We start from the raw sequence: 44,984 nt of genomic DNA on the forward strand, positions 1-44,984 counted from the left end.
CAACTCGACCTGATCGGCACTAAAAAGGGCTGCGATCACGGCCAGTGCGGCGCCTGTACGGTGTTGCTCAACGGTAAGCGGGTGAATGCCTGCCTGACCCTGGCGGTAATGTGCGACGGCGCCGAATTGACCACCATCGAAGGCCTCGCCAGCGGCGACGCACTGCACCCGATGCAGCAAGCCTTTATCAAGCACGATGCCTTTCAATGTGGCTATTGTACGCCGGGGCAGATTTGCTCGGCGGTGGGGCTGGTCAATGAAGGTCGAGCGCAAACCACTGCACAAATCCAGGAACTGATGAGCGGCAACCTCTGCCGCTGCGGTGCCTACAGCAACATCCGCGACGCCATCGAAGAAGCCTTGCCCCTCTGTCAGCAAGGAGGTGGCCAATGAATCCTTTCCACTACAGCAAGCCGGATTCGGTGCAGGACGCCGTGCATCTCGCCGGCCCGGCATCGCGTTTCATCGCGGGCGGTACGAATCTTCTGGATTTGATGAAGGAAAACCTGACCCGTCCCGAACATCTGATCGACATCACCGGTTTGCCATTGCGCGAGGTCAGTGAAACGGCCAAGGGCGGGCTGATGATCGGTGCGTTGGTCAGCAATGCCGACCTGGCCTGGCACCCGCTGATCGAGCAGCGTTATCCGCTGTTGTCCCAAGCCATTCTGGCGGGCGCCTCGCCGCAATTGCGCAACATGGCCAGCACCGGCGGCAATCTGCTGCAACGCACCCGCTGCTATTACTTCTACGACGCCAATGTGCCGTGCAACAAGCGTGAACCCGGCAGCGGTTGCCCGGCGCGGGACGGACTCAACCGGATTCACGCGATCCTCGGTGCCAGTGCGCAATGTGTCGCGACGCATCCGTCGGATATGTGCGTGGCACTGGCGGCGCTGGAAGCGGTGGTCCATGTGCAAGGTCGCCATGGCGCCAGAACCATCGAGTTCGCCGACTTTCACCGCCTGCCGGGCGACAACCCCGAGCGCGACAACCAGTTGGCTGACGATGAGCTGATCACCGCCATCGAACTGCCCGCCGCCGGATTTGCCGAGCACAGCCATTACCTGAAGATCCGCGACCGGGCGTCCTATGCCTTTGCGCTGGTTTCGGTGGCCGCCGCGCTGGATTTCACCGGGCCGGTGATTCGCCAGGCACGTCTCGCCCTCGGCGGCGTGGCGCACAAACCGTGGCGCGACGAAGCTGTTGAAAGTTGGTTGGTGGGCAAAGCGGCCAACGTCGAAACCTTCACCGCTGCCGCCGACGCCTTGCTGCAAAACGCCCAGCCTCTCGAACACAACGCGTTCAAAGTCCAGCTGGCCCGCCGGGCGATTGTTCGCGCCTTGAGCGATGCTGCGCAGGGAGGGCAAGTCTGATGACGACGTTCACCAAACCGATGGGGCAACCCCTGGACCGTGTCGACGGTCACCTTAAAGTCACTGGCCAGGCGCGCTATGCCGGGGAGTTTCCCGAGGACGGCCTGTTGCATGGCAGTGTTGTCTCCAGTCGAATCGCCTGCGGTCGTGTGCTCAACATTGACGCAAGCAAAGCCCTCGCGCTGCCGGGGGTTGTCGCGGTGATCGATCACACCAACCGTCCGAAGATCGCCAGTTATGACAAGGACTATGAAGACGCCGACTCGGCTGACGGCTCGCCGTTTCGCCCGTTGTATAACGATCGTGTCCTCTATAGCGGCCAGCCACTGGCACTGGTGGTGGCGGATAATCTGGAGCTGGCGCGCTATGCCGGCTCATTGATCGAGATTGAGTACGAAGCCGAGGACCATCAGACCGATCTGTTGAGCCTGCAAGGCGAAGCCCATCCCGCACCCGCCGAACTGCCCAAACCCCGTGGGAATTTTCAGGCCGAGTTCGCCGGCGCTGCCATAAGCCTGGATTTGAACTACAGCACACCGATCGAACACCATAACCCGATGGAACCTCACGCCAGCACGGTGCTGTATCAGACCGATGGCAGCCTGCACATCCACGACAAGACCCAAGGCCCGCAGAACTGTCAGTCCTACGTGCAAAAGGTCTTCGGCCTGGAGAAAGCGCAAGTCAGAATTTTCGCTGCTTATGTCGGCGGGGCATTCGGTTCCGGGCTGCGCCCGCAATATCAGCTGCCGCTAGCCGTGATGGCGGCGCTGCACCTCAAGCGCTCGGTGCGCGTGACGCTGACGCGCCAGCAAATGTTCACCTTCGGCTATCGGCCCCGCACCTTGCAGCGCCTGCAGTTGGGTGCGGCAGCCAACGGGCGCTTGCTCGCGGTGGCGCACACCGCCATCGGCCAGACCTCGCGTTTCGAAGACTTTACCGAGCATGTGGTGGAGTGGAGCGGCATGCTTTACCACTGCGACAACGTGCAACTGACCTACAAATTGCTGCCCCTGGACGTGTTCACGCCGCTGGATATGCGGGCGCCGGGCGCAGCGCTGGGCTTGATTGGCCTGGAGTGCGCGATGGATGAGCTGGCCTGCGCCTTGGCCATCGATCCGGTGCAACTGCGCCTGATCAACTATTCCGAGCGCAACCAGAACGAAGGCAAACCCTATTCCAGCAAAGAACTGCGCGAGTGTTATGCCCAGGGCGCCAAACGGTTTGGCTGGGAACAGCGCGATCCTGAGCCGCGCAGCATGCGCCAGGGCCGGCAGTTGGTCGGTTGGGGCATGGCCGGTGGCGTGTGGGAGGCGATGCAAATGAAGGCCAGCGCCAAGGCTTCGCTCGATCATCACGGCAAACTCACCGTCAGCAGCGCCACCACGGATATCGGTACTGGGACCTACACGGTGATGACGCAAATCGCCGCGCAAGCGTCAGGCGTTTCGCTGAGGGATGTCACTTTTGTCCTCGGCGACTCTTCATTGCCCACAGCGCCGTTGCAGGGCGGATCGTTCACGGTGTCGTCAGTCGGTACGGCGGTGCAGCAGGCCTGCGAAGCGTTGAAGGAAAAACTGCTCGCCGTGGCCCGGCAAACAACGCCGGCCTTCAGTGGCGTTACCTCGGAGCAGGCGGTTTTCGAAGACGGGGAGCTGTCATTCGGTGACGCGCGCATCAGCTTGGCGGATCTGGCCCGGGACAGCGGCGAGGATACGATTGAGGTTCAAGTCGACGCCGAGCCGGATAAAAAACGCGAAGCCTACGCCACGGCGACCCACTCGGCGGTGTTCGTCGAAGCGTTGGTGGATGAGGATTTAGGCACGGTGAAAGTCAATCGGGTGGTCAGCGCGATTGCTGCCGGGCGAGTGGTCAATCCGAAAATGGCCCGCAGCCAGATTCTCGGCGGCGTGGTGTGGGGCATCGGCATGGCGCTGCACGAGGAGACGCAAACCGACCACACGCTGGGCCGACATATGAACCACAGCCTCGCCGAGTATCACATCCCGGTAAACGCCGATATCGGAGACATTGACGTGCTGTTTGTCGAAGAACACGACGAGATCGTCAACGCCCTCGGTTCCAAGGGCGTCGGCGAGATCGGCATCGTCGGGGTCGCGGCGGCGGTGGCGAATGCGATCTATCACGCCACCGGCAAACGGGTGCGGGACTTTCCCGTCACCCTGGACAAGCTGCTCTAGACCTTGGCTTCTTCGACCGCGACGTGCATGCGGTCGCGGTTGGCCAGGGTCGGGAACAGTTTGATCCAGGTCCCGGTGACCACCAGCGTGCCGATGCCGCCCATGACCACCGCCGGCACGGTGCCGAACCAATGGGCGGTGAGGCCGGATTCGAATTCGCCCAACTGGTTCGAGGCGCCGATGAACAGTCCGTTCACGGCGCTGACCCGGCCACGCATTTCATCCGGGGTTTCCAGTTGCACGAAGGAGGCGCGGATCACCATGCTGATCATGTCCGCCGCGCCCAGCACCACCAGCACCGCCAAGGAGAACCAGAACGAGGTGGACAGGCCGAAGGCGATAGTCGCCACGCCGAAGATGCCCACGGCGGTGAACATCACCCGTCCAACCTTGCGTTCCACGGCAAATCGCGCCAGGAACAACGACATCAACAATGCACCCACCGCCGGCGCCGAACGCAACAGGCCCAGGCCCCAGGGTCCGGTCAGCAGAATGTCCTTGGCGAACACCGGCAACAGCGCCGTCGCGCCGCCCAGCAAAACCGCGAACAGGTCCAGGGAAATCGCCCCGAGGATGTCCGGGCGGCTGCGAATGAAACGGATACCGGCCAGCAGCGAATCCATGGTCGCCTTGCCCTTGTTCAACGGCGTCTGCCGCGCGGGCAGGTTGAGCATCAAGCAGCAAGCGATGATGTACAGCACCACCGTCGGGCCATACACCCAGACGCTGCCGAAGGCGTAGAGCAAACCGCCGAGCGCAGGCGCCACGATGGTCGCTGATTGCTGCGCCGATTGCGCGGCGGCGACGGCCCGGGGGAACAGCGCACTCGGCACGATGCTTGGCAGCAGGGCCTGAGTGGTCGGCATCTCGAAGGAGCGCGCGGCACCGAGCAGGAACGCGAGGATGAAGATCATCTCCCGAGTGACGTGATCGGTGGCGCTGCCGATGGCCAGGGACAGGGCGATCAGCGCTTGCAGCGACTGACAGATCGCCGCGACCTTGCGCCGGTCATAACGGTCCGCGACATGCCCGGTATGCAGCATGAACAGTACGCGCGGGGCGAACTCGACCAAACCCACCAGGCCCAGGTCCAGCACGTTGCCGGTCAGTTGGTACAGGTTCCAGCCAATGGCCACGGTGAGCATCTGGAAACCGCTGGCGGTAAACACCCGGGCCAGCCAGAACGCAATGAAAGGACGGTGGTGACGTAACAGCAGGGGCGCTTGGCTGGGCATCTGAAGGCAGGTCTTGAGCGAGGGGAGGGTTGAGACTATCACCAAGCTGTAACAAGAAGTTGCGCTGACAAAAATTTTAGGTAGCTAGACATCGATCTCCGAAACACCGGAATCCCCCTGTGGGAGCGGGCTTGCTCGCGAAAGCGGTGGGTCAGGCAAATTGATTTCGACTGAGACACCGCTTTCGCGAGCAAGCCCGCTCCCACAGGGAATGTGTTGCAGCCCGTGACCAAACCAATGAGGCAACCTGTCACGCGTCAAAAGACCACACCGTCCATCGTCAAAAATGGGACTACTCTTTCAACGTTGCTTGATCCAGATCAATACCCCACAAGGAATTGATCCGGCGGCCAGACGGCCAGACTCCCTACGTTGTGATGTTTGTAAAAAAAGAACGAATTCGAATTCGCCACACTCCATATCCGTGGGGGCAGAGTGGGTGCAGGGTCATAAGCCCTTCAGCCGGTATTACCTGACAGAGGAAGACTTATGTTCGGTTTGGAGGCACTTGATCTCGCCCGGATGCAGTTCGCGTTCACCATCTCGTTCCACATCCTGTTCCCGGCCATCACCATTGGCCTGGCGAGTTACCTGGCGGTACTCGAAGGCCTGTGGCTCAAAACCCACAACGACACTTACCGCGATCTGTACCACTTCTGGTCGAAGATCTTTGCCGTGAACTTCGGCATGGGCGTGGTCTCCGGCCTCGTCATGGCCTATCAATTCGGTACCAACTGGAGCCGCTTCTCGGACTTCGCCGGTTCCGTCACCGGGCCGCTGCTGACCTATGAAGTGCTCACCGCGTTCTTCCTCGAAGCCGGTTTCCTCGGCGTCATGCTGTTCGGCTGGAACAAGGTCGGACGCAAGTTGCACTTTTTTGCCACGGTCATGGTGGCCATCGGCACGCTGATCTCGACCTTCTGGATTCTCGCCTCCAACAGCTGGATGCAAACCCCCCAGGGCTTCGAAATCGTCAATGGCCAGGTCATTCCGACGGACTGGCTGGCGGTGATCTTCAACCCGTCATTCCCGTACCGCTTGATGCACATGGCGACGGCGGCGTTCGTGGCGACCGCTTTCTTCGTCGGTTCCTCGGCGGCCTGGCACTTGCTGCGCGGCAAAGACAACCCGGCGATCCGCACCATGCTTTCAATGGCGATGTGGATGGCGTTGATCGTCGCGCCGATTCAGGCAGTCATTGGCGACTTCCACGGCCTCAATACCCTTGAGCACCAGCCGGCGAAAATCGCCGCCATCGAAGGTCACTGGGAAAACGTCGGGGATGAACCGACCCCGCTGATCCTGTTTGGCTGGCCGGACATGAAAGCCGAGAAGACCAAATTTGCGGTGGAAATTCCCTACCTGGGCAGCCTGATCCTCACGCATTCGCTGGACAAACAGGTGCCGGCGCTCAAGGAATTTCCGCCTGAAGACCGGCCGAATTCGACCATCGTGTTCTGGTCGTTCCGGATCATGGTCGGCCTGGGCTTCCTGATGATTTTCACCGGTTTGTGGAGCCTGTGGCTGCGCAAAAGCGACAAGTTGTACACCTCGCGGCCGTTCCTCTACTTGGCTTTGTGGATGGGGCCGTCGGGTCTGATCGCGATCCTCGCGGGCTGGTTCACCACTGAAATCGGCCGTCAGCCTTGGGTGGTGTATGGCTTGATGCGCACGGCCGATGCGTCCTCCAATCACAGCTTCATGCAGATGAGCATCACGTTGATCATGTTCGTCGTGGTCTATTTCGCGCTGTTCGGTGCCGGCCTGGGCTACATGATGAGGCTGGTGCGTAAAGGTCCGAAGATCGACGAAGGCAAGGAAACCAACGACGGTGGTCCTGGCCAGAAACGCACGCCGGCCCGTCCGCTGTCCGCGGCAGACGATGATGACACCGACGGTGACCACCGCCACAGCCTGACCAAGGAGATTTGAGTCATGGGTATTGATCTTCCGCTGATCTGGGCCGTGATCATCATCTTCGGCATCATGATGTACGTGGTCATGGACGGCTTCGACCTGGGCATCGGGATTCTCTTCCCGTTCATCCCGGGCAAGACCGACCGTGACGTCATGATGAACACCGTCGCACCGGTGTGGGACGGCAACGAAACCTGGCTGGTTCTGGGCGGCGCGGCTTTGTTTGGCGCGTTCCCGCTGGCCTATTCGGTGGTGCTGTCGGCGTTGTACCTGCCGCTGATTTTCATGCTGATCGGGCTGATCTTCCGTGGCGTGGCGTTCGAGTTCCGCTTCAAGGCCAAGGACGACAAGCGCCATCTGTGGGACAAGGCGTTCATCGGTGGCTCGGTGGCCGCGACCTTCTTCCAGGGCGTAGCGCTGGGGGCGTTTATCGATGGGTTGCCGGTGGTCAACCGACAATTTGCCGGTGGCTCACTGGACTGGCTGACGCCGTTCACGCTGTTCTGCGGCGTGGCGCTGGTGGTGGCTTACGCACTGCTCGGTTGCACCTGGCTCATCATGAAGACCGAAGGCAAGTTGCAGGAGCAAATGCACGACCTGGCGCGGCCCTTGGCGTTCGTGGTGTTGGCAGTGATTGGTATCGTCAGCATCTGGACCCCGCTGGCCCATGCCGAGATCGCGGCGCGCTGGTTTACCTTGCCTAATCTGTTCTGGTTCCTGCCAGTGCCGATCCTGGTGCTGGTGACCATGTACGGTCTGATCCGCGCCGTGGCCCGCAACGCAAACTACACGCCGTTCCTGCTGACCCTGGTGCTGATCTTCCTCGGCTACAGCGGTTTGGGTATCAGCCTGTGGCCGAACATCGTGCCGCCGTCGATCTCGATCTGGGACGCCGCCGCACCGCCGCAAAGCCAGGGCTTCATGCTGGTGGGCACGCTGTTCATCATCCCGTTCATCCTGGGCTACACCTTCTGGAGCTACTACGTGTTCCGCGGCAAGGTCACCCATGAAGACGGTTACCACTAGTAGGAGCGAAGCTTGCTCGCGAAGGCGTCATCACAGACGCCATCACCTTCAAGAGAGGATTGAGAACATGTCCACCAAACCCTCCCTGCACGACATCGAACAGGCCGAAAAAAAGCCGCTGTGGCAGCGGCTCGGATGGCTGGTGATGATTTGGACCGGCAGCGTCGTAGCCCTGTTTATCGTGGCGAGCCTGATGCGCATGTTCATGAACGCCGCAGGCCTGACCACCCACTGAAACACTGAGATTCCCATCCCGATGCCTTGTGGCACGGCCTCAAACCCTCCTTACGGAGGGTTTTTTTTGTCCGGGTTATTTGCGCGCCTTGAGAATCACGAACTTCGGCGTGGACGCCACTTGCTCGACGCCGCGGAACAACCGCGCCAACTTGCTGTGATAACCCAGATGACGGTTGCCGACGATGTACAACGCACCGCCGACCACCAGTGCCTCGCGAGCCTGCTGGAACATGCGCCAGGCGAGAAAGTCACCGACCACTTGCTGCTGGTGAAACGGCGGGTTGCACAGAACCACGTCCAGAGATTGCGGTTCCTGACCGGCCAGGCCATCACCGGCGCGTACGATCACGTCCCGTTCACCCAGCGCTGCGCGCCAGTTTTCGCGGGCCGATTGCACCGCCATGAAGGACTCGTCCACCAGCGTGTAATTCGCTTCAGGGTTTTGCAGGGCGCTGGCGATGGCCAGTACGCCGTTGCCGCAACCGAGGTCGGCCACCCGCGCCGCGCCAAGGTTTTTCGGCAGATGCGGCAGGAACGCCCGGGTGCCGATATCCAGCCCTTCGCGGCAGAACACGTTGGCGTGGTTGAGCAGTTCGATGGCGGGTTCGTCGAGCAGATAGCGGGACGGGTAGGGCGAGGCGGCCGGCGCTTTCGTTTCAGGGGTGGCGATCAGCAACCGCGCCTTCTTCACCGCCAACGAGGCTTGCACCGGGCCGATGTAGCGTTCCAGCAGATCCCCGGCGGCGCGGGGCAAGTGCTTGACCATCGCCGCCGCAATCACCTGGGCACCCGGCGCCAGTTGGCCTTGCAGGCGAATCAATTGTTCTTCGAGCAAGGCGAGGGTCTTCGGCACCCGGATCAACACCCGGTCGAACGGCCCGGTGAACATTTCACTGGCCGGCACGCTCGGCACTGCGTCGAACGCCAGGCCATTGCGGATCAGATTCTTTTCCAGCCCTTGAAAGGCCAGGAACGAGTCGCCACTGCTGGTGACCCGGACCTTGCCCGCCAGGCTCGCGGCCAATGCGCCAAAACTGTCGTTGAGTACCAGCACCCGAGTCTCCGCCGCCGGTTGTTGCCCAGCCAGATGATTGAGCAGGTATTCGTCGGCGGCATCGAAGGCTTGCAGCGGTTCGTTCTGCTGTTCGGGCTGGCGGATCAGGTCGAGTTGGGCGAAAGGTGTTTCAAGCAAGGGCATGGGGCGGGGGCTCTGGATAATCAACGGGTGTCCCGCGGCCCAGGGGCGATGTAGCGGGCGGAACCGACCGAGTGGACTGCGGCGTGAAGTTTCACGTCAACACTCAGGAAGGATCGTAAATGGTACGTTTTTTTCCAGTGGATTACCCGCAGGTTTTCCGCGAGTCCAGCGGTTTTACAAGACGCCGACCCTGACCGCCTTAATGACGGCAGCAGTCTTGTTACAGACCCCCAGCTTCTCGATGGCCCGGTGCACATGGAAATTCACCGTGCGCTCGCTCAGGTTGAGAATCCTCGAAATCTCGTACGCGGTCTTGCCATCGGCCGACAGTTTCAATACCTCGATTTCCCGGGGGGATAAATGCGGTGTGCTGGGTTTCGGCGCTCTTTTGGGCAGATGCTGGGCGGCCAGAGCGTGCAGATGACGACTGATAAACACCGTGAAGCCAAGGTTTTCGTACAGTTCATAAGCGGTGATCGGGCAGTGGCTTCTGGCCAGGCTCAGAATGCTGTACAGACCGCTTTCCTCATCATGGAACGATTGCGACCATCCGTGCTGCAGTCCTTGTTCTTTCAAGGCTTGCCACAACCAGGGCGCTTGGCTGAAGACATCTTCAGTCCACAGAATCGGCAGCATGGATTGATTGCAGTGAGCCACTATTGGGTCTATTGCACTAAATTCATTTTGTTCATATTGGGTGTTCCAGTCTTGGGGGAAGTTGTTTCGATTAAGGGTGTAGTCGTGGGCCCCAAGGGTTTTAGAAGTAATTGAAAATGCACAGAATTTAAAACCGAGATTTTTAATGAAGTTCAGTGAGATCTGGTAGGCGACGTCGATTTCGTTAGCATAAGACAGTTGTGTTAACTGCGACTCCTTCCATATTTCCATTTTTTATTTCTCCACCTGCGTGTTCCTCTGGGGTGCTCGTTGGATCCAAGACCCGGCACGCCACGAGTGTAGGGCTATTCCTACTTAGGCGCTCGGATTTTTTTGATATTGATAAAGCCGGCAAATGCATAACTGGTTCTTAGTACAATTAATAGGGCGTGAGGCTTGAGGTTGAAACTGTCATATATCGAACGATATGCATGCTGGCACATTAATGCTGTTTATTTGATGTTGTTTATTTAATGTTTATTTAATGCTGAATAGGAGTTATTCGCTAAAGCCACTACAAACTACCGGTGTTTAAGTCGTCTGCTTTGCGGGACACTGGCCTCACCTGTCCGATGGAGTGCCCCATGACCGCCAGCGCAGAAAAATTCACGCGCCAGACCCTGCTCGACGTCCAGCCACTGACCCCGAGCCTGTTCACCCTGCGCACGACCCGGGACTCGGGTTTTCGTTTCCGCGCCGGACAGTTCGCTCGCCTGGGTGTGACCAAGCCGGATGGCAGCACGGTATGGCGCGCCTATTCCATGGTGTCGTCCCCTTATGACGAATTTCTCGAGTTCTTCTCCATCGTCGTGCCGGGCGGCGAGTTCACCAGTGAGCTGAGTCGCCTGGAAGTCGGGGATACGTTGATGGTGGAGCGGCAGGCCACGGGCTACCTGACCCTGGATCGGTTCGTCGATGGTCGTGATCTCTGGTTGTTATCCACAGGCACCGGGGTGGCACCGTTCCTGTCGATCCTGCAGGATTTCGAAGTGTGGGAGAAATTCGAACGCATCATCCTGGTCTACAGCGCCCGCGAAGGCCGGGAACTGGCTTATCAGAAGCTGATCGCGGGGTTGGCCCGGCGTGACTACCTGGCGGAGCATGCGCACAAACTGCAATTCATCCCGACGGTCACCCGCGAGCAGGTGCCCGGCGTCTTGAATGGCCGGATCACCACCCTGATTGAAAATGGCGAGCTGGAGCGGGCGGCGGGGGTGGCGCTGACGCCCGAGCACTCGCGAGTGATGATTTGTGGCAACCCGCAGATGATCGATGACACGCGTAAATTGCTGAAGCTGCGCGATATGAACCTGAGCCTCAGCCGGCGACCCGGCCAGGTAGCGGTAGAAAACTATTGGTAATAAAAACGACGCCCCGAAGGCGCCGTTTTTTCCATCGCTACACAGCCTTCAAGAAGGCCGGTCGTTCTGGGCCTTGAGCAGATCGCGGATCTCGCTCAGCAGCTCTTCTTCCTTGGTCGGCACCGGCGGCAGGGTCGGTGCGACGGCCTCTTCACGCTTCAGGCGGTTGATCGCCTTGACGCCCATGAAGATCGCGAACGCAACGATCACGAAGTCGATCAAGCTCTGGATGAACTTGCCGTACGCCAGCACCACCGCCGGGATGTCGCCATTGGCGGACTTGAGCGTAATAGCCAAGTCACTGAAATCCACCCCACCGATCAACAAGCCGATTGGCGGCATGACCACGTCGCCAACGAACGACGAGACGATCTTGCCGAACGCGGCGCCGATGATGATACCGACGGCCATATCGACCACATTGCCTTTGACCGCGAAGGCCTTGAACTCGTTAAGCACGCCCATAGGTTATTTCCTTGTTACAGATGAGGTTGGTGAACGCAGTGTAAATCAGCAAAACGCATCCTGCTCGACACAACTGCTTACATCGCTTGCCTGCTATCGACCTGCTCATCCGCAGAAAGTTTACAAAAGGCCATCATTCGCGCGCGGTTTACCCCCTCTAGGCCGGGCCTTCCAGCACCTTTTCGCTATCGCCCTGTTGTGGCATTTCTATTTAGGTTTTGGGCTGGCGGTCACTAGCCTCTGTCGAGCGCACCTGGATGCGCTTTATAAAATCAGAGGAAACTCCTATGACAACTTCCCTTGGCCTTGGGGCTTTTCCCCATCGCCGCGCCCTGGGCGTTTTGAGTGTCGGCCTGCTGTCCTTTTCCGTGAGCGCCGCCACGTTGACCCGCGATAACGGTGCTGCCGTCGGCGACAATCAGAACTCGCAAACCGCCGGCGCTACGGGCCCGGTGCTGCTGCAAGACGTGCAATTGATCCAGAAACTCCAGCGCTTCGACCGTGAACGGATTCCGGAGCGCGTGGTGCATGCACGGGGCACCGGCGCCCACGGTACGTTCACCGTGACCGACGATCTCAGCGATTTGACCAAGGCCAAAGTGTTCGCCGGTGGCCAGAGCACGCCAGTGTTTGTGCGCTTCTCGGCGGTGGTGCATGGCAACCACTCCCCGGAAACCTTGCGCGACCCCCGTGGTTTTGCCACCAAGTTCTACACTGCGGACGGCAACTGGGACCTGGTGGGCAACAATTTCCCGACCTTCTTCATCCGTGACGCGATCAAATTCCCGGACATGGTGCACGCCTTCAAACCGGACCCGCGTACCAACCTTGACGACGATTCCCGACGTTTCGATTTCTTTTCCCATGTGCCGGAAGCGACGCGCACATTAACCGAGTTGTATTCCAACTCCGGAACACCGGCCAGTTATCGGGAGATGGACGGTAATGGCGTTCACGCCTATAAGTTAGTGAATGCCGAAGGCGACGTTAGTTATGTGAAGTTTCATTGGAAGAGTTTGCAGGGTATTAGCAATCTTGATCCGCAGGCCGTTACCAAAGTTCAAGGTAAAGACTACAGTCATATGACGAATGACTTGGTGACTCACATAAATAAGGGCGACTTTCCGAAGTGGGACTTGTACATCCAGGTTCTAAAACTGCAAGATTTGTCGAAGTTTGATTTCGATCCTTTGGACGCAACCAAGATCTGGCCAGGTGTTCCTGAGCGAAAAGTTGGACAAATGGTGTTGAACCGTAATCCGGCCAATGTGTTCCAGGAAACCGAACAAGTTGCCATGGCTCCCGCCAATCTGGTTCCCGGTATTGAACCTTCGGAAGATCGTTTGTTACAGGGCCGCGTGTTCTCGTATGCCGATACGCAAATGTATCGCCTGGGGCCCAATGCCCTGCAATTGCCGATCAATGCGCCAAAGGTTGCGGTGAACAACGGTAATCAGGATGGCGCGATGAACAGCGGCGCCAGCAGCACCGGCGTGAATTACCAGCCAAGCCGTTTGCTGCCCCGTGAAGAGCCTGAAACCGCGCGCTACAGCCAGTCGGCGCTGTCGGGCAGCACCCAGCAGGCGAAGATACAGCGCGAGCAGAACTTCAAGCAGGCCGGCGATCTGTATCGCTCGTTCAGCCAGAAAGAACGCCAGGACCTGATCGACAGCTTTGGCGGCTCGCTCGCCACCACCGACGACGAGAGCAAGCACATCATGCTGTCGTTCCTTTATAAGGCCGACCCTGAGTACGGCACTGGCGTGACCAAGGTCGCCAAGGGTGACCTGGCCCGGGTCAAGGCACTGGCGGCCAAACTGGTCGACTGATCCCGTTTGCCTGAAACGCGGGGCCTCATTCGGGGCCCCGTCAGACCTAGGAGCCTGTCCATGCGTTTTTATCTATCCCTGTTTCTGGCGGCACTGTCGTTCAGCACGTTTGCCGCGCCGGCGGCCGATGTCGCAAAAGACCCCGCCGCGCTGAAAGCCCAATTGCAGGATTACTACTTCGATGCCGCCCGCCGTGGCGATGTGCCGATGCTCGACACGTTTATCGAGGCCGGTTATTCACTCGATACGAGAGACGACAAGGGCTACACCGCGCTGATTCTGGCGGCCTATCACGGCCAGAGTGCCGCCGTGGACCGTTTGCTCGCCGCTGGCGCCGATGCCTGCGCTCAGGATCAGCGTGGCAACACGGCGCTGATGGGCGCCATCTTCAAGGGCGAAGTGCAGATTGCCCGGACCTTGTTGGCCGCCAATTGCAGCCCCGATCAGCGTAACGGCGCCGGGCAGACGGCGGCGATGTACGCCGGGTTGTTCAACCGCGTGGAATTGCTGGATGCACTCAAGGCCAAGGGTGCCGACCTGAACGCCGAAGATCCGCTGGGCAATAGCGCCGCGCGTCTGGCCAGTGGCGAAATCCGCAACGCCGTGCCGCGCTGATCCCGCCCGGCTGCGCTATCATCGCGGTTTTTGCCGGGAGTTCAGATGGCCAAGGCCAAGCGCATGTACGGCTGCACCGAGTGCGGCTCAACCTTCCCCAAGTGGGCCGGCCAGTGCGGCGAGTGCGGGGCCTGGAACACGTTGACCGAAACCATGGTCGAGAGCGGCGGCGCTGCGGCGCCCAGCGGTCGTACCGGGTGGACCGGCCAGCAGGCACAGATCAAGACCTTGGCGGAAGTCAGCGTCGAAGAGATCCCACGTTTTTCCACAGCCTCCAGTGAACTCGACCGCGTGCTCGGCGGTGGGCTGGTGGACGGCTCGGTGGTATTGATCGGCGGTGATCCCGGCATCGGCAAATCAACCATTCTGTTGCAAACCTTGTGCAACCTCGCCAAGAGCATGCCGGCGTTGTACGTCACCGGCGAAGAGTCCCAGCAACAAGTGGCCATGCGCGCCCGGCGCCTCGGTTTGCCCCAGGACAAGCTGCGGGTGATGACCGAAACCTGCATCGAAACCATCATCGCCACCGCCAGGCAGGAAAAGCCCAAGGTCATGGTGATCGACTCGATCCAGACGATTTTTACCGAACAACTGCAATCAGCACCCGGCGGCGTGTCCCAGGTTCGCGAAAGTGCGGCGTTGCTGGTGCGTTATGCCAAGCAGAGCGGCACGGCGATTTTCCTGGTGGGCCACGTGACCAAGGAAGGCGCATTGGCCGGCCCGCGAGTGTTGGAACACATGGTCGACACCGTGCTGTATTTCGAGGGCGAGTCCGATGGGCGTCTACGTCTGCTGCGGGCGGTGAAAAACCGGTTCGGCGCGGTAAACGAACTCGGCGTGTTTGGCATGACCGACAAAGGCCTGAAAGAAGTCTCCAACCCTTCGGCGATTTTTCTCACGCGTGCCCAGGAAGAAGTCCCGGGCAGTGTGGTCATGGCCACGTGGGAAGGTACCCGGCCGATGCTGGTTGAAGTGCAGGCGCTGGTGGATGACAGCCATTTGGCCAACCCGCGTCGGGTCACGTTGGGGCTGGATCAAAACCGCTTGGCCATGCTGCTGGCGGTGCTGCATCGCCATGGTGGCATTCCGACCCACGATCAGGACGTGTTCCTCAACGTGGTCGGCGGGGTCAAGGTGTTGGAAACCGCTTCCGACCTGGCGCTGATGGCGGCGGTGATGTCCAGCCTGCGCAACCGGCCGCTGCCCCATGATCTGTTGGTGTTTGGCGAAGTCGGGTTGTCGGGTGAAGTACGTCCGGTGCCGAGCGGCCAGGAACGCCTGAAAGAAGCGGCCAAGCACGGCTTCAAGCGCGCCATCGTGCCCAAGGGCAACGCGCCGAAAGAAGCGCCGCCGGGGTTGCAGATTATTGCGGTGACGCGCCTGGAACAGGCGCTCGACGCATTATTCGATTAACCACCGAACCCCTGTGGGAGCGGGCTTGCTCGCGAATGCGGTGTATCAGTAGACATGCATGTTGAATGACACACCGCATTCGCGAGCAAGCCCGCTCCCACATTGATATGGGGCGGGGCTTCAGACTTCGATCAACGCACCCAACTCGCGCTCCAGTTCCTCTGGATCGCCCAGGTTGAATTCGATCAATCGCCGCAGGCGCTCGATGGATTCCAGGCTGATGTGTTTGCAGACGAACCCGAGCTGGCCATGGTCATCGTGGGTCAACATCACGTCCATCTTGATCTCGACGTCGGCGTTCAGATGAATGTCGACCAGGAAATGCCAGTCCGGATTACCCAGCCAGAGCTCGGGCTTCTCGATCAGCAGGCCCTTGAGCGACAGGTCGATCAGCTTCACCGGCCAGGTGAATTCCCCCTGGCTCAGCTCGGTTCGGGCATCGAACGCAATACGTTTGAAGCGGCGGCGATCGGCAGGGTGCTCGCTCATGGCGCAATCCTCGTGAAGGTTCGCTGACTATAGACCTGCATCGCCGAAGGCTGCCAGCACAGTGATGGCGCTCGACCAATGTCGAACTATGGTCTTTGTCGCCAGTAGAGCTAAACTCGAAGTGGCTGTCTTTCTTGTCCACCCTGGCTGGAATAATAAAATGAAAAATAATAATAGCCTGCTACGCCATCTACCCTGGCTGCTGTTGGCAGTCGTAGGCGCGTTCGCACTGGGCGTAGTGGCATTGCGTCGAGGCGAGGCGATCAACGCCTTGTGGATTGTGGTCGCTGCCGTGGCCATCTATCTGGTCGCTTATCGTTACTACAGTCTGTTCATCGCCAACAATGTGATGCAACTCGATCCGCGCCGGGCCACCCCCGCCGTGCTCAACAATGATGGCCTGGACTACGTCCCGACCAACAAACACATCCTTTTCGGTCACCACTTCGCGGCCATTGCCGGCGCGGGGCCGTTGGTCGGTCCGGTATTGGCAGCGCAGATGGGTTACCTGCCCGGTACTCTGTGGCTGATTGCCGGCGTGGTGCTGGCGGGTGCGGTGCAGGACTTCATGGTCCTGTTCATGTCCACCCGCCGCAATGGCCGTTCCCTGGGCGACATGGTCCGGGAAGAAATGGGCCGCATCCCAGGGACTATCGCGCTGTTTGGCTGCTTCCTGATCATGATCATCATCCTCGCGGTGCTGGCGCTGATCGTGGTGAAAGCCCTGGCCGAGAGCCCGTGGGGCATTTTCACGGTGATGGCGACCATCCCGATCGCGATGTTCATGGGCATTTACATGCGCTACATCCGCCCGGGCCGCATCGGTGAAATTTCCGTGGTTGGCGTGTTGCTGCTGCTGGGTTCGATCTGGCTGGGCGGGCAGATTGCCGCCGATCCGGTGTGGGCCAAGGCGTTCAGCTTCACTGGCGTGCAGATTACCTGGATGCTGGTCGGTTACGGTTTCGTGGCCGCCTCGTTACCGGTGTGGCTGATTCTGGCGCCGCGCGACTACCTCTCCACGTTCCTGAAAATCGGCACCATCATTGCCTTGGCAATCGGCATTCTGGTCACCATGCCCGAGCTGAAAATGCCGGCCCTGACCCAGTTCATCGACGGCACCGGCCCGGTGTGGAAGGGCGGGTTGTTCCCGTTCCTGTTCATCACCATCGCCTGTGGCGCAGTGTCCGGTTTCCACGCGCTGATTTCTTCCGGCACCACGCCGAAGCTGCTGGATAACGAAGTCAATTCCCGCTACATCGGCTACGGCGCGATGTTGATGGAATCCTTCGTTGCCATCATGGCGATGGTTGCCGCCTCGGTGATCGAGCCAGGCGTGTACTTCGCCATGAACAGCCCGGCCGCGGTGGTCGGTGGTGACGTGATGGCCGTGGCGCAAACCGTCAGCAGTTGGGGTTTTGCAATTACTCCGGAAGCCCTGCAAGCGGTGGCCCACGACATTGGTGAAACCACCATTCTTGCCCGCGCTGGCGGTGCACCGACCCTGGCGGTCGGTATCGCGCAGATCCTGCACAGCGTGCTGCCGGGCGAAAACACCATGGCGTTCTGGTACCACTTCGCGATCCTGTTCGAAGCGCTATTTATCCTGACCGCCGTCGATGCGGGTACCCGTGCCGGGCGCTTCATGCTTCAGGACTTGCTCGGCTCCTTCGTGCCATCGCTGAAACGCACCGAGTCCTGGACCGCCAACCTGATTGCCACCGCCGGTTGTGTGGCGATGTGGGGATGGTTGCTGTACCAAGGCGTGATCGACCCGTTGGGCGGCATCAACACCTTGTGGCCGCTGTTCGGCATCTCCAACCAGATGCTCGCCGGCATCGCGCTGATGCTTGCGACCGTCGTGCTGATCAAAATGAAACGCCAACGCTACATCTGGGTGACCCTGATGCCGGCGGCGTGGTTGTTGATCTGCACCACCACCGCCGGTTTCATCAAGCTGTTCGACGCCAACCCGGCGATCGGCTTCCTGTCGCTTGCGAAAAAATACAGCGATGCCCTGGCCAACGGCCAGATCCTCGCCCCGGCCAAGGACATTACGCAGATGCAGCACGTGATCTTCAACGCCTACACCAACGCAACGCTGACCGCGCTGTTCCTGTTCGTGGTATTCAGCATCCTGTTCTATGCGCTCAAGGTCGGTATCTCGGCCTGGGGCAGCAAGGAACGTACGGATAAAGAAGCACCGTTCCAGGCTGTGCCGGACGCGTAACCGAGGATTGCAAAGATGTTCAATGACCTGAGTCGCCTCGGTAAATACCTCGGTCAGGCCGCGCGCCTGATGGTCGGCATGCCCGACTACGACAACTACGTCGAGCACATGCAAACCAAACACCCGGACAAACCGGTGATGAGCTATGAGATGTTCTTTCGGGAACGTCAGGAAGCGCGTTACGGTGGCAAGGGTGGGCCGAAGTGTTGCTGATTTATTGTCACTGATGTAACGCATCACCCTGTGGGAGCGAGCCTGCTCGCGAAGGCAATCTGTCAGTCGACACTGTTGGTGACTGACACACCGCTTTCGCGAGCAGGCTCGCTCCCACATTTGTTTTTGTGTTTGTCTTTAATTTTGTGAAACAGGAGATTCCAGTTGTCCTCTCCCATCCCGGTAACGATCCTCAGCGGCTTCCTCGGCGCGGGTAAAACCACGCTGTTGCGCCATCTGCTCAAAGCCGAGCACGGCCTGAAAATCGCCGTGATCGAAAACGAATTCAGCGACGCCGGCATCGACACCCAATTGTTGGGCGACGAGCCGGTGCAAGTGATGACGCTGTCCAACGGCTGCGTCTGCTGCACCATTCATACCGACCTGACCAAAGCCCTGTACCTGCTGCTCGAACGCCTGGACAGCGGCGAAATCGCCTTCGACCGCCTGGTGATCGAATGCACCGGTCTGGCCGACCCGGCACCGGTGGCGCAAACCTTTTTCATCGATGAAGAACTGCGCGAGCGTTACATTCTCGACGGCATCATCACCCTGGTGGACGCCGCCCACGCCGAGACGCACCTCACCCAAACCATCGCCCAGGCGCAGATCGGTTTTGCCGATCGCTTGCTGGTGAGCAAACGGGACCTGGTGGACGAACCGACCTTCACCGCCCTCAGCGAACGCCTGACGCGCATCAACCGCCGGGCGCCGATCCGCGTGGTCGAGCACGGCAAGATCGACCTGGCGGAACTGCTCGATGTGCGCGGTTTCAACCTCAACGCCGACCTGGGTGGTGGCGTGAGTTTGCGGCCGGTGAGCAAGGCCCCGTCCATTGATCGCATTTCCAGCCTGGTGCTGCGCACCGACAAACCGCTGGATCTCGACAAGCTCAGCGAGTTCATGAACGAATTGCTGGAAGACCATGGCAAGCAACTGCTGCGCTACAAAGGTGTGTTGAACATCGTCGGCGAGCCGCGGCGCATGGTGTTTCAGGGCGTACTGAAATTGTACGGTTTCGATTGGGACACCGAATGGGCCGAGGGCGAGGCGCGGGAAAGTGTGATCGTGTTTATTGCGGATGATTTGCCGGAAGAGAAGATTCGGGCGGGGTTTGAGCGGGTGGCTGCAAGCTGAAGTATTTTCGCTGTCTGTGCTGGCCTCTTCGCGAGCAAGCCCGCTCCCACATTTGGAATGCATCCCCCTGTGGGAGCGGGCTTGCTCGCGAAGACGATCTAACCGGCAACACGATTTCGACTGATTGACGGCTCAGCGTTCAGCAACATGTCTTCCAGATAATCCAGATGCCGACTCAGTAAGGCCACCGCCGCAACGGGATCCCGACGCTCCACAGCCTCCAGAATCCCCAGATGCACCTGCCACACGCAATAGTCCTCCAACTGCGCGTCAAACTGCGCAATCGCCAACGACGTCAGCGGCACCAGGCTACAGAGAAAATGCGCCAACGGTGCATTCCCGGCCATTTCCGCCAGGCGCAAATGAAATTCACCGGATAACCGAATGGACGGACCGTGCGCAATGCAGTGGCGCTCGCTTTCAATCAGGGCCCGCAGCGGTTGCAAATCTTGTGGCTGGTGTTGCTGGCAGGCCAGTCGCACCAGCGTGATTTCGGCCAGGCGCCGGGCATGCAGCGTTTGCCGGGTTTGCTCGTGATCGAGGGCGGCGACACGGGGGCGGTGGTTGGTGCGAAGGACGATGATTTGCTGATGGGACAAGCGCGTCAGTACATCGCGAACGTCACTGCGCCGGGCACTGAACATTTGCGCCAGGCTTTCTTCGGTAAAGCGACTGGCCGCATCGATGCGCTGTTCGAGAATGGCGTCGAAGATCCGCGAATAGAGATCATCCGCCCGTGGGGGGAAGGGCAGGGCGCCGAGTGTCTGCGGTGAGGCGAAGCTGTTCATGGCCTGTCTCCAGTTCGGATGGGTTCAACTGCCGAGGTGGTCGTCCGGAATGTTCAATTCGATGCCCATGCGCTGGCCTTCGCGCAGGATGTGCCGACGCATTTCGGCGCTGGCCTGGGCGCTGTTCTTGCTGCGGATGGCGCGCACCACGGCTTCGTTTTCTTCAAGGCGTTCGGCCAGATGTTCCGGCGAATTGCGCAGCACTTCGGCGCTTTGCTTGAGGGCGTTGCTGGTCTGTTGCACCACGCTCTGGAAAATCGGGTTCGAGGTCAGGGTGAACAGTTCTTCGTGGAACGCAATGTAGGCGTTGACCCCGGCTTCTGCGTCATTGGCTTCCAGGGCTTCGCGCATGTCCATCAGGGTCAGGCGCAGTTGTCCGACTTCCTTGCTGCTGATCGATTGCGCCACCAGCCCGACAATGAACGGCTCCAGGGTGTAGCGCAGTTGCAGCACGTCTTCCAGGCTCGCACCGGCGACTGCGCTGTCGTGGTGTTGGCTGTCGCTGAGGCTGGCCTCCAGCACCACCACGCCTTTGCCCGGCATCGAGCGCACCAGCCCGAGGGTTTCCAGCACGATCACTGCTTCACGCAGGCTCGGGCGGCTGATGCCCAGTTGTTCGGCCAGTTCACGCTGGCCCGGCAGCATGTCGCCGGAACGCCACTGACCCCGGGCCAGCGCGGCCCGAAGTTTTTCTACGACTGAATTGACGACCGTTGAGGTGGTAATCACTGTTGGCTCCATGGGTAATGGCAGGGGAGCTTGCCCGGAGGCAGGCTCCCGCATGATTCAAAATTCCTGTTGATGCGCCGGCGCGACCGGTTTTCTCGGCTGGAAGGTATAACCCTGCTGCCCGGAAAGCACCTTGTTTGCACGCTGGATATCGATGTCTTTTTCCCAGCGGGCAATGGCCACGGTGGCGACGCAGTTGCCGATCAGGTTGGTCAGCGCCCGGCCGATGCCCATGAACCAGTCCACCGCCAGTACCAGCACCAGCCCGACCACCGGTATCGCCGGAATCGCGGTCAGCGTTGCCGCCAGAATCACCAGCGCCGAGCCGGGGATGCCGTGGGCACCTTTGGAGGTGATCAGCGACACCAACAGAATCGTCAGCAAGTCGGTCATGGCCAGCGGCGTGCCGGTGGCGTTGGCGATGAAGACAATGGCCAGGGTCAGGTAGATCGAGAAACCGTCGAGGTTGAACGAGTACCCGGTTGGAATCACCAGCCCGACCGTCGAACTGCCGATGCCCAGGTGCTCAAGCTTGCGCATGATCTGCGGCAGCACGGCGTCGGAAGAGGCGGTGCCCATGACGATCAGCAATTCTTCGCGCAGGTACTTGAGCAACGGCCACATCCGCAGGCCGGACAGGCGCATCACCAGACCGAGAATCAACGACACGAACGCGGCGCAGGTCAGGTAGAACAAACCGACCAGACTGCCCAAGTGTTGCAGGGAATCCAGGCCATATTTGCTGGTGGTGAAGGCGATGGCGCCGAACACGCCAATCGGCGCCAGGCGCACGATCATGCCCATGATGCGGAAGATCACGTGGCTGAGTTCGTTGATCAGCCGGGAAATACCCGAGGCCGCTTCACCGACCAGATTCAACGCGCTGCCGAACAGCACCGAGAACAGCAGCACTTGCAGGATGTTGTTGTCCGCGAAAGCGCCGATCACCGAGGTCGGGATCAGGTCCATCAGGAATTGCGTGGTGGTGTGCATCTGCTGGCCACGCTGAGCCAGATCGCCCATGTCGGCCTTGGCCAACTGGTCCAGATGAATGTTCGCGCCGCTGCCAATCCCGGTGCTGAACGCGAACACCAGGCCGATCACCAGGGCGATGGTGGTCAGCACTTCAAAGTAGATCACCGACTTGAGGCCGATGCGCCCGACTTTCTTCAAGTCGCCGGCACCGCTGATGCCGCTGACCACCACGCAGAACACGATGAGGCCGATGAGCATCTTGATCAGTTTGATGAAGCCGTCGCCCAGGGGTTTGAGCTGTGCGGAGTATTCGGGAAGGGTCAGCCCGCAGACGATGCCGAGCACCAGTCCGAGAACCACTTGGAGGAAGATTGAACGCGAGCACCATCTGAGCATGGGAGGAATCCTGGTCGGTGTCCTGGCTGCCGTGCGCTTGAACGCATCAGATTCAGGACTTAATTATTGTGGTCTTACCGGTATGTCCAGTGCAGGCGCAGTCTACGCTCGGTTTTTTCTCGATGACAAGTGAAAATAGCAAAATTGGCATGACCGGTCTGACCAGTGGCCAGATCTGCGTAGGAGCGGCAGGCGAAAAAAAACCGGCCATCACTGACCGGTTTTTTTATCGCTGGGATTTAGCGGTGCAACTAAGCGCCGTATACCGGCAGCTTCTTGCAGATGGCCTTGACCTTCTCACGAACGGCGTCGATCACTGCTTCGTTGTTCAGGTCAGCCAGGATGTCGCAGATCCAGCCGGCCAGCTCTTTGCACTCGGCTTCCTTGAAGCCACGAGTGGTCACGGCTGGAGTACCGAAACGCAGACCGGAGGTCACGAACGGGGAGCGTGGATCGTTTGGCACGGAGTTCTTGTTCACGGTGATGAAAGCCTTGCCCAGAGCGGCGTCGGCGTCTTTACCGGAGATTTCCTGCTTGATCAGCGACAGCAGGAACAGGTGGTTTTCAGTACCGCCGGAAACCACGTCGAAACCGCGCTCGATGAACACGCCGGCCATGGCCTTGGCGTTCTTCACCACTTGTTGCTGGTAAGTCTTGAACTCAGGTTGCAGCGCTTCCTTGAAGCAGATTGCCTTGGCGGCGATCACGTGCTCCAGTGGGCCACCCTGGGCGCCCGGGAATACGGCGGAGTTCAGCTTCTTCTCGATGTCGGCGTTGGCGCGAGCCAGGATCAGGCCGCCACGTGGACCGCGCAGGGTCTTGTGCGTGGTGGTGGTCACGACGTCAGCGAAAGGCACCGGGTTCGGGTAGACGCCAGCGGCGACCAGACCGGCCACGTGGGCCATGTCAACGAACAGGTAGGCGCCGACTTTGTCAGCGATTTCGCGGAAACGCGGGAAGTCGAGGATCTGCGAGTAGGCAGAGAAACCGGCCACGATCATTTTCGGCTTGTGCTCGACCGCCAGGCGCTCGACTTCGTCGTAGTCCATCAGGCCGTTGGCATCGATACCGTACTGGACGGCGTTGTACAGCTTGCCGGAGGACGAAACGCTGGCGCCGTGGGTCAGGTGACCGCCGTGGGCCAGGCTCATGCCCAGGATGGTGTCGCCCGCTTGCAGCAGGGCCAGGTAAACGGCGCTGTTGGCTTGGGAGCCAGCGTGCGGTTGAACGTTGGCGTAATCGGCGCCGAACAGTTCCTTGGCGCGGTCGATGGCCAGTTGCTCAACCACGTCGACGAACTCGCAACCACCGTAGTAGCGCTTGCCCGGGTAGCCTTCGGCGTACTTGTTGGTCAGAACCGAGCCTTGAGCTTCCATCACCGCAGGGCTGGTGTAGTTTTCCGAAGCGATCAGCTCAATGTGTTCTTCCTGGCGCTGAGCTTCTTGCTCCATGGCGGCAAAGAGATCGGCGTCGTACTTGGCAATAGTCAAATCACGGCTGAACATGGCGGTCCTCAAGGATCGGGGCAGAAAAGGGGGGCATTCTAACCCAATGGGTTTTAGATGGCATATGAAAGGACATCATGTCGCAGACAAGTGGGCTTCATGAGGGGATCAGCGGTGATCGTGCCGGCCTCTTCGCGAGCAAGCCCGCTCCACAGGGTGAATGCGTTTCAAAATGTGGGAGCGGGCTTGCTCGCGAAGGCGTCATCCGTCGCGCTACAAATCTCAGTCGAACATGAACAACGCATCATTACTGAACTGCGCTTCAAACCGGCTCGCCGGCATCGGCCGCCCGAACAGGTACCCCTGAACCTCGTCACATCCATGCTCACGCAGGAAGTCGAGTTGTTCGTGGGTTTCCACGCCCTCGGCGATTACCGCCAGGTTCAGGCTGTGAGCCATGGCGATGATCGCCCGGGCAATCTGCGCATCCTGTTCGCCCGACGGCAGTCCGTCGACGAAGGTGCGGTCGATTTTCAGCACGTCGATCGGGAATTGCTTGAGGTAGTTGAGCGATGAATAACCGGTGCCGAAGTCGTCGACCGCAATGCTCAGGCCCAGGTTTTTCAACCCGGCGAGAATCTGCATCGCTTCGCTGACTTCGCGCATCAGGATACTTTCAGTCAGTTCCAGCTCCAGGCACGCAGGCGGCAGGCCGGTGTCCTTGAGGATATTGGCGATGCGCGTGCCGAGCTGGCCATCGGAGAACTGCCGCGCCGAGATGTTCACCGAAACCTTCGGCACCCGCACCTTGGCCTGATGCCAGGTCTTGAGCTGACGGCAGGCTTCGCTGATCACCCAGTCGCCGACGTCCACCACCAAACCGAGCTCTTCGAGTACTGGAATGAAATCCCCCGGCGGCACCAGTCCGCGACGGGGATGACGCCAGCGCAGCAGGGCTTCGGCGCCGGTCAGGCGTTTGCCGTCGCCGCTGAACTGCGGTTGGTAATACAGCACGAATTCGTTCTGTTCCAGGGCATGGCGCAAGTCGCTTTCCAGCTCCAGGCGCTCGAGGGCGCTGGCGTTCATGTCAGCCTGATAGAACTGGAAGTTGTTCTTGCCGCGCTCCTTGGCGTGGTACATCGCGGTGTCGGCGTTTTTCATCAACTGGCTGAGTTCGTTGCCGTCCTGTGGGCTCAGGGCAATGCCGATACTGGCCGTGACAAAGAACTCGCGACCTTCCAGCACAAACGGTTTCACCAGGCTGGCGAGAATCTGTTCGGCGACGTGAATCGCCCGGTTCAGCGCCACTTCGCGGTTGATGCGCGGTTGCAGCAGCAACGTGAACTCATCGCCGCCCATGCGCGCCACGGTGTCGTCATCGTCGACGCAACCGAGCAGGCGCGTGGCCATTTCCTTGAGCATGCGGTCGCCGGCGGCGTGGCCCAGGGAGTCGTTGATCGGCTTGAAACGGTCGAGGTCGAGGAACATCAGCACCACCCACGACTTCTGCCGTTCCGCCGATTGCAGCGCGGTGTGCAAGCGATCCTGGAACAGCGTGCGGTTGGGCAGGTGGGTCAGGGCGTCGTAATAGGCCAGGCGATGGATTCGCTGTTCACTGGCCTTGCGCTCGCTGATGTCGCTGAAGAAGCACACGTAACTGGCAAGGTCGCCCTCGTCGTCGAGCACCGCCGTGATGCCGACCCACGCCGGGTAATGCTCGCCATTGCGCCGTTTGAGCCAGACCTCGCCTTCCCAGGTGCTGTGCTGATGCAATTGCTTGAGTACATAACGCAGGTGGGCTTCCTGTTGCTCGTCGACAGTGAGCATGTTCGGCAACTGGTCGAGGACCTGGGACACCGCATAACCGCTGACGCGACTGAACGCTTCGTTGGCCTGAACGATGTAGCCGGCCGGGTCAGTGATGAGGATCGCCGAGGTCGAGTGCTCGAATACCGTGGCCGCCATGCGCAGGTCTTTCTCGGCGCGGCGCTGCTGGCTGATGTCGCGACCGACCCCGAGCACGCCTTCGAAACCGCCATGTTCGTCCCAGACCAGCACCAGCCGCAGTTCGATCGGGATCTTGCGCCCGTCGGCCCGCAGGCAGTCGAACAGGAACAACTGGGTCTGCACCTGGCTGCGCAACAACGCCAGTTGATCGGGTTTATCCAGGGCTTTGCTGACCCGGTCCATCAAACCGTAGATGCCGTTCAGTTGTTGCGGGTTGGCGATGGTCGATTGCCAGCCGTTCTGGAAAATCCAGTCGACGTCATAACCCAGCACCGCTTGTACCGAAGGGCTGACGTAGTTGAGCGACAGCTTGTTGTCGGTGGAGAAAATCACGTCACTGATGCTTTCCGCGAGCATGCGGTAGCGCTGTTCGCTGTCACGCAGGGATTCGCTGGCCTCGATCTGCTCGGTAATGTCCTTGGCCACGCCGATGATCCGCGTGACCTGATCATGCTTGTCTCGCGCCAACGCCTGTTCGCGAATGTCGAAACGCCGCCATTCGCCATCGCGATGACGGAAGCGCAACTGGCATTGCAGCAATTGCGAAAACCCGGCCTGACGCTGGGTCTGGCGCGAGCGGTGGTAGTAGTCGGCGTCTTCGGGGTGCAGCAGGATTTCCCAGAAATACTCGCCCATCTGGTGCAGTTCGGTGCGGTTGTAGCCCAGCGTCTGCCCCAAGTGGTGGTTGCTGAAGATCATCCGCTGGCTGATCACGTCCTGCACATACAGGTGGTCCGGTACGGTACGCACCACGTCGGACCAAAAGCCTTCACGCTCCAGCAGTGACAGCTCAATGAGCTTGCGGCTGGTGATGTCGTTGATGCTAAGGATCACCGCTTTGTAGTCGTGTTGCTCTTCCGGCAGGCGCAGCACCAGCCACAGGTGCTGGTCGCGGTCATTGGTGTCCTGGAGTTTGATTTCCAGCTCAAGTTGTTTTTGCTGGTTGAGCACGGCTTCAAGGACTTGGTTGCCGATAGCGGTGCCATCCAGCGGGCAGCCGTCGATCAGCAGTTTCCAGGCCTGGTCGCAGGAATTGACGTTGAGCAGTTGCAGGGCGACCTGGTTGACCTCGGTGATGCGCAATTCTTGCAGCAGTTGCTGGCGTTGTTCCGGGACATCGAGCCAGGCTTTCAGTTGTTCACTGCTGTTGAGTTGGGCCTTGTCGAAAAAGCTTTTCAGCCCGGACAAGTCGAGCACGCAGAGCGCAACGCCGGTGCCTTCGAAAATGTCCTGATAGCGGCGACGTCCTTCATGCAACTGGCGCTGGCGCCGGCGCATGCTCAACAGCGCGATAAACGGCAGCAGGGAGAAGGCCAGGCCCAGCAAGCATTTGCCGATGAACGCAGGCAGCAGTTGTTCGAGCACCTGTTGACGGTCGAACAGCCCGCGCAGTTGCCAGTCGCTGCTGCTCAGGGGCACGGTCAGCACGCTGTTGGCCAGGTCATCGTCGCTCAGCGTGCCCTGGCGGGTGGCCGGCAGCGCTTCGTCACGGCTGATGATTTGATGGTTGAAGCGGTTTTCCACCAGCCACAGCGGACGGATACCGGTTTCGCCCTGTTTGGTCAGCGAGGAGAAAAACGTCGGGGTCAGGCGCAAGGCCCAATAGCCGCGAGTGCTGCCGCTGGCCTGATGCAGCAGCAAGTGCACCACCGAGCCATCGTCGGCGTTGCTGAAATAGTGGGCTTGGGCACGGCTGCGGCGCACCAGATCGCTGAGGTAATCGGCGTCCTGGCTGTCGGCGGCGCTGTCGCTGAGGATTTTGCCGGATGGGCTCAATAACGCGAGGCTGCGCAGGTCGGGCAGCGACTGCTGCAATTTGCGCAGCAGTGCCTGCTGTTCGTCGGCGGATTGCGGTTGCTCGACGATCGGTAGCAGGTTAAGGGCGATTTGCGCGTTGAGCGCCATGTTCAGGCTGACTTGCGAGGCCAGGTCGGCGGTGTAGTCGATGGTGTACTGGCGCTGGTTTTTCTGGGTTTCGCGCAGTTGATCCAGCAATTGCCAGAACAGCAGCGCGAGCAGCAACAGCACGAGTGTCGCCAGTGCGCCCTTCAGAGTTCCACGCAGGGGGGAGCCGAGCGCGGCAGCCGGTGCACGGTTGGAAAGAGGCGGCGTGACATTAGACAAACTGAAATCCTGCGGTTTGGCTGGACTGGCGCGACGTGCACTATAAGCCGGACGCCCGGAGGGCGGCTAGCATGCCTTGAGTTGTGGCTAAGTGCCAGCCCCTCGCGGCTGGACTGCCATCGGTCATTCAGGTAGCTTTGCCGGTTACGTGGGGGCGTTCCAGCTCCTAGAATCAGGTTTTTTCAGCGCGCGCGCATTGATGCTTATCAAGCGACGACGCGCACAGCCTGGCCGGGCCTTCGCCTGCGCTCCAATCATTCATCTGTCACTGACCCAAGGTTCTCCATGGCTCAATACGTCTTCACCATGCATCGGCTGGGCAAAGTTGTTCCGCCGAAGCGGGAAATCCTGAAAAACATTTCGCTGTCGTTCTTCCCCGGCGCCAAGATCGGCGTCCTTGGCCTCAACGGTTCGGGTAAGTCCACGCTGCTGAAAATCATGGCCGGCGTCGACACCGAGTTCGAGGGCGAAGCCCGTCCGATGCCGGAGCTGAACATCGGCTACCTGCCGCAGGAACCGATCCTGGACCCGACCAAGACCGTGCGTGAAGTGGTCGAGGAAGCGGTCAGCGTGATCAAGAACGCCCAGGCGCGCCTGGACGAGGTCTACGCGGCTTACGCTGAAGAAGATGCCGACTTCGACAAACTGGCCGCTGAACAAGCCAAGCTCGAAGCCATCCTGCAAGCCAGCGACGGTCACAACCTGGATCGCCAACTGGAAGTCGCCGCCGATGCGCTGCGTCTGCCGGCGTGGGACGCCAAGGTCGAATTCCTGTCCGGTGGTGAAAAGCGTCGTGTGGCCCTGTGCCGCCTCCTGCTGTCCGCCCCTGACATGCTGCTGCTCGACGAACCAACCAACCACTTGGACGCCGATTCCGTCGCCTGGCTGGAGCACTTCCTGCACGACTTCCCGGGCACCGTGGTAGCGATCACGCACGACCGTTACTTCCTGGACAACGTGGCTGGCTGGATCCTCGAACTCGACCGCGGCGCCGGCATTCCGTACGAGGGCAACTATTCGGGTTGGCTTGAAGCCAAGTCCAATCGTCTGGCTGCCGAATCCAAGCAGCAGTCGGCCCACGAAAAAGCCATGAAGGAAGAACTGGAGTGGGTGCGCAAAGGCGCCAAGGCCCGCCAGTCCAAATCCAAGGCTCGTCTGCAACGCTTCGAAGAAATGCAATCGCAGGAATTCCAGAAGCGCAGCGAAACCAACGAGATCTACATCCCGGCCGGTCCGCGCCTGGGTGACAAGGTCATCGAATTCAAGAACGTCACCAAGGGCTACGGCGATCGTGTGTTGATCGACAACCTGTCGTTCTCCATGCCGAAAGGCGCCATCGTTGGCGTGATCGGCGGTAACGGTGCGGGTAAATCCACCCTGTTCCGCATGCTGATGGGTAAGGAACAACCGGATTCGGGCAGCATCGAAGTCGGCGAAACCGTGCAACTGGCGTGCGTCGATCAGAGCCGCGAAGACCTGGACGGCAGCAAGACTGTGTTCCAGCAAATCTCCGACGGTTCGGATCAGATCCGCATCGGCAACTACGAGATCCCGTCGCGCACCTACGTCGGTCGCTTCAACTTCAAGGGCGGCGATCAGCAGAAGTTCGTCAAGGACCTGTCCGGTGGTGAGCGCGGTCGCTTGCACCTGGCCCTGACCCTGAAGGAGGGTGGCAACGTTCTGCTGCTCGACGAACCGTCCAACGACCTCGACGTTGAAACCCTGCGTTCCCTGGAAGAAGCCCTGCTGGACTTCCCGGGCGCCGCCATTGTGATCTCTCACGATCGGTGGTTCCTTGACCGCGTCGCGACCCACATCCTGGCGTACGAAGACGACTCGCAAGCGATCTTCTTTGAAGGTAACTACACCGAGTACGAAGCGGATCGTAAAAAGCGCCTCGGCGAAGCGGCTGCCCAGCCGCACCGTGTACGGCACAAGAAACTGGCCTGATATCGGGTTGGTTGCATAAAAAAACGGAGCCTTTGGGCTTGGCCGGTTTACTGAAAACCGGAGTTTGAAATATTCACCGCCTGGGTCGTCGCGACCTGGGCGGTGATTGATGCCGAGGTGCTTGCAGCTTCGGTGATGCCACTTCTGGCCAGCAACTGGCCGGGAAAAACAGTGGACTGAATCGTTGTCGCTTGTGTTTCAGCAGGTTGTTGTCCACCGGAACACCGGCGGCTCTACCATCAGCGGTCGATCAAGGAATCGATGACAGACTCCGCGTCCAATTAAAGCGACACTTCCTACTTCAATCTCAGTTTTGCCTGACATTTTTCCCCTTCTGATCCGTGCAAAGTCTCGCGCTCTTATTTCCCGTCACGCGAGGGTTTGCAAATGTTCGCCCACGAAAAGCTCTTGGCCCTCAGTAATGCCATGCCTGAAGATAAGTCATTGGCAGCCAGGCTGTTTTTACCTTCGGTGTTACCTCTGGGCATTACAGCTTTTTACACAGCGCCAGCCTTGGTTTCGTTCATCAAAGGAGGCGACCCTAAAGCCTCCACCGTTCTCATGCTTTCGGCGATATGCACAATCCTGTATTTATTCTTGTGGGTATCAAGGATTGATGTGCTGACGCTTAACTTTATCTATTCCTTCAAGAAGAAATACGTAGGGATGCGTAGGGTGGCGATTTGGATTTCTGCTGTTTATTTCATGTTGATGGCGTATACGTCATACACGGCACCCTCCATACCTTTATTTGATGCGGTTAAAGGTCTGGATGTACATGCTCTCGCTGGAACAAGGGAAACTTTTTTACGTGCCAGGGTGGGTTTTGAAGTTGTACTGAATTACATGTACTCCATGTCTCGCTCATTCTTGATGCCATTTGCTGTATGCATACTGTATCAAGGCAATAGCAAGTTTAGGCATGCCGTTCTTCTCTCGTTCCTATTCACACTGATGCTAACGCTTGAGAAAAGTCTAAGCGTTCTGGCTCTCCTGCCGCTTTTCTATTTGTTTACCCAGAAACGTAATTACAAAATGGCTGCAATTGTATTTTTTCTGACTGTTGCAACTATTGGTATGACCTCTTTTCTAGCTCGCGGAGGCGTGGCCGATAAGCCGCTCGTCGCTGCGGTTCCTGTCCAGATTGGATCAGGAAATAATTCCATGAAAACTGACGAAGCTCCCGTGCAATCGGCGCCTCTGATTCCTGAGAAATATAATATGTTCAGTGGAACCAGTCAGGTTGAGTACGTCCTTAACAGAATATTCTACATTCCTTATATAACAGCTCATGAGTGGATCAGATATCAACATGAGGTCATGAATGGTGGGTTCACGTATGGACGTAGTATTTCTATAGTCGCAATTATGTTGGGTGAAAATAAAATAAATCTTGAAAAGGAAGTTTTTAATTTTCAGTGGGGGCAGAATGAAACGGCGACAGATTCAGCCAATACGGCATATTTTATTGATGCCTACTTAAACTTTGGGGCCGTGGGGTGCTTTTTTTACACGCTAGTCATAGTCTGTATACTTCGGCTTACGATAAAGTCTAATATTTCTATACTTCAAGCTTGTATCTTTGTGCCTGTGATATTTTTGTTGTTTAATTCGCTTACCGCTATGATTTTTAGTGGCGGCTTGTTCTTTCTTGTATTTTTGGCGCTATTTTTTTCTGAGAGAAGTCCTTTGTCCGCCCTCACCAGGTGACAATGGCGGCGCGCTGCATAATGCCGTCCGTTATGTCGATCCTGGCCTGTAGGACTCGACACTCGTCTTGGCATCGAATTTTGTTATGTCACTCAGGTGCTGCAATCGGAGCTACCGTTTCGAGTTGGGGCAGGGAGTTCAAACGGTCGCGGCATTCTGCAAACTCAGCACCTCGACCAGGCAATCACCAGCAGGTCTCTTCCACAACACCTCATCCCCAACCCTGGTGCCGATCAACGCCTGACCCAGCGGCGAGCCCCAATTGATCAGGCCCAGTGTCGCATTCGCCTGGTCCTCGCCAACCAATTGCACACGCTGCTCCTGGCCATGTTCATTGGCAAAGGTTACCCAGGTGCCAATCTGCACTTTGTCAGCCGAGGAGGCCGGGACGACCACTTGAGCACTTTGCAGTCGCTGGTTGAAATACCGCCAGTCCCGCTCAAGGTCAGCCTGGCGCTGCTTGTCGGCCAGTTCGCCGTTGGCGCTTTGCTGATTCAGCAGGTTCTGCACCTCGGCGAGTTTCGCCTGAAGCTGGGCGAGCCCGGCGGGGGTGACGTAGTTGGGTTGCGCGCTGACCTGCCGTTCCACTGGCTGATCGGCTTGTGCGGCGGCGTTATCTTCGTTGACGAAAGCACGGCTCATGGTTTTCTCCCGTTATAGGGTTTGGGCCATGCTCCCAGGGATTTAGTTTCGACGAATGTCTGCCAGCGACTCAGGGCGAGCGAAACGCTCGGGCGGCGTCCTGGTCTTTTTGCTGTTGCCAGGCTCTTTCGCGATCGTCCCAATGGTGACTGCGATAGTCCTCGCGATCGCGGTTTTGCAGCATCGCCTGGCATTGGCGGAAGCCATCGCTCCAGCCCTCGGCGTACTGCTTGTTCTTGAGATAACGCGGCACGTTCTTGCGAAACTCACCAGTCATCGCCCCGGCCGCCTGACGACCACTGACGCAACCGTCATCGAAACCATCGGCGAAGGCCGGTGGGTAACCCTTGGCGATCAGATCTTCGTGGGTCGACTGGCAACCCGCGCACAACAGCAACAACCCCACCACACCCACACAACGCCACATCTCGGACTCCCGGCCGTTTGACGGCCTATAAGGGAAGTCTAGAAGTCGATTCGTCAGGCGTTTGTGAAAGGGCTGTGATTAATCCGTTGGATAACGCGGTTCCCTTGTGGGAGCGGGCTTGCTCGCGAAGGCGGTAGGTCAGTCGCCTTCAATGTTGAATGTAAAACCGCTTTCGCGAGCAAGCCCGCTCCCACAGGGGTTGTGGTGTGTCAGGTCAGTAGTGATACCACTTCACTTCAAGCATCACTTCGTTCTCGGGGGAGGCGAGGTGGCTGAATTCGCGTTGGGCGCTCAAGCGCAGGCCGAGGTTGCGCGACAATTCCCACTGCTGGTTGAGGCTCAGGCTGCGGCGCACTTCGCCGTTGGTGAAGAAATCACCCTTGGTTTCCAGGCTGAAGTTGCCCAGCGGGTTTTTCCACAACACGCCGCTATTGAAGCCGGCCGCCGGCGCGACGAACCCGGCGAAGTCGTTGTTGTGTTCGATGCGCACCGTGCCCAGGGCAAAGCCGAGCAGGTCGTCGCCCAGTTGCCAGGTGCCGCCGGCGCCGCCATTGACATGGCTGACCAGGGTTTCATCGTCATGCTTGCCCGGCACCCGTTCCAGGCCGCCAGTGACTTGCCAGGACAGCGGTTGCAACAGCTCATTGCGCGGGGTCAGGGAGCGGATGGTCGCCAGGTCCAGTTGCTGCAATTGCCAGTGATTGCCTTCGTACTGGCGCAGTTTCATTTGCAGGATTTCGATCTGTGCGCCCAGCGGGAAGCTCTCGGCGTTGTCGTTGAGATCGTGATAGGCCATGCGCAAGCCGTACTCGCCGAATGCCTTGTCGTCCCGGGTGCCGATACCGGCCTGCCAGGTGCGGGATTCGTGTCCGTCCTCGGGCAAACCGGGGCGCGGGATGTCCAGTTCTGGCGGCGGGTTCTGGTTGATCGCGCGTAACAGTTCGAAACTGCGCTGGGCCCTTTGCGGATCGCGCTCCTGGCCATTGGCGCGGTAGCGTTCCAAGCGATAGGCCGCGTCGATGATCAGCGCCTGACGGTCCTTGGGTTGCGCCTTGAAGGCCGGGTCTTGCAGTTGTTTTTGATCGGCGCTGACTTTCAGCACCCAGTCCTGTTCTTCACCGTTCAGTGGCTCGGCGCGGCTCAGCAATTCACGTTCGCGGGACGGGCGATACTGGATCGATTCCACCAATCCGGCTTCTTTCACGGCTTTGACGGTATCGGTCGGGATCGCCGTCAGCGGGAATTGTTCGGTCAAGCGCAGGCTCGGCCGCGCCACTTGCAGCAATTCGAGCAGGCGATAGGAGCAGTTTTCGTCGAAGAAGAAATAGTCGAACTGGATCTGCTTGAGCTCCCAGACGTGCTCGACCATGCGTTCGGTTTCTTGTTGCGTCAGGTTGAGCCGGTATTCCCACAGGTCACGGTTCTCGAGGCTGCGGTATTCGGAGAGTTTTTCCTGATACGGCACCAGCGCAAACAACCCCGGATAGCCACCCATCAAGCCTTTCCAGGCGTAGAGGATGCTGTTGTCCGAGCCTTCGATGTAGGCGCCGAAGTTGATCGCGTAACTGAGCAGGGCGGTCTGGTCGCTTTGCACATTGGCCTGGTCGATGCGCAGCAGGGTGTGGCCGAACATCGATGATGGGCTGTTGAGGTACGCCGCCGGGAAAATCATCACCGCGCTGTGGGGCGCGACGTCCTTGAACCATTGCGTGAACTCGGCGCAGTCCAGCTTCGGCAGATCGGTCAGGTTGAGTTGTGCCTTGAGCCAGCGAGTGCGCGCCGGATAGACGCATTGCGCGTGCTTTTCGCCGGCGCTGGCCGGGGCATACAACGCCTGTACGGTCGCGGCCAGTTCATGGTCCGGGTGTTCATTGCCGTCGGGGGCGAGGAAGAATTTCTTGTCGCTGACATAGCTGCGCCAGCCGCCGAGCTTGGCGGTTTCGTAATGGCCCAGGGAAATCCAGAAAGGGTCGTTGGCCAGTTGCTGCAAACGTTGATTGTCGGTGTGTGGCGCGGCGGACAGCGGGGCGCAGACACAGAGCGCCAGCCAGGCAAGGCGTTTGAGCATAGTGGGCAACTTAAGTCGGAAGAAACAAAGACCCAAGGAGGGCAGGTCCAAAAAACAAAAGCCGCTCCCCGAAAGGAGCGGTTGGGTCGAGCTTAAGCTTGAGTCGCGTACTTGGCCAGACGAGGATCGCTCTTCAGGACGGCCAGGGTGTTGGTATGCACGTCGTCAGCGGTCACGTCAGCTTTGCTGAAGATCTGCTGGAAGTGCTCGTGAGTCACAGCAGCGAAGTGCGCACGGTCTTCCGGCGCCACGCCCAGTACCACGGCATAGGTAGTCAGCGCTTCGCCGTTACCTTTGGCCATGTCTTCGGACAGCTCGTTCATCATGCCATTCATGGCAATCCAGGATTTGCCGCCATAGGTCAGCGCCGCGTTGGTCGAGCAACCGTTGGTACCGGACGTCATACCAAATGTTGCGTTACCCGAGGTGCCGTTCGTGGTGGATGCCAGGAAGTGAGCCGGGGTGCCGCGCTGTCCTTCGAACAGCATGTTGCCCCAACCACAATCCGGGCCGCCTGGCGCTTGAGCCATAGCATTGAGGGATACAACGGTGAAGAGAGTACCGAGAAGAATCCGTTTCATAGCTTTGTTCTCTTTGTGTGCATACCAATGGACAAGGGGTTCTGGTGCCATCTCGACACCAGTGGGCCGGTTATTAGTTCCAGCCGCGCAGTTTGGAGTTTAGGCACGTTCCAAGGGTTCCGTGATTTTTTGCAAAACATTCGCGGTAAAACATTGATTTGCCCCCGCCCCGCCAGGGGATCGTGGTTTGTCTATGCTTTGACTTGAGGCGCGCCTTGCCAGTCGGGCACAGGCAGCGCCAGAATGCCGCTATCTGCCCCGCCTGATGTAAGGAAGCCCGATGCCTGATCCTGTTGCTGCCAGCTTGCGTCTAGCGCCTGAAGCGCTGACCCGTCCGTTTTCCGCTGAACAGTTCAGCTTCTCTACCACCAATGATCTGGAGCCCTTCCGCGGTGTGCTTGGCCAGGAACGTGCTGTTGAAGCCCTGCAGTTTGGCGTGGCCATGCCGCGCCCCGGTTACAACGTTTTCGTCATGGGCGAGCCCGGCACTGGCCGGTTCTCGTTCGTCAAACGCTACCTGAAGGCCGAAGGCAAGCGCCTGCAGACCCCGGCGGACTGGGTCTACGTCAATAATTTCGATGAACCGCGCGAACCCCGCGCCCTGGAATTGCCATCGGGCACCGCCGGTGCGTTCATCGGTGACATCAACGGTTTGATCGACAACCTGCTGGCGACTTTTCCGGCAGTGTTCGAGCACCCGTCCTACCAGCAAAAGAAAAGTGCCATCGACCGCGCCTTCAACCAGCGCTACGACAAGGCGCTGGACATCATCGAACGCCTGGCACTGGAGAAGGAAGTCGCGCTGTATCGCGACGCCAGCAACATCGCGTTCACCCCGATGAGCGAAGGCAAGGCGTTGGACGAGGCTGAGTTCGCGCAATTGCCGGAAGCCGATCGCGAGCGTTTTCACGAAGACATTTCCGGTCTGGAAGAGCGTCTGAACGAAGAACTCGCCAGCCTGCCGCAATGGAAGCGCGAGTCGAGCAATCAACTGCGCCAGCTCAACGAAGAAACCATCACCCTGGCCTTGCAGCCGTTGCTCTCGCCGTTGTCGGAGAAATACGCCGAGAACGCCGCGGTGTGCGGTTACCTGCAAGCGATGCAGGTTTACCTGCTGAAAACCGTGGTCGAGCAATTGGTCGACGACAGCAAGGTCGATGCGGTTGCGCGCAAGATGCTCGAAGAGCAATACGCGCCGAGCCTGGTGGTCGGTCATTCGGCCAGTGGTGGCGCACCGGTGGTGTTCGAACCGCACCCGACCTACGAAAACCTGTTCGGCCGCATCGAATACAGCACCGATCAGGGCGCGCTCTACACGACGTATCGGCAGTTGCGCCCGGGCGCATTGCATCGGGCCAACGGCGGTTTCCTGATTCTTGAAGCGGAAAAAATGCTCAGCGAGCCGTTCGTGTGGGATGCGCTCAAGCGCGCCCTGCAATCGCGCAAACTGAAAATGGAATCGCCGCTTGGTGAACTGGGGCGTCTGGCCACCGTGACCCTGACCCCGCAGCACATTCCGTTGCAGGTCAAAGTCATCATCATCGGCGCCCGGCAGCTCTACTACACGTTGCAAGACCTCGATCCAGACTTCCAGGAGATGTTCCGTGTCCTGGTGGACTTCGATGAAGACATCCCGATGGTCGACGAGAGCCTGGAGCAGTTCGCCCAGTTGCTCAAGACCCGCACCTCGGAAGAAGGCATGGCGCCGCTGACCGCCGATGCGGTGGCGCGTCTGGCGACCTACAGCGCACGCCTGGCGGAACATCAGGGGCGTTTGTCGGCGCGTATTGGCGACCTGTTCCAGTTGGTCAGCGAGGCGGATTTCATTCGTCACCTGGCCGGCGACGAGATGACCGATGCCGGGCATATCGAACGTGCGCTCAAGGCCAAGGCCACCCGCACCGGGCGCGTCTCGGCGCGGATTCTCGACGACATGCTGGCCGGGATTATCCTGATCGACACCGATGGTGCGGCCGTGGGCAAGTGCAACGGGCTGACGGTGCTGGAAGTCGGTGACTCGGCGTTCGGTGTGCCGGCGCGGATTTCCGCCACGGTATATCCGGGGGGTAGCGGGATTGTCGATATCGAGCGCGAGGTCAACCTTGGCCAGCCAATTCACTCCAAAGGCGTGATGATCCTGACCGGGTATCTGGGCAGCCGTTATGCCCAGGAATTCCCGCTGGCTATTTCCGCGAGCATCGCGCTCGAGCAGTCTTACGGCTACGTCGATGGAGACAGTGCGTCGTTGGGCGAGGCGTGCACGCTGATCTCGGCCCTGTCGAAAACCCCACTCAAGCAGTGCTTTGCCATCACCGGATCGATCAACCAGTTCGGTGAAGTGCAGGCGGTGGGCGGGGTCAACGAGAAGATCGAAGGCTTCTTCCGCCTCTGCGAAGCCCGCGGCCTGACCGGTGAGCAAGGGGCGATCATTCCCCAGGCTAACGTGGCGACGCTGATGCTCGACGAAAAAGTGCTGTCGGCGGTACGGGCGGGGCAGTTCCATGTCTACGCCGTGCGCCAGGCCGACGAAGCCCTGAGCCTGTTGGTAGGCGAGCCGGCGGGTGCACCGGACGAGAACGGCGAATTCCCTGAAGGCAGCGTGAATGCGCGGGTGGTGGAACGTCTGCGAGTGATCGCGGAAATGATCAGCGAGGATGACCTGAAGGAAGCCGAGAAGGAGATTGCGCTGGAGGCGTTGGTCGAAGCCAAACCGGCTTGATCTGAGTTCACACAAACCCCCTGTGGGAGCGGGCTTGCTCGCGAATGCGGAGTGTCAGTCAACATCAGTGTTGACTGACAGATTGCATTCGCGAGCAAGCCCGCTCCCACAGTTTTTTGTGCATTGGCAAAATCGACATTCAGTAGAAAAAGTGCCATCAGTCTGACGTCAAGATTCACACAATGACCGCTCGGCGCCTTCTGGTCTCGCTTTGCTTGCGAAGCGAACTTTTCTTCTATTCTCAGCTCAAGGATAAGGACAGTAATCACTGGATCGAAACAGCCTTCCGATGGAGGCTGAATACCGGATCTACCGAGGGTCGCCGCCATGTCGCGCAACCTCTGCCTCACCCGTCAATGCCTGGGTCTTGTGACCCGTATCGAGTGCGCCATCCGCCCATTGGCGGGGGATACGGGCATGTGGACCTTACTCTTCGCCGCCGGAATGGCCGGCGAACAACCTTCCGCCATCAAGGCTCAAGGCCCGTTCCACGGTCCGTTCGTGGCTGAATCCATCCTCGACACGATTGTTGAAAGCCTGACCCTGCATGGCTATGAGCTGGCCGACGATCCGCAAATCTGGAGCCTGCACCTGCAAGCCCAGTTGCGGGAAATCAACGGTGGCCGCTGCCGAAGCCTGGGTGGCTTCGAGTTTCGCCCTGATCACTGATCAGCATCGGGTATCTCGGTTTTATCGAGTTTGACCTCAAAACCATATTGCACGGTGGCGAGGTCGGTTCGTTGGTAGGTCTCCAGTCGCGTCGGCTGGCCGTAGAAATAATGCACGCCAAACAGCGCGGGGCCTTCTGCGCTCGCGTCATGCGTGACTGAAAGAATCTCTTTCAAATAGTTGCCGCTGTCGTCCTTGGCGAAAAAACGCCAGTCCTGGGCGGGAAACAGCTTCAGATCGACCACCAGCGCATTGTCTTTGAGTTCCAGGCCCTTGGGCAGTTGGCGGGCATCGAGGGATTTCTGTTCGATCGTGGCCAGGAACAGCGGCATCGAGCCCACCGCGAAGGCCGGCGTTTCCGGAAACAGATTCAAATCGTACGTAATGACCCCGCGCAACGGATCAATCTGGTAAGCCTCGGCCGGCAGTTCGATCGGTTCATCGCGCTTGCCGTTACCGTCGTCGGTGAAGAACGTCACCGGGCTCTCGCCGGGGCTGAAGGATGAGCCGAGCAGTTCGTCGTTGAAACTGCGGGGATGATCGAACTCGATGCGCGCCGCACTCGGGTCATCCACCGACTGGGTAATGCTGACACTCTTTTTCAGCTGCTCCTCGCCTAGGGTCGCGCCTTTGAGCCAGATCGGCGCCTGGTCGTCGTACACCACCACCGGCAAGCTCAGCGGCTGGATGGTTTTCTCGGTGGTGTCGTGATCGAAGCGGCGTATCGGCAGGTTCAGGTCTTTGCGAGTCACGGTGGCGGTAGAGAAGTCCAGCACACTGACTTCGAGCGTCTCGATCGGGCCGTTGAAATACACCTTGGTGTAATGCCGGGTCTGCTGCTTCTCGAACGCTCGCTGGTCTTCATCCAGTTGCTTTTCGAACGTCTCGCTCCAGGCTTTCTGCTGCTGCATTTGCGCGAGTTGCTTTTGGTAGAAGGCGATCTGCGCGGCGGTTTCGTTGATCGAGCCTGAGCGCGAGAGAAACTGCCCGGTGCTGTCCTTGGCCTGCACGATCAGCGGATTGAGCGGTGTTTCGCTGACTTCTTGAGCCAGCGGCAAAGCGTTACTGAATTCGACTTCGGCGTAGTTGGGGCCGAGCTTCACCAGGGTGACGCTGAGGTTGTCGTTGGTGCGGGGCTGGCCGACGTCCTTTTTCGTCAGGTCGAAGCTGTAGAGCCGGCGCGGCGCGATGACCTCGACTTTGCCTTGCAGACTCACTGGTTGTGGCTGGTTCTTGTTTTCCACGTCCAGTCCGTCGATGAACGGGTAGGTCACCGTCAGGTCATCGGGGTTGGTCAGGTTCGAGCTGGAAGGGCTCAACTGAATGCCGGGATCGGTTTCCGACCATTCCGGCTGGAAGGGGATGACACGCTTGTTGCTCAGGGTCACCGATTGCCATTCCAGGCCATGGGGAAAGAGAAATGCTGCGGGGATGCTGAAGTTGAAGGGGAACACCGGTTGCAGATCGGTCAGGTAATCGGAGCTGGAGTCCTTGTGCAGCACGAACAGGCCATTGATATAGGTGTCCACCAGCGCCTGGGGCGTGGGGTAGTGCTTGAGCACGGCCAGGGCATCTTCGCTGTACTCGGTTTGCAGCGGTTTGCTGTCGAGCTTGAGTTGCGCCCGTTCGAGCAACAGCAGCGAACCGCCCAGCTCGGCGACGGCATCCTTGAGTTTCGGGTCCGCAATGGCATCCAGGGACTTCTCGAACTGCGCGGTCTTTTCTTCGAGGCTGACCTGGCGCTTCTCATCGCTGGGTGAACAACCGCTGAGCAGCAACGCGAGGCAAAGTCCGGCACTCGTTAAAGGCAATCGCACATCCATTTTCCTGTCTTCCTGTCCGGTGTCGCCAACCTGTCAATGGTTTGGACACTAGCAGAAAAACTTTGTCACATACGCGCAGGTTGCGGATTTCCGGGCGGTTTCTGGGTGTTACAAGCGGCTGGTATACTCGCGGCCATTTACCAGCCCTTGTGTGAGATTCAATGGAACGCTTTATCGAAAATGCAATGTACGCCTCCCGCTGGCTGCTGGCGCCGATCTACTTCGGTCTGTCCCTGGGCTTGCTGGCGCTGGCGCTGAAGTTTTTCCAGGAAGTCTTCCATGTCATCCCCAACGTCTTCTCGATGGCGGAATCGGACCTGATCCTGGTGCTGCTGTCGCTGATCGACATGGCGCTGGTGGGCGGCCTGCTGGTGATGGTGATGATCTCCGGCTACGAGAACTTCGTGTCGCAACTGGACATCGACGAGAGCAAGGAAAAGCTCAACTGGCTCGGCACCATGGACTCGTCGTCGCTGAAGATGAAAGTGGCAGCTTCGATCGTGGCGATCTCGTCGATCCACCTGCTGCGGATTTTCATGGACGCCAAGAACGTCGATCCCGAGCACCTGAAGTGGTACGTGATCATTCACATGACCTTCGTGATCTCGGCGTTCGCGATGGGGTATCTGGATAAGCTGACCAAGCACTGATCGACTGATCCCCTTTGTGGGAGCGGGCTTGCTCGCGAATGTGATCTATCAGGCACTGTAGATGTGACTGACGCACCGCTTTCGCGAGCAAGCCCGTTCCCACAAAGGGAGGGGCGAAACAGACAAACGGTGTGGCTTATGGCTTGTGCTTTGCGGCGTCGAGGCATATGCCTGTAGGAGTCTTGATCAGCCACTGTCAGAGGTGCGTTCATGAACCTGCAAGAGCTGAATGCCTACGCCATCGCCGGGAAGGTCGATGAGCTGAACCTGATTTCGCTGGAAGGCGGGATCTATCTGCTGGAAGCGCGGATGCATGGGGCGGCGTATCCGCTGAGCGATACCCGTGGCCAGATGTTTCATCTGCGTTCGGTCGAACATGCGCGCGAAGTGCTGCATGCTTTCCCCAAGCTGCAATTCAACCTTGTGCACACCTCGGTTCATGACGAAATGTGCGGGCTCGGCGCCAGTGCCGAGGAAAGCCTGAAGGTACCGATTGCCTTCCGGTCGACCTGGCAGAGCTGATCAATGCCACGGCATCTGTGCTAGTCTGCTCGCCCTTTTGGTTCCGGGCGCTCCGGGATGCGCTGTGTTCGCACGGCAAGTTCCAGGGCTGTCCGCACAGCGGAGCAGTGTCATGTCCGAAGTAAATCTGTCCACCGACGAAACCCGCGTCAGCTACGGTATCGGCCGTCAGTTGGGCGACCAACTGCGCGACAACCCGCCACCGGGCGTTAACCTGGACGCCATCCTGGCTGGCCTGACCGACGCGTTCGCCGGCAAGCCAAGCCGTGTGGGTCAGGAAGAAATGTCCGCCAGCTTCAAGGTTATCCGCGAGATCATGCAAGCCGAAGCGGCCGCCAAAGCTGAAGCCGCTGCTGGCGAAGGCCTGGCCTTCCTGGCTGAAAACGCCAAGCGTGACGGCATCACCACCCTGGCTTCCGGCCTGCAATTCGAAGTACTGACTCAAGGTGAAGGCGCCAAGCCGACCCGTGAAGATCAAGTGCGCACTCACTACCACGGCACTCTGATCGACGGCACTGTGTTCGACAGCTCCTACGAGCGCGGCCAGCCTGCAGAATTCCCGGTTGGCGGCGTGATCGCTGGCTGGACCGAAGCCCTGCAACTGATGAATGCCGGCAGCAAATGGCGTCTGTACGTGCCGAGCGAACTGGCCTACGGCGCTCAAGGCGTTGGCAGCATTCCGCCGCACAGCGTACTGGTGTTCGACGTCGAGCTGCTCGACGTTCTGTAAGACCTGAGTGTCGGAACGGGCTCGATCATGTGGGAGCAGGCTTGCTCGCGAAAGCGGGGTGTGTCATTCAGCGATGATGTTGAATGTTATGGCCTCTTCGCGAGCAAGCCCGCTCCCACAGGGCTCGCTCCGACATTTTGCATTTTCATAGTTCGATCTTATGGTGCAGTTCATGCGACGGGCGCAATGCCCGGGCATAGCAGAACAGAAACAGATTACGCACCAGTTCCTTGAGCACTACCGGCTCGCTGGAACTCAAGCCGCTGACGTCCAGGTCACCCTGATCCTGCAACTCGTTCAAGGCTTCTTCTTCAAGCACCGCACAGACTTCCCCGGTTTCCCGATGCAGGATCCTGAGGTAAGGGTGTGGGCGGTCCAGCCAGGCATCGATCAAATAAGTCATGGGTCTCATCTCCATTGATTGGTTTCAATGAGAATAATTCTTATTCATCAAATAGCAAGGACCTATTGGCAGTTTGTAATTTTTTCAGGGTAAAGGTTGCGTAAGGTCAAAACGGCTGGCGTTTGGCTACTGCGTGGGATCGCTGGGCGAAGCGGGGAGGGCGAAGCACCATCCCACGCAGGGCGCGGGATGGAAGACAGCAGCTTCAGACTTTTCTGACGAACTCTGATTTGAGCTTCATCGGGCCAATGCCGTCGATCTTGCAGTCGATGTCGTGATCGCCATCGCACAGGCGGATGTTCTTGACCTTGGTGCCGACCTTGACCACCAGGGACGTGCCCTTGACCTTTAGGTCCTTGATCACGGTGATGGTATCGCCGTCCTGCAGGACATTGCCCACCGAATCCTTCTTCACGGTGTCATCGGACGCCGCTTCAGCTTCGCCGCTGGCGGACCACTCGTGGGCGCACTCCGGGCAGATCAGCTGCGCGCCGTCTTCGTAGGTGTATTCGGAATTGCATTTCGGGCAGGGTGGCAACGTGCTCACTAAGGCTCCTTGGATTGAGGATCGCTAAAAGTCGCACATTATATAGGGTTTTAGGCGGGGCAGGCGAGGCGCGGATAAACCTGTGGGAGCGGGCTTGCTCGCGAAGGCGGCATAACAGTCGACATTGATGTCGAATGTTAGTCAGTCTTCGCGAGCAAGCCCGCTCCCACATGGGATGTGCGTTTAGTGCGTGCGAGCGACCGCAAACTCACTCAACTCAACCAGCGCGTCGCGATATTCGCTGGCTGGCAGGGCGTCGAGGCATTTGATCGCGCGGGCCACGTAATCGCGGGCCAGCGTTGCGGTGTAATCCAGCGAGCCGGAGGCTTCAACGGCTTCACGGATGCTTTCGAGGTCTTCGATGCCGCCCTTCTGGATCGCCTGGCGAACCAGTGCGGCCTGTTCCGGGGTGCCTTCGCGCATGGTGTAGATCAGCGGCAGGGTCGGCTTGCCTTCGGCCAGATCGTCACCGACGTTCTTGCCCAGGGTTTCCGCGTCGCCCTTGTAATCCAGCAGGTCGTCGACCAGTTGGAAGGCTACGCCCAGGTGATCGCCGAACGTACGCAGGGCTTCAGCCTGTTCCGCCGTGGCTTCGCACAGGGCGGCGGCGCTGTGGGTCGAGGCCTCGAAGAGCATCGCGGTCTTGCCGCGGATGACTTCCATGTAGGTTTCTTCGGTGGTGCTGGCGTCACGGATCTTCGACAGCTGCAGCACTTCGCCTTCGGCAATGATCCGCGTTGCTTGCGAAAGGATCTTCATCACCGGCATGGAGCCCAGTTCGACCATCATTTCGAAGGAGCGCGAATACAGGAAGTCGCCGACCAGCACGCTCGGGGCGTTGCCCCACATGGCATTGGCGGTCGAGCGGCCACGGCGCATGCCGGACATGTCGACCACGTCGTCATGCAGCAGGGTGGCGGTGTGCAGGAACTCGATCGTGGCGGCGAGCAGGCGCAGGTCATCGCCTTCGCGACCCAGGGCCTTGCCACACAGCAACACTAATAGAGGACGCAGGCGTTTACCGCCGGCCGAGGTAATGTAGTCGCCGATTTTCGATACCAGCGGCACTCGGGAAGTCAGCTGCTTCTTGATGATGCCGTCGACGGCGTTAAAATCGTCCGCCACCGCGCGGTAGAAAGCTTGGGGTTGCATCAGCGACAGTTGCTCCAGAAGGGTTGCGCGGCATGCTAGGACCCACGTCCGCAGGTGTCAAGGTACGATGGACGGCCTCTTGCATCGCCAAGGCAGCTTGCGTACAATCGCGCACCCTGAACTTCCTGGGCAGCACCTGCCTTACGCAATTGCAATCAGGCCTTCCAGCCTTATGCAGCCATGCCAGCCAATACCTCTTCTTATAAAGAGCTGGGTGAGCAGGATTATCGGAGAAATACCATGTCGTACGCAGTAATTGTTACTGGTGGCAAGCAATACAAGGTCGCCCCAGGTGAATACCTGAAGATCGAAAAACTGGAAATCGCTAACG

Annotated in this window: 39 protein-coding genes (1 of these 39 cut by a window edge); 21 read left to right on the forward strand and 18 right to left on the reverse strand. The window is 59.2% G+C overall.

What is annotated here, in order from left to right; genetic code table 11:
* The 3 genes in view from ACIQY3_RS27735 to ACIQY3_RS27745 are tightly spaced (each overlapping or abutting the next) and all read left to right on the forward strand, a layout consistent with a single transcriptional unit that may run on beyond the window.
* Window positions 1–393 carry the 3' portion of a (2Fe-2S)-binding protein gene (locus ACIQY3_RS27735; RefSeq protein ID WP_403026127.1) on the forward strand. The gene continues 129 nt to the left of window position 1, outside the view, so only the last 393 of its 522 coding nucleotides appear in the window; the start codon falls outside the window, past its left edge; the stop codon is at window positions 391–393.
* Window positions 390–1,376 (forward strand): FAD binding domain-containing protein, encoded by a 987-nt coding sequence (locus tag ACIQY3_RS27740; RefSeq protein WP_403026129.1) that lies wholly within the window; start codon window positions 390–392, stop codon window positions 1,374–1,376. Before ACIQY3_RS27735 ends, ACIQY3_RS27740 begins: the two co-directional genes overlap by 4 nt.
* The gene (locus ACIQY3_RS27745) at window positions 1,376–3,577 is read left to right on the forward strand and encodes a xanthine dehydrogenase family protein molybdopterin-binding subunit (RefSeq protein ID WP_403026131.1); all 2,202 of its coding nucleotides are present in this window, start codon (window positions 1,376–1,378) and stop codon (window positions 3,575–3,577) included. The genes ACIQY3_RS27740 and ACIQY3_RS27745 overlap by 1 nt, the downstream gene beginning before the upstream one ends.
* Here ACIQY3_RS27745 and ACIQY3_RS27750 read toward each other — a convergent pair.
* Window positions 3,574–4,812, reverse strand: a complete 1,239-nt coding sequence (locus ACIQY3_RS27750) for an MFS transporter (protein WP_213940637.1) — start codon at window positions 4,810–4,812, stop codon at window positions 3,574–3,576. The genes ACIQY3_RS27745 and ACIQY3_RS27750 overlap by 4 nt on opposite strands.
* Window positions 4,813–5,301: 489 nt before the next feature.
* On the opposite strand from ACIQY3_RS27750, the gene ACIQY3_RS27755 reads away from it, so the two are divergent.
* The 3 genes from ACIQY3_RS27755 to ACIQY3_RS27765 all read left to right on the forward strand — a co-directional run bounded on the left by ACIQY3_RS27755 (window position 5,302) and on the right by ACIQY3_RS27765 (window position 7,990).
* Window positions 5,302–6,744: a cytochrome ubiquinol oxidase subunit I gene (locus ACIQY3_RS27755; protein WP_403026134.1), complete on the forward strand. Its 1,443-nt coding sequence runs from the start codon at window positions 5,302–5,304 to the stop codon at window positions 6,742–6,744.
* Between the two features lie 3 nt (window positions 6,745–6,747).
* Window positions 6,748–7,755, forward strand: coding sequence for a cytochrome d ubiquinol oxidase subunit II (gene cydB / locus ACIQY3_RS27760; protein WP_149628144.1), 1,008 nt, complete (start codon window positions 6,748–6,750; stop codon window positions 7,753–7,755).
* 67 nt (window positions 7,756–7,822) lie between these two features.
* Entirely contained in the window at window positions 7,823–7,990 is a 168-nt protein-coding gene (locus ACIQY3_RS27765) for a DUF2474 domain-containing protein (RefSeq protein WP_403026138.1), read from the forward strand.
* Window positions 7,991–8,065: 75 nt separating this feature from the next.
* On the opposite strand, the gene ACIQY3_RS27770 is transcribed toward ACIQY3_RS27765, so the two are convergent.
* Both ACIQY3_RS27770 and ACIQY3_RS27775 read right to left on the reverse strand, forming a co-directional pair.
* Window positions 8,066–9,190: a methyltransferase gene (locus ACIQY3_RS27770; RefSeq protein ID WP_403026140.1), complete on the reverse strand. Its 1,125-nt coding sequence runs from the start codon at window positions 9,188–9,190 to the stop codon at window positions 8,066–8,068.
* 174 nt (window positions 9,191–9,364) lie between these two features.
* A complete protein-coding gene (locus ACIQY3_RS27775; RefSeq protein WP_403026143.1) occupies window positions 9,365–10,078 on the reverse strand; it encodes an autoinducer binding domain-containing protein in 714 nt (237 codons plus the stop codon).
* A gap of 353 nt (window positions 10,079–10,431) precedes the next feature.
* Between ACIQY3_RS27775 and ACIQY3_RS27780 the strand changes: the two genes are divergently transcribed.
* Window positions 10,432–11,208: a ferredoxin--NADP reductase gene (locus tag ACIQY3_RS27780; RefSeq protein ID WP_403026145.1), complete on the forward strand. Its 777-nt coding sequence runs from the start codon at window positions 10,432–10,434 to the stop codon at window positions 11,206–11,208.
* Window positions 11,209–11,256: 48 nt separating this feature from the next.
* On the opposite strand, the gene mscL is transcribed toward ACIQY3_RS27780, so the two are convergent.
* Entirely contained in the window at window positions 11,257–11,673 is a 417-nt protein-coding gene (gene mscL, locus ACIQY3_RS27785) for a large-conductance mechanosensitive channel protein MscL (protein ID WP_403026147.1), read from the reverse strand.
* Window positions 11,674–11,960: 287 nt separating this feature from the next.
* Between mscL and ACIQY3_RS27790 the strand changes: the two genes are divergently transcribed.
* The 3 genes from ACIQY3_RS27790 to radA are packed head-to-tail and all read left to right on the forward strand — an operon-like array spanning window position 11,961 to window position 15,530.
* The gene (locus ACIQY3_RS27790) at window positions 11,961–13,502 is read left to right on the forward strand and encodes a catalase (protein WP_403026149.1); all 1,542 of its coding nucleotides are present in this window, start codon (window positions 11,961–11,963) and stop codon (window positions 13,500–13,502) included.
* A 60-nt stretch (window positions 13,503–13,562) separates the two neighbouring features.
* Complete coding sequence (locus ACIQY3_RS27795) at window positions 13,563–14,117, forward strand: ankyrin repeat domain-containing protein (RefSeq protein WP_403026151.1); 555 nt, start codon at window positions 13,563–13,565, stop codon at window positions 14,115–14,117.
* A gap of 45 nt (window positions 14,118–14,162) precedes the next feature.
* The gene (gene radA / locus ACIQY3_RS27800; protein WP_403026154.1) at window positions 14,163–15,530 is read left to right on the forward strand and encodes a DNA repair protein RadA; all 1,368 of its coding nucleotides are present in this window, start codon (window positions 14,163–14,165) and stop codon (window positions 15,528–15,530) included.
* A 120-nt stretch (window positions 15,531–15,650) separates the two neighbouring features.
* Here radA and ACIQY3_RS27805 read toward each other — a convergent pair whose 3' ends face one another.
* A complete protein-coding gene (locus tag ACIQY3_RS27805) occupies window positions 15,651–16,019 on the reverse strand; it encodes a PilZ domain-containing protein (RefSeq protein WP_403026157.1) in 369 nt (122 codons plus the stop codon).
* A 160-nt stretch (window positions 16,020–16,179) separates the two neighbouring features.
* Here ACIQY3_RS27805 and ACIQY3_RS27810 point away from each other — a divergent pair, with 160 nt between their 5' ends.
* From ACIQY3_RS27810 to yjiA, 3 genes are all read left to right on the forward strand, one after another.
* A complete protein-coding gene (locus tag ACIQY3_RS27810; RefSeq protein ID WP_403026160.1) occupies window positions 16,180–18,246 on the forward strand; it encodes a carbon starvation CstA family protein in 2,067 nt (688 codons plus the stop codon).
* Window positions 18,247–18,261: 15 nt separating this feature from the next.
* A complete protein-coding gene (locus ACIQY3_RS27815) occupies window positions 18,262–18,459 on the forward strand; it encodes a YbdD/YjiX family protein (protein WP_007895266.1) in 198 nt (65 codons plus the stop codon).
* A 165-nt stretch (window positions 18,460–18,624) separates the two neighbouring features.
* Window positions 18,625–19,596 (forward strand): GTPase, encoded by a 972-nt coding sequence (gene yjiA / locus ACIQY3_RS27820; protein WP_403026164.1) that lies wholly within the window; start codon window positions 18,625–18,627, stop codon window positions 19,594–19,596.
* Window positions 19,597–19,694: 98 nt separating this feature from the next.
* Here yjiA and ACIQY3_RS27825 read toward each other — a convergent pair whose 3' ends face one another.
* From ACIQY3_RS27825 to ACIQY3_RS27845, 5 genes are all read right to left on the reverse strand, one after another.
* On the reverse strand, window positions 19,695–20,384 hold the full coding sequence (locus ACIQY3_RS27825; protein WP_403026167.1) for a GntR family transcriptional regulator: 690 nt from the start codon (window positions 20,382–20,384) through the stop codon (window positions 19,695–19,697).
* Window positions 20,385–20,408: 24 nt separating this feature from the next.
* On the reverse strand, window positions 20,409–21,113 hold the full coding sequence (locus ACIQY3_RS27830; protein WP_403026169.1) for a FadR/GntR family transcriptional regulator: 705 nt from the start codon (window positions 21,111–21,113) through the stop codon (window positions 20,409–20,411).
* A gap of 57 nt (window positions 21,114–21,170) precedes the next feature.
* Window positions 21,171–22,484, reverse strand: a complete 1,314-nt coding sequence (locus ACIQY3_RS27835) for a C4-dicarboxylate transporter DctA (RefSeq protein WP_403026171.1) — start codon at window positions 22,482–22,484, stop codon at window positions 21,171–21,173.
* Window positions 22,485–22,735: 251 nt separating this feature from the next.
* Entirely contained in the window at window positions 22,736–23,989 is a 1,254-nt protein-coding gene (glyA, locus tag ACIQY3_RS27840; RefSeq protein WP_403026174.1) for a serine hydroxymethyltransferase, read from the reverse strand.
* A 222-nt stretch (window positions 23,990–24,211) separates the two neighbouring features.
* Window positions 24,212–28,060 carry an EAL domain-containing protein gene (locus ACIQY3_RS27845; protein WP_403026178.1) on the reverse strand — a complete coding sequence of 1,283 codons (3,849 nt, stop codon included), beginning with the start codon at window positions 28,058–28,060 and terminating at the stop codon, window positions 24,212–24,214.
* 285 nt (window positions 28,061–28,345) lie between these two features.
* Here ACIQY3_RS27845 and ettA point away from each other — a divergent pair, with 285 nt between their 5' ends.
* Window positions 28,346–30,010 carry an energy-dependent translational throttle protein EttA gene (gene ettA / locus ACIQY3_RS27850; protein ID WP_403026180.1) on the forward strand — a complete coding sequence of 555 codons (1,665 nt, stop codon included), beginning with the start codon at window positions 28,346–28,348 and terminating at the stop codon, window positions 30,008–30,010.
* A 387-nt stretch (window positions 30,011–30,397) separates the two neighbouring features.
* Complete coding sequence (locus tag ACIQY3_RS27855; protein ID WP_403026184.1) at window positions 30,398–31,720, forward strand: hypothetical protein; 1,323 nt, start codon at window positions 30,398–30,400, stop codon at window positions 31,718–31,720.
* 138 nt (window positions 31,721–31,858) lie between these two features.
* Here the strand turns inward: ACIQY3_RS27855 and ACIQY3_RS27860 are convergent, their stop codons facing one another.
* From ACIQY3_RS27860 to ACIQY3_RS27875, 4 genes are all read right to left on the reverse strand, one after another.
* The gene (locus ACIQY3_RS27860; protein ID WP_403026187.1) at window positions 31,859–32,362 is read right to left on the reverse strand and encodes a GreA/GreB family elongation factor; all 504 of its coding nucleotides are present in this window, start codon (window positions 32,360–32,362) and stop codon (window positions 31,859–31,861) included.
* Window positions 32,363–32,432: 70 nt separating this feature from the next.
* Window positions 32,433–32,789 carry a hypothetical protein gene (locus ACIQY3_RS27865; protein ID WP_403026190.1) on the reverse strand — a complete coding sequence of 119 codons (357 nt, stop codon included), beginning with the start codon at window positions 32,787–32,789 and terminating at the stop codon, window positions 32,433–32,435.
* A 214-nt stretch (window positions 32,790–33,003) separates the two neighbouring features.
* On the reverse strand, window positions 33,004–34,857 hold the full coding sequence (locus tag ACIQY3_RS27870) for a DUF4105 domain-containing protein (RefSeq protein ID WP_403026193.1): 1,854 nt from the start codon (window positions 34,855–34,857) through the stop codon (window positions 33,004–33,006).
* 92 nt (window positions 34,858–34,949) lie between these two features.
* The gene (locus ACIQY3_RS27875; RefSeq protein ID WP_054051400.1) at window positions 34,950–35,438 is read right to left on the reverse strand and encodes a DUF3015 domain-containing protein; all 489 of its coding nucleotides are present in this window, start codon (window positions 35,436–35,438) and stop codon (window positions 34,950–34,952) included.
* 280 nt (window positions 35,439–35,718) lie between these two features.
* On the opposite strand from ACIQY3_RS27875, the gene ACIQY3_RS27880 reads away from it, so the two are divergent.
* Together ACIQY3_RS27880 and ACIQY3_RS27885 are read left to right on the forward strand one after the other, a co-directional pair.
* Window positions 35,719–38,157 carry a Lon protease family protein gene (locus tag ACIQY3_RS27880; RefSeq protein ID WP_403026196.1) on the forward strand — a complete coding sequence of 813 codons (2,439 nt, stop codon included), beginning with the start codon at window positions 35,719–35,721 and terminating at the stop codon, window positions 38,155–38,157.
* A gap of 327 nt (window positions 38,158–38,484) precedes the next feature.
* Window positions 38,485–38,826, forward strand: a complete 342-nt coding sequence (locus ACIQY3_RS27885) for a hypothetical protein (protein ID WP_123509165.1) — start codon at window positions 38,485–38,487, stop codon at window positions 38,824–38,826.
* Here the strand turns inward: ACIQY3_RS27885 and ACIQY3_RS27890 are convergent.
* Window positions 38,820–40,649 carry a hypothetical protein gene (locus tag ACIQY3_RS27890; RefSeq protein WP_403026200.1) on the reverse strand — a complete coding sequence of 610 codons (1,830 nt, stop codon included), beginning with the start codon at window positions 40,647–40,649 and terminating at the stop codon, window positions 38,820–38,822. The two genes, ACIQY3_RS27885 and ACIQY3_RS27890, sit on opposite strands and share 7 nt — an antisense overlap.
* 161 nt (window positions 40,650–40,810) lie before the next feature.
* Between ACIQY3_RS27890 and ACIQY3_RS27895 the strand changes: the two genes are divergently transcribed.
* From ACIQY3_RS27895 to ACIQY3_RS27905, 3 genes are all read left to right on the forward strand, one after another.
* Window positions 40,811–41,299 carry a TIGR00645 family protein gene (locus ACIQY3_RS27895; RefSeq protein WP_020296439.1) on the forward strand — a complete coding sequence of 163 codons (489 nt, stop codon included), beginning with the start codon at window positions 40,811–40,813 and terminating at the stop codon, window positions 41,297–41,299.
* A gap of 210 nt (window positions 41,300–41,509) precedes the next feature.
* On the forward strand, window positions 41,510–41,821 hold the full coding sequence (locus ACIQY3_RS27900; RefSeq protein WP_054051386.1) for a DUF6482 family protein: 312 nt from the start codon (window positions 41,510–41,512) through the stop codon (window positions 41,819–41,821).
* Between the two features lie 112 nt (window positions 41,822–41,933).
* Window positions 41,934–42,551: an FKBP-type peptidyl-prolyl cis-trans isomerase gene (locus tag ACIQY3_RS27905; protein WP_054051384.1), complete on the forward strand. Its 618-nt coding sequence runs from the start codon at window positions 41,934–41,936 to the stop codon at window positions 42,549–42,551.
* 145 nt (window positions 42,552–42,696) lie between these two features.
* Here the strand turns inward: ACIQY3_RS27905 and ACIQY3_RS27910 are convergent, their stop codons facing one another.
* From ACIQY3_RS27910 to ACIQY3_RS27920, 3 genes are all read right to left on the reverse strand, one after another.
* Window positions 42,697–42,954, reverse strand: a complete 258-nt coding sequence (locus tag ACIQY3_RS27910; protein ID WP_133837676.1) for a hypothetical protein — start codon at window positions 42,952–42,954, stop codon at window positions 42,697–42,699.
* A 205-nt stretch (window positions 42,955–43,159) separates the two neighbouring features.
* Window positions 43,160–43,501, reverse strand: a complete 342-nt coding sequence (locus ACIQY3_RS27915; protein ID WP_010467527.1) for a zinc ribbon domain-containing protein YjdM — start codon at window positions 43,499–43,501, stop codon at window positions 43,160–43,162.
* A gap of 183 nt (window positions 43,502–43,684) precedes the next feature.
* Entirely contained in the window at window positions 43,685–44,653 is a 969-nt protein-coding gene (locus ACIQY3_RS27920) for a polyprenyl synthetase family protein (protein WP_403026207.1), read from the reverse strand.
* A 240-nt stretch (window positions 44,654–44,893) separates the two neighbouring features.
* Here ACIQY3_RS27920 and ACIQY3_RS27925 point away from each other — a divergent pair.
* On the forward strand, window positions 44,894–44,984 hold a 91-nt coding region (locus tag ACIQY3_RS27925; RefSeq protein ID WP_403026215.1), incomplete at its 3' end, for a bL21 family ribosomal protein.

This window comes from Pseudomonas sp. NPDC096950, assembly GCF_044762525.1.
In the GTDB taxonomy this organism is placed as follows: Bacteria; Pseudomonadota; Gammaproteobacteria; order Pseudomonadales; family Pseudomonadaceae; genus Aquipseudomonas.

Bases quoted from the DNA above. Each gene is read 5' to 3' on its own strand.
- ACIQY3_RS27865 (WP_403026190.1), bottom strand. From the start codon at position 32,789: ATGTGGCGTTGTGTGGGTGTGGTGGGGTTGTTGCTGTTGTGCGCGGGT.
- ACIQY3_RS27875 (WP_054051400.1), bottom strand. From the start codon at position 35,438: ATGAAACGGATTCTTCTCGGTACTCTCTTCACCGTTGTATCCCTCAAT.
- cydB (WP_149628144.1), top strand. From the start codon at position 6,748: ATGGGTATTGATCTTCCGCTGATCTGGGCCGTGATCATCATCTTCGGC.
- ACIQY3_RS27770 (WP_403026140.1), bottom strand. From the start codon at position 9,190: ATGCCCTTGCTTGAAACACCTTTCGCCCAACTCGACCTGATCCGCCAG.
- ACIQY3_RS27920 (WP_403026207.1), bottom strand. From the start codon at position 44,653: ATGCAACCCCAAGCTTTCTACCGCGCGGTGGCGGACGATTTTAACGCC.
- ACIQY3_RS27905 (WP_054051384.1), top strand. From the start codon at position 41,934: ATGTCCGAAGTAAATCTGTCCACCGACGAAACCCGCGTCAGCTACGGT.
- ACIQY3_RS27855 (WP_403026184.1), top strand. From the start codon at position 30,398: ATGTTCGCCCACGAAAAGCTCTTGGCCCTCAGTAATGCCATGCCTGAA.
- ACIQY3_RS27870 (WP_403026193.1), bottom strand. From the start codon at position 34,857: ATGCTCAAACGCCTTGCCTGGCTGGCGCTCTGTGTCTGCGCCCCGCTG.
- ACIQY3_RS27825 (WP_403026167.1), bottom strand. From the start codon at position 20,384: ATGAACAGCTTCGCCTCACCGCAGACACTCGGCGCCCTGCCCTTCCCC.
- ACIQY3_RS27900 (WP_054051386.1), top strand. From the start codon at position 41,510: ATGAACCTGCAAGAGCTGAATGCCTACGCCATCGCCGGGAAGGTCGAT.
- mscL (WP_403026147.1), bottom strand. From the start codon at position 11,673: ATGGGCGTGCTTAACGAGTTCAAGGCCTTCGCGGTCAAAGGCAATGTG.
- ACIQY3_RS27740 (WP_403026129.1), top strand. From the start codon at position 390: ATGAATCCTTTCCACTACAGCAAGCCGGATTCGGTGCAGGACGCCGTG.
- ACIQY3_RS27795 (WP_403026151.1), top strand. From the start codon at position 13,563: ATGCGTTTTTATCTATCCCTGTTTCTGGCGGCACTGTCGTTCAGCACG.
- ACIQY3_RS27775 (WP_403026143.1), bottom strand. From the start codon at position 10,078: ATGGAAATATGGAAGGAGTCGCAGTTAACACAACTGTCTTATGCTAAC.
- ACIQY3_RS27790 (WP_403026149.1), top strand. From the start codon at position 11,961: ATGACAACTTCCCTTGGCCTTGGGGCTTTTCCCCATCGCCGCGCCCTG.
- ACIQY3_RS27805 (WP_403026157.1), bottom strand. From the start codon at position 16,019: ATGAGCGAGCACCCTGCCGATCGCCGCCGCTTCAAACGTATTGCGTTC.
- ettA (WP_403026180.1), top strand. From the start codon at position 28,346: ATGGCTCAATACGTCTTCACCATGCATCGGCTGGGCAAAGTTGTTCCG.
- ACIQY3_RS27835 (WP_403026171.1), bottom strand. From the start codon at position 22,484: ATGCTCAGATGGTGCTCGCGTTCAATCTTCCTCCAAGTGGTTCTCGGA.
- ACIQY3_RS27815 (WP_007895266.1), top strand. From the start codon at position 18,262: ATGTTCAATGACCTGAGTCGCCTCGGTAAATACCTCGGTCAGGCCGCG.
- glyA (WP_403026174.1), bottom strand. From the start codon at position 23,989: ATGTTCAGCCGTGATTTGACTATTGCCAAGTACGACGCCGATCTCTTT.
- ACIQY3_RS27880 (WP_403026196.1), top strand. From the start codon at position 35,719: ATGCCTGATCCTGTTGCTGCCAGCTTGCGTCTAGCGCCTGAAGCGCTG.
- radA (WP_403026154.1), top strand. From the start codon at position 14,163: ATGGCCAAGGCCAAGCGCATGTACGGCTGCACCGAGTGCGGCTCAACC.
- ACIQY3_RS27755 (WP_403026134.1), top strand. From the start codon at position 5,302: ATGTTCGGTTTGGAGGCACTTGATCTCGCCCGGATGCAGTTCGCGTTC.
- ACIQY3_RS27890 (WP_403026200.1), bottom strand. From the start codon at position 40,649: ATGGATGTGCGATTGCCTTTAACGAGTGCCGGACTTTGCCTCGCGTTG.
- ACIQY3_RS27765 (WP_403026138.1), top strand. From the start codon at position 7,823: ATGTCCACCAAACCCTCCCTGCACGACATCGAACAGGCCGAAAAAAAG.
- ACIQY3_RS27885 (WP_123509165.1), top strand. From the start codon at position 38,485: ATGTCGCGCAACCTCTGCCTCACCCGTCAATGCCTGGGTCTTGTGACC.
- ACIQY3_RS27860 (WP_403026187.1), bottom strand. From the start codon at position 32,362: ATGAGCCGTGCTTTCGTCAACGAAGATAACGCCGCCGCACAAGCCGAT.
- ACIQY3_RS27810 (WP_403026160.1), top strand. From the start codon at position 16,180: ATGAAAAATAATAATAGCCTGCTACGCCATCTACCCTGGCTGCTGTTG.
- ACIQY3_RS27910 (WP_133837676.1), bottom strand. From the start codon at position 42,954: ATGACTTATTTGATCGATGCCTGGCTGGACCGCCCACACCCTTACCTC.
- ACIQY3_RS27780 (WP_403026145.1), top strand. From the start codon at position 10,432: ATGACCGCCAGCGCAGAAAAATTCACGCGCCAGACCCTGCTCGACGTC.
- ACIQY3_RS27750 (WP_213940637.1), bottom strand. From the start codon at position 4,812: ATGCCCAGCCAAGCGCCCCTGCTGTTACGTCACCACCGTCCTTTCATT.
- ACIQY3_RS27895 (WP_020296439.1), top strand. From the start codon at position 40,811: ATGGAACGCTTTATCGAAAATGCAATGTACGCCTCCCGCTGGCTGCTG.
- ACIQY3_RS27745 (WP_403026131.1), top strand. From the start codon at position 1,376: ATGACGACGTTCACCAAACCGATGGGGCAACCCCTGGACCGTGTCGAC.